Consider the following 54,525-nt stretch of genomic DNA (forward strand, 5'->3'; position numbering starts at 1 on the left):
TCCAGCTTATCGCCCTTGTCGCGACCCGGATGCATCGGTTGTCGCGTACCGATTGTCGTTGTGGATAAGCTGGGGAAAACCCGCGGCTTCAAGCTTTGAAATGGGCGGCGATGCGGGCGGCCAGCTTCCTCGCCACCTCGGCCTTGGACTGGCGCGGCCAGCTTTCCGCTGAACCGTCCTTGGTGAACAGGGTCACCGTATTGCCGTCGGCGCCGAAGACGTCGTCGGACACGTCGTTGCCGACGATCCAGTCGCAGCCCTTGCGCGACAGCTTGGCCCGGGCGTTGGCCTCCAGGTCCGTGGTCTCGGCGGCGAAGCCGACCACCAGTTTCGGCCGCTTCTTCCCGGGCGCGGAGACGCCGGCGAGGATGTCGGGATTCTCGATCAGGGCCAGGGACGGCGGGCCCCCGGGGGCCTTCTTGATCTTGCCCGAGGCCACGCCGTCGACGCGCCAGTCGGCCACGGCGGCGCTCATCACCGCGATATCCGCGGGCAGGGCGGCCTCGACCGCGTCCTTCATCTCGCGCGCCGTCTCGACCCACACGCGCTCGACGCCCGCGGGGGCGGCCAGGGCCACCGGCCCCGACACCAGCGTCACCCGCGCCCCCAGCTGGGCCAGCGCTTCGGCGATGGCATAGCCCTGCTTGCCGCTGGAGCGGTTGGTCAGGCCGCGCACCGGGTCGATCGGCTCGAAGGTCGGTCCGGCGGTGACCACCGCCCTTCGTCCCGCCAGCGGCCGGCCGTCGGGGCCCGCCAGCAGCCCCCCGATCGCTTCCATGATCGCCGCCGGCTCGGCCATCCGGCCCGGGCCGAACTCGCCGCAGGCCATCTCGCCCTCGTCAGGCCCGACCACGGCCGCGCCGTGAAAGCCGTCGAAGCCCTTCAGACGCTCGACATTGGCCTGCACCGCCGGGTGCAGCCACATCCGCACATTCATCGCCGGGGCCAGCAGCACCCGCTTGTCGGTGGCCAGGAGGGTGGTCGAGGCCAGGTCGTCGGCCAGGCCGTTGGCCGCCTTGGCGATCAGTCCCGCCGTCGCCGGCGCGACCACGACCAGGTCGGCCCAGCGCGACAGCTCGATATGGCCCATGGCCGTCTCGTCCCCGGGCATGAACAGGGCCTGACGCACCGGATGGCCGGTCAGGGCGGCCAGCGACATCGGCGTCACGAACTCGGCCCCCGCCGCCGTCAGCACGCTCATGACGTCGGCCCCGGCCTTCTTCAGCAGCCGCGTCAGCTCCAGCGTCTTGTAGGCGGCGATGCCGCCGCCGACGATCAGCAGGATCTTGCGTCCGGACAGGGCGGCGGTGGTCATGCCGCTGATCTAGCGATGCGGCCCGGCGACGTCGAGAGGAACCGGCCCCAACTGGAACATTGCAGGAACATATGACCTGTGGGGAATGTATCCCCTGTGAACATGTACGATGATTCTTGTTCGCCTAAACAGGCGCTTAGGCCATGATCGCCGCGATCATTGCGGCGCTGGCGCTAGGTGGCGGTGTTGTGCCGACCCATGTGGGGGTAGTGGACGTTGATCGGATTTCGATTGCTGATCATTCGCGCCGGATTGCCGCGAATGATCACACGGAAGAAAAACCGTGTCTCCCGCTGAGGAGTCCAACGAAATACATCTCGATATCGGACGCTTCCCCAGAGATAGACAAAGGTCTGTTCCGTGGTGCTCGCCAGCAAATCTTCGCCGCTGATGAAGGCGTGGACGGAATAGCAATCCCCACCCTTCGGGTGGATGGTCGTGTGGCCCTCGGTGTGTTCTTCCAGATGAAAGTCGGCTGGGGCCTTATGGTCCAGCACAACCGACTGTATCGAGACGGAGGCGAAGCGGGCCGGGGTCGATCCTCGGTTTTCCCAGACGGCGCGGAAAGCGTGGCGCGCGCGCTTAGCCTTGGGGTCCCACTGAAGCTCATGGTCAATCTTGGCCAGCACCACGTAGGCCCGCAGCTCGCGCTGCTTGGAGTCCCGCGTTTCGAGGATCGACCACGCGATCAGAATGGTACCCAGAAAGCTGAGGGAAGCAGCGAACCACGCCGGCCCGATTTGTTTTTCGGCGGCGTCCGCAGCCCGTACTTGGGCCTCCAAGTCTTGGGCCTCGTGCTCGTCGGATGCGGCCTCGCGTTCGCCACCGTGCTTGGCATCCGCCGGGCTCTGGACAATCGTAACCTCAAGCGGGTCATTTGGGCCGGATTCTCGGTTGCCAGCTTGGTTGCTGGCCTGACTTTGTATGGCTGGGCTGCGGTCGGGCACCCGCTGCGGTTCTGGGGATTGCTGTGAGCCCCCCAGGGCGACTGCCAAGACAACGCCGCAGATGATCTGTAAAACCCGCCCCATGGAGGCGATCTAGATGCCAGAAACCGACGACACGCAACGCTTCGACCGTCTGCTGGACGCGATGGTCAACAAGCCGCCGCTGGACGTGAAGCCGAAGGACGAGCCGGGCGAGGAAGATCTTCGCGAGGACGAAGCCGACTGACGGAACATGGACACGGCTAATTCGCTGTGTCAGACAAGCGAAAGGCGGTCCGGCCTTTCGACCGAACCGCCCCCGTGATGCCGCAAGCGATGTAGCGACTGCCAGCCCAAACGACCGTGCGAGGGTCGAGAGGGCCGCCCTACAACCCCGACGAATCGGGGGTGAACGTGCGCAACCATTAATTCAGGCGAATCACCCGGACGCGAGTCCGATTGCGATCACTTACTGTCCGAATCACCCGCTTGGCGGGGGATGGGGCTGGGGACAGACCGCGACGCGGGCCAATTAGATGCCGCGCGGGAACGACAGCAGCAGCAGATCGAACATCAGGTGGGGCCGCTTCCGCAGGTTATATCGGAACTCAAACTCGTTCAGGTACGTCTGCATGTGCTGCTGGCTGACCGAGATGTAGGTGCCATTGATCCCGCGCTTCACAAGGTTCCAGAACCCTTCGACGTGGCCGGTCGTCTGACCGTTGACCTTCAACTCCCCGTCGCTGCGCTTGATCTGAGTGTGCTGGTGGTTCTTGCCCATCCGCAGGACGGACGTGAACGAGGCCTCGGCGTCTGAAACGACGTGGGTTCCGCGCCGCAGACTGGCGTTCAGGGTCCCGGCGATAAGGTCGAGGCGACGTTCCGGCAGGTGACGGGCGATGACGCTGCCACCGCGCTCGATCATGCCGAGGACCACCTTCTTGTTATCCAGCTTGTTGCGGCTCTCGGCCCGGCCACCGATGAAACCGTGGTCAACCTCGACCGGCTGGCCATCAAAGCCGCCGATAGCGTCGTCGCCGTCCACATAGCCCATGTACTGGCGGATCAGCTTGCACATGCGCCAAGCCGTTTTGTAGGTGACGCCAATCTCGCGCTGGACCCGCTTCGCCGCCACGCCGTTCCGGGTGCTGGTGAACAGGAACATCACATAGAACCAGTCGCGGAGGCTGGTCCGGGTCTTCTGGAAGGGCGTCCCGGCGGTCGGATAGACCTGATAGCCGCAATGCTCGCACTCATACGAGCGGCGGCCCTTCACACGGTAGTATTTGGCCTCCCGCTCGCACTTGGCGCAGGTGTGTTTGGCCCCGTAGCGAACCAGCTTCAGGTGCTCCAGACAGGCGTCTTCCGTGGGGAAGCGCGCCTGAAACTGGCGGAGGGTCGGGCCTTTCGGGGTGCGGGTCGTTTCCATACCCACAATATCCCACATCCGGGCTTACATGTCCAGAGGGGATACATCCCACCTGTGGTTATCTACCGTCCGGCGGATTTCAACCATGGGAGGGTTTCATGATCGCCAACAAGGGTCCGGTATGGATGGCGGCGGCATCGCTGGGGCTCGCGCTGGCCCTGGCGGGATGCGGCGACGGCGGCTCGGCCGTCGAGACACGCGACCGCGCGGCCGAGGGGGCGGAAACGACCCCGACCGCCGCGTCCGGCGCAGCTTCGGAAACGGTCGGGGCGGCCCGGGAAGAGGCCCGGCCGGCGATCACCGCCAACAGGCGGGAAACGGTCGACGCCAAGATCACCCGTCTGTTCGAGCGTAATGGGGCGGATTTCGGCGCCTCGACGCCGCAGGATTATCTGGCGAAAATCCGGAGCTTCACGGCCCGGCCCCCCGCCGGAACGGACCGCGTCGAGCGGCCCAACGGCGATGTGCTGCTGTACCAGGCCTCGACCAACACCTTCGCCGTGGTGTCGCGCGACGGCGCGCCCAGGACCATGTTCAAGCCGCGCGACGGTGCCGCCTACTGGGCGGAGCAAAAGGCGCGGGCGCCGACCTTCGGTCAGGCGCGGTCGACGAAAGAATAGCGGAGCCGGAACCGGGACCGGGCGGACGGAGAGGTCAGCCCTCGTCCGTCTCCTTGCGGTCGGCCATGTCGCGGATCAGCTCCAGCGCCAGCTTTTGCTGGCGGGTCGACAGCTGGGGCGCCAGACGGCCGATCTCGATGGTGTAGCGCGTGGCCGGGAAGTCGTGGTCGAACCCCGCGCCGCCCTCGGCCATGCCGGCGATCTGGGCTCCGGTCAGGCCTTCGAAGAAATAGCCTATGTCGACCTTGAAGAAGCGCGCGATGTCCCAGAGCTTGGAGGCGGAGATCCGGTTGGCCCCCTTCTCGTATTTCTGGATCTGCTGGAAGGTCAGGCCCAGCGCCCGGCCCAGATCGCTCTGGTTATAGCCGAGCGCGAGTCGTTTCTCGCACACGCGCCGGCCCACGTGCCGGTCCACCGGATGAGGACCGTCCTCGCCCTTGCCTCTCGCCATCGTCGATGCGTCCTTCGGTTGCCCTACCGCCACGCCTGAATGCGCTCGTGATTCGTCCCTGTCATCAAAAATTGCAAAAACGGCGGCGCCCGGAACAGCCACGGTTGAGTAACCGGTTTTCAGGCTCTCGCGACGCGTGAATCCGTCCGGAGTCGGCCCGAATCAGGCGCCCGCCCGCCCGCGTCGCAGGCGGCTCCAGGGCGCCGCGACGGCCAGTCCGGCCAGGACCGCCAGCCAGAACAACAGGTCGCCGATCCGCCCGTAGAGGGTCACCCCGGTCGGCCGGGGCAGACGGGCGTCTATGACCCCGCTCTCGCCCGGCTCCAGCCGCTGGTCGCCGATCACCCGGCCCCAGGGGTCGATCATGGCCGAGACCCCCGTCGGGGTGGAACGCACCACCGGAAGGCCGGTCTCGATGGCCCGGTACGACGCCAGGTTCAGGTGCTGCAGCGGACCGGAGCTGCGGCCGAACCAGGCGTCGTTGGAGATGTTGACGATCCAGCCGGGGCGGCCGGCGGCGCCGGGGGTGAAGCCCGGATACAGGCTCTCGTAGCAGATCAGCGGCTGGGCACGCGGCGCCCCGGGAATGTCGATCGGCGCAGGACGCGGGCCGGCGCTGAAATCGGTCGGCATATGCGTCAGGCTGCGCACGCCGAGCGCGCCCAGCAGGCCCCCCGCCGGCAGATATTCGCCGAACGGCACCAGCCGGTATTTGTCATAGACGTTGGCGATCCTCAGCCCGTCGCCGCCCTCGTCGGTCAGGACGAACAGGCTGTTGAAATAACGCGCGCGCCCCGGGGCCACGGGGTCCGGCAGGCCGCGGCCGAGGCCGACGATCAGGCTCTGGCCCGGCTGCACCGCCCGGGCCATGGCCGCGGCCTCGGGCGAGCCAGGAGCGAACACCTGGTTGGCGGAGGCGGGCAAGGCCCCTTCGGGCCAGATGATCAGGTCCGGCGTGACCGCCCCGGGCCGGGCGGTCAGGTTGACGTAGCGGTCGACGATGCCGCGATAGGCCTCGGGCGTCCATTTGGACTCCTGATCGACATCCGCCTGGACGATGCGGACCACCGTGTCGGTCAGCTCGAGCCGGGCCTGCCCCAGCCGCACGGCGCCGCCGAGCACGAGCGCCGCCAGGGCCAGGGCGCCCAGAACGGCTGTTCCGATCCGCGCCTTGCGCGATCCGGCCGCCAGAAGCGGGCCGAAGGCCGCGGCCGACGCCACGGTGACGAAGCCCAGGCCATAGACGCCGGCCACGGCCGCGAACTGCGACGCGGCCGAGCCCGCCTTCCAGCTGGCCCCGGCCGGATTCCACGGGAAGCCGGTCAGCACATGGCCGCGCAGCCACTCCAGCAGGCAGAACAGCGCGGCGAAGAACAGGGCCCGCTTGACCCCGGCGGGCAGGAAGCGCCGGTACAGCGCCGTCGCCGTTCCCCAGAACAGGCCCAGGCCGATCGGCAGCAGGCTGGCCGCGAACGGCGCCATCCACGCCTGGGCGGGATTGACCAGAAAGGCCTCGGCCACCCACCAGCAGCTGATGAAGAAGTAGGCGAAGCCGGCGAGCCAGCCCATCCAGAAGGCGCCGCGAACCGAGGTCGCGCGCTCGGCCAGGAACATCAGCAGGGCGTAGCCGAGCAGGCCGGGCAGGATCCCGAACGGCGGATGCGCCAGGGCGGCGGCGGCGCCCGCCGCCAGGGCCAGGCCGACGCGGCCGAGGCGCAGGATCAGCCGCGCGCGCGGCCCGTCGTCGTCAAGCGTCGCCGTGAACAGGGTCATGGGGCCTGTATGGGTCGGCGACGCCCAGGCTGGCAAGCAGGCTTCGCTCCTCGGCCTCCATGGCCTCGGCCTCGGCCTCGTCGACATGGTCGCGGCCCAGCAGGTGAAGCACGCCGTGGACGGTCAGATGGGTCAGATGGTCAGCCAGGGTCTTGCCCTGGGCCCCCGCCTCGGCGGCGCAGACGCCATGGGCCAGCACCAGGTCGCCCAGATGCGGGGCCGCGCTTTCGGAGGCCGGGAAGGACAGGACATTGGTCGGCCCGTCCTTGCCGCGGAAACGGGCGTTCAGATCCTGCACAGCCGCGTCGTCCGTCAGCAGCACCACGACGTCGCCCTCGACCGCGCCCAGGGCCGCCGTCGCCGCCCGTTCGACCACCGCCGCGGCGTCCGGCAGGGCGTCCGTCCAGGCGCTGGCCTCGACCTCGACCTCGATCATGCGTCGGGATCTTCCAGATCGGCCGCCGGGCGACGGCTGGCGGCGTCGGCGTCATAGGCGCGGACGATGCGCTCGACCATGGCGTGGCGGACCACGTCCCGGGCCTCGAACCGCTGCACGCCCACGCCCTTGACGTCCTCGAGGATGCGCAGGGCGTGTTTGAGGCCGGAATCGCGCGGGTTCAGCAGGTCGACCTGCGACGGGTCGCCGGTCACCACCATGCGCGCGCCCTCGCCCAGTCGGGTCAGAACCATCTTCATCTGCAGGCGCGAGGTGTTCTGGGCCTCGTCGACGATGATGTAGGCGTGGGCCAGGGTGCGGCCGCGCATGAAGGCGATCGGCGCCGCCTCGATCTCGCCCTTGTCGCGCCGGCGGCGCACGTCGTCGGGGCCGAGGATGTCGTTCAGCGCCTCCCAGATGGGCGCCAGATAGGGGTCGACCTTCTCGTTCAGGTCGCCGGGCAGGAAGCCCAGCTTCTCGCCCGCCTCGACCGCCGGCCGGGTGATGACCAGCCGGTCCACCTGGCCCCGCCGCAACAGGGACGCGCCGTAGGCGGCCGCCAGGAAGGTCTTGCCGGTGCCCGCCGGGCCGACGCCGAAGGTCAGTTCGCACTGCGACAGCAGGGCCAGATAATTGGCCTGGGCCGCCGTCTTGGGCGCGATGGCGCCGCGGCGGCCGACCGGCAGGGCGATGGCGTCGGGCGCCACGCTCCCCTGCCCCGTCCGCGGCTGGGCCATGGCGGCGCCGAGGGCGGCGCGCACGTCGGCCTCGGTGATCTCGGCGCCCGTGTCGGCGCGGTCCGCCAGGGTCTGGACGACGCGTTTCGCCTGGGCCCGGTCGCGGGCCGAGCCGTTGATCGCCACCCCGCCGCCCGGCGTCTCGATCAGCACCTTGAACCGGTCCTCGATCAGGGCGAGGTGGCGGCTGTTGGGGCCGATGACGGCGCGCAGGGCGGCGTCGTCCAGCGCCAGGAACTCGCTCTCACGCGCCATCAGGCCGCCTTCTGCTTCATCAACCGACCCTTCAGGGAATTCTGCGCGCCGCTCTCGATCTCCACTGGAACGATCCGGCCGATCAGATGATCCGCGTCCTCGACATGGACCGACTGCAGCCAGGGCGACCGGCCGATGGCCTGGGCGCCGTGCCGGCCCTTCTTCTCGAACAGCACGTCCATCGTCCGTCCGGCCATGGCGGCGTTGAAGGCCGTCTGCTGTTCCCACAAAAGGGCCTGGAGGGCGTGCAGCCGTTCGCGCGCCACGGCCTCGGGAACCTGGCACGCCATGCCCGCGGCGGGCGTGCCCGGGCGCGGCGAATACATGAAGGAAAAGGCCGAGGCGTAGCGGGCGCGCCGCACCAGATCCATCGTCTGCTCGAAATCGGCGTCCGTCTCGCCGGGGAAGCCGACGATGAAGTCGCCGGACAGGGCGATGTCCGGCCGGGCGGCGCGGACCCGGTCGATCAGCTCGAGGTATTTCGCCCGGCCGTGCTTGCGGTTCATCGCCCGCAGGATGCGGTCCGAGCCCGACTGCACCGGCAGGTGGAGCCACGGCATCAGGGCCTCCAGCTGGCCGTGGGCCGCGATCAGGTCGTCCGACATGTCGTTGGGGTGGCTGGTGGTGTAGCGGATCCGGTCGACGCCCGGGATGTCCGCCAGCGCATACGCCAGGCGCGCCAGGGTCGACGGAGCCCCGTCCGGCCCTTCGCCGTCGTAGGCGTTGACGTTCTGGCCCAGCAGGGTGATCGCGCGCACGCCCTTGTCGGCCAATTTCCGCGCCTCGGCCAGGACGGCCGCGACCGGCCGGGACCATTCGGCCCCCCGGGTGTAGGGCACGACGCAGAAGCTGCAGAATTTGTCGCAACCCTCCTGCACCGTCAGGAAGGCCGTCGGCCCGTCGACGCCGCGGGCGGAGGGCAGGGCGTCGAACTTGTCGTTGGCGGCGAAATCGGCGCCGATCCGCTCGCCCCGCGCCCGCGCCGTGCGGGTCAGCAGTTCGGGCAGCTGGTGATAGGCCTGCGGCCCGACCACCAGATCGACCGCCGGCTGGCGGCGCATGATCTCCTCGCCCTCGGCCTGGGCGACGCAGCCGGCCACGGCGATCGTCATCGTCCTGGGCGTTCCCGCCCTGGCGTCCTTCAGCTCCCTCAGCTTGCCCAGCTCGGAATAGACCTTCTCGGCCGCCTTCTCGCGGATGTGGCAGGTGTTGAGGATGACGAAGTCGGCGTCCTCGGCCGTGTCGGTCGGCGCATAGCCCAGCGGCCGCAGCACATCGGCCATGCGCTCCGAGTCATAGACGTTCATCTGGCAGCCGTAGGTCTTGATGAACAGGCGCCGGGGCGCGGCCGGTTCATCCCGCGGCGGGGCGAGGGTTTCGGTCATGGACGGCGTGTTTAGCGCGCCGGGGTCCCGCAGGCTACCGGAAGGCGGCCCCGCCGGGACCGCTCAGGCGTCCGGCTTGCCCGGATCGTCGCGATGCGCGTGGCGGGTGAAGATCAGGCCTTCGCGCTTGGACGGCTCGGCGCCGTCGATCGGCTTGCCGTAAAGCTCCAGCTTGTGCCCGATCAGCTCGAAGCCCAGCCGCTCGGCGATCTCGGTCTTGAGCCGTTCGATCTCGGCGTCGAAGAATTCGATCACCTCGCCCGACCGCGTATCGATCAGATGGTCGTGGTGGTCGTCCCCCGCCTCTTCGTAGCGCGACCGCCCGTCGCCAAAGTCATGTTTTTCAACGACTCCCGCCTCCTCGAACAGGCGGACGGTGCGATAGACGGTGGCGATCGAGATGTGGGGGTCGATGGCCGAGGCGCGGCGGTACAGCTCCTCGACGTCCGGATGATCCTCGGCGCTGGACAGCACGCGGGCGATGACGCGCCGCTGCTCGGTCATGCGCATGCCGCGCTCGGCGCAGAGTTTCTCGATCCGGTCCATGGCGACAGGATAGGCGGGCGGGCCCCGCTAGGGAAGCGGCGCCGTCAAGTTGAGAGCCAGTAGCAGGGCGTCGCGCCGCGCGCCGTCGGGCCCGGCGTAGTAGCCGGGCCGCCGCCCGGCCTCGGCGAAACCCGCCCGGGCGTACAGGGCCCGCGCCGCCGCGTTGTCGGCGGCCACTTCCAGGAACAGCCGCGTCGCGCCGCGCGCGGCCGCCGCGACCGCACCTTCGCCGACCAGCCGTCCGCCCAGCCCCCGCCGGCGCGCCGCCGGCCGCACCGCCAGGGTCAGGATCTCGGCCTCGTCGGCCACCGCCCGCATCAGGATGAACCCGTCCCTCTGCTCGACGGCGAACACGCCCGGCTGGTCCAGCAGGCCCTGGAAGGCCGCGGCGCTCCACGGCTCCGGGAAGGCCGCGGCGTGCAGTCCGGCCAGGCGGGCGGCCCGGTCGGCCCGGGGGGCCGTGACCCGGACGCCGGCGCGCGGCTGGCCCGGCAGTCGGCTCGGCGGGGTGGCGTCGGGCGCGCGCAGATAGAGGGGGCGCGGCGGGGCGAGGGCGGGATCGGCCGCCGCCGCCAGCCGGGCCAGGGCCTCGGGCTCCGGCCCCTCCAGCGCCAGGATCGTCGTTCCGGGCGCCGCCCCGGCGAACAGGGCCGCCCCCGATCCGACCAGCAGGTCTCCCGGCGTCATGACGGCGATCCGGGCCGCCGCCGCCTCGACGGTCAGGGCCGCGGCCGGGCCCTCGGGCTCGCCGCCGGTCCAGAAGCGGGCGTAGACCTGTCCGCGGCGGGCGTCGATCAGGGCCGCGACCGTCGGGGCGACGCCGGCCGAGGCCGCGAGGGCGTCGAGGGCCGAAACCCCGACCACCGGCCGGTCCAGCGCCGCGCCCAGGCCCTGGGCGAAGGCCAGGCCGACCCTCAGGCCGGTGAAGGAGCCGGGGCCGACGGTGACGCCGATGCGGTCCAGCGCCGGGAAGTCGAGGCCCGCCTCGGCCATGGCGTCGCGGGCGAAGCCGGCCAGCCGTTCCGAATGGCCCTTGGCCATGGGCTCCGAGCGCAGCCCCATCCGGCGCGCGCCCGTCCCGTCGATCGCGAACACGCCGGCGGTGCACAGGCCCAGGGCCGTATCGACGACCAGGATCTTCATGCCCGCCCCGCCCCGGCGGACACGATCAGTCGTCGCGGGCCAGCGCCCGGACGATCCGCGCCACGGCCTTGCGGATGTCGCGGTCCTCGATCAGCGGAAAACTCGTCGCCACCGCCCGACCGTCGGCCGTGGCGGTGATGAAGCGCAGGGCGTCCCAACCGTCGTCCGCTGCCCCGCGCGCCGTCTCCACCGGCGGAAAGAACGTCTCGACCGACGTGCCCAGCACGGTCGCGGCGCGGTGCAGGCGCGAGGCCGAGATGCGGTTCTGACCCGTCTCGTACTTCTGAACCTGCTGGAAGCTGATCCCCAGCTGCTGGGCGAGGGCGCTCTGCGACAGGCCCAGGGCCGAACGCCTCAATCCGATGCGCGCGCCGACATAGGCGTCCACCTCGTCCCGCCCGCCGATTCTGGCCATGGCCCTTCGTCTCCCGTTCGACACGGGACAGTTTCATGGAAACGAAAACGTTGCAACAATTTCGTTTCATTCAATGCTCCAGCCGGGCCGTCACGGCGGAGACGGCCCGCGTGGCGGACCGGGCGATCCGCTCTTCGGCGTCCAGCCCCCCGGGTCCGCCGCGCACCACCAGCGTCCCGGCGTCGGCCCGGTCGTAGAGCCGCACCCGGATCTCTCCGTCGTTCATCTCGATCACGCAGCCCTGATCCCGCCGGGGCCAGCGGCCGGCTTCGTACTCCAGCACCACGCCCGAGGCGGCCCAGGGCGCCAGATCGTCATTGGACAGCTGCAGCCGCCCGGTCGTCCGGGCGGCCGCCGACGGCGCGGTCGGGGGCGAGAAGTCGCGGCCCCGGCTCTCCATGCCCGGACCGGCGAAGCCCCCGGCCGCGGAGGGGGCGGAGGAGGCCGGGGCGGCGGGCGCGGCCGAGGCCTGACGCAGCATCAGCTCCTCCGGTGTCGCGCCGAGGACCGCCGTCAGCCGGCGCTGGACGTCGGGGCGGAACAGGCCAGATCGCTTGCCCGCCTCGTACAGGCCCCAGCCCTGGCTGGTCATGCCCGCGCGGCGGCCGGCCTCGGCCTGGCTGAGATCGCGCTCCCGGCGCAGCGCCGCGAGCGCGTCGCCGAGACGCCGGGCGTCGCTGTCGCTCTCGAAACGGGGCATGGGCCGATGATGGCGCCCTCTCGCCTCGGAAGCGAGGACGGATTCGTTTCAGAGCACCTGTTCGACGCTCGTCACTTCCGGGATGTAGTGTTTCATCATCTGCTCGACCCCGGCCTTCAGCGTGGCGGAAGACGAGGGGCAGCCGGCGCAGGCGCCGCGCATGCGCAGGGTCAGGACGCCGGTGGCCTCGTCGAACCCGTCGAACAGGATGTCGCCGCCGTCCTGGGCCACGGCGGGACGCACGCGGCTGTCCAGCAGCTGCTTGATCTCGGCCACGACCTCGGAGTCCTCGCCGGACGCCTCTTCCGCGCCGACGGCGTTGCGGAACAGCGGGGCGTCGGAGACGAACTGGTCCATGATGGCCGCCAGGATGGGAGCCTTCATCCGGCTCCATTCCGGGCCCCCGGCGTCGCGGGTCACCGAAACATAGTCCGAACCGTAGAAGACGCCCGTGACGCCCTCGAGCGCGAACAGGCTTTCCGCCAGCGGCGAGGCGGCCGCCTCGTCGGCGGTGCGGTATTCCTGCGGCTCGGCCGACACCGCGCGCCCCGGCAGGAATTTCAGGACGTTCGGATTGGGCGTGGTTTCGGTCTGGATGAACATGGCGCTCAGATGCGCCGCCGACGCCCCCTGTTCAAGGCCCACGCCGTCGCACCTCCGGCGCCCGGAGGAGGGGGAGGGCAACCTGGAGGCGTCGCGAGCGATAGCGCCCCTGAGTCAGGCGAGGTCCTCGATGTCCTTCTCGGTCAGCTCGCCGGGAACGATGGTGACGGGCAGTTTGCGGCCGGTGAAGGCGGCGCCCTGCTTGACCACGGCCGAGACCAGCGGCCCGGGGCCGCGCCCGCCGCTTCCGGCGGCGAGGACCAGGATCTTGATCTCGGGGTCCTCGCCGACGACCTTGCGGATCGCGTCCTGGGGCTCGCCGCGCTCGATCAGCAGGACCGGCGTGGCGCCCGAGCGCTCGACGGTCTCCTCGGCCCATTTGTTCAGCGTGGCCTCGGCCTCGAGGCGGGTCTGGCGCTCGATCTCCTCGCGCACCCCGGCCCAGTGGGCGTCCGGGGCGGCGGCGGGAATGACGTGCAGCAGGGCCACGCGCCCGCCCGTGGAGCGGGCCCGGCGCGCGGCGTAGCGCAGGGCCGTCTCGAACTCCGGACTGTCGTCGACCACCACCAGGAATTTGCGCGGCATCAGCCTCTCCTATCAGCCCCGGAAGCTAGCAGAACCCGGCCACAAGCGCGAAACGCCAGGCCGCCCCCGGGTCCGACCTTCGGTCGGCCCGAGGACAGGCTCTGGGTCGGGAGGTCCCGAAGGGCGACGACCACGGCCCCACGGGAATGCTCAGCCCGCGGACGAGGCTATCTCACGGATGACGCTGTTGGCGATGGTCAGCTTGGCGAAGGTCCAGCCGGACCCCGAGGCCTCGATTTCGTCGACCGAGTCCCTCACCCCCTGGACCAGGGCCTCGCGCGGCCCGATCCAGGCGTCCACGGCGGCTTCGGCGGCGGCCTCGCTGGCTCCGACCGACGCCTTCGACGCCGCGGCGACCGCGCGGGTCAGGGTCGCCTGCTCGGCCATCAGGTCCTCGATCAGGCGGCGCACCGCCAGCCGGTCGAAGTGATCGGCCGAGGGCACGGCGCCCGCCCCGGCGCGCAGCCGGTCGAAGTCGAAGGCCGCGCCGACCTGGTGGTAGAGCATGGCCATGGCCGGCTCGGGCCAGCCCGCCGACCGGGCCAGGTCGCCGATGTCGGCGGTGGCGACCAGGGGCCGCAGCAGGGCGAAGTCGCGCGCCATGGCCTCGGGCGCGCCGAGGTCGACGAAGGCCTGGACCCGGCTCTCGAGCCGGGCCTGTTCGAATCGCGACAACACGTCTCCGCCGATGGCGCGCAGGGCGTCCGCCGCCGGGCGGTAGGCGTCGATCAGACCGTCGACGGTGCAGCCGGGCCGCAGGGCGCGCCGGGCCAGCCAGAAGGTCTGGCGACGCAGCACGGTCGATATCTCCCGGTAGAGGGCCAGCTGGGCTCCGGCCGCGATCTTCAGGTCGAGGGCCGAAACCGCGTCCCAGGCCTGGTCGAGGCGGAACACCTGCCGCGCGGCCTCGAAGGCGACGACCAGGGCCGAGGTGTCGCACCGCGCCGACTGACGCAGGCGTTCGGGGAAGGTCGGACCGCACATGTTGACGATCTCGTTCGACATGATGGTCGAGACGATCTCGCGCCGCAGGCGGTGGCGCTGCATGTCGGCCTCGTATTTCGCCAGCGGGGCCGGGAAATAGCGCACCAGGGTCTGGTGGAAGAACGGGTCGTCCGGCGCGGTCGAGGCGACGATGTCGTCGAACAGCTCCAGCTTGGAATAGGCGGTCAGAACCGCCAGCTCCGGCCGGGTCAGGGCCTGGCCCGCGGTCTTCATCTCGGCCAGCTTCACGTCGTCGGGCAGGCCTTCGACCTTGCGGTCCAGCTTCCCCTTCGAACCCAGCCGCTGCATGAAGCGCTGCTGACCGTCGAGCCCGGCGGGGCCTTCCGCCTCCTGCAGCGAGACGGCGAGGGTCTGGTCGTAGTTGTGCGCCAGCACCTTCAGCCCGACCTCGTCGGTCATCGAGGCCAGCAGGGCGTCGCGATCCCCGGCCTTCAGGGCCCCCGAGGCGATGGCCGCCCCGGTCAGGATCTTGATGTTGACCTCGTGGTCGGACGAATCCACCCCGGCCGAATTATCGATGGCGTCGGTGTTGATCCGGCCGCCGGCCCCGCCCGCGCCGGATCGGGCGAAGGCGATCCGGCTGGCCTGGGTCAGGCCCAGATTGGCGCCCTCCCCCACCACCTTGACCCGCAGCTCGCCGCCGTCGATGCGGACGGCGTCATTGGCCTTGTCGCCGACCTGGGCGTCGGTCTCGTGCGGCGCCTTCACATAGGTGCCGATGCCGCCGAGGTAGAGCAGTTCGGCCGGCGCCTTGAGGATGGCCTTCATCAGGGCCGCCGGGTCCAGACTGTCCTCCTGGATGTCCAGCGCCGCCCTGATCTCCGGGCTCAGCTCGATCGACTTGGCCGCGCGCGGAAAGACGCCGCCGCCCTTCGAGATCTTCGAGACATCGTAGTCCTGCCAGGACGAGCGCGGCAGTCTGAACATCCGCTCCCGCTCGACCCAGCTCGTCGCCGGATCCGGGTTCGGATCGATGAAGATGTCGCGGTGGTCGAAGGCCGCGACCAGCTTGATCGCCTTCGACAGCAGCATGCCGTTGCCGAACACGTCGCCGCTCATGTCGCCGACGCCGACGACGGTGAAGGGTTCGCTCTGGATGTCCTTGCCCATCTCGCGGAAGTGGCGCTTGACCGCCTCCCAGGCGCCGCGGGCGGTGATGCCCATGACCTTGTGGTCGTAGCCGACCGAGCCTCCGCTGGCGAAGGCGTCGTCCAGCCAGAAGCCGTAGTCGCGCGACACCCCGTTGGCGATGTCCGAGAAGGTCGCCGTGCCCTTGTCGGCGGCCACGACCAGATAGGGATCGTCGCCCTCGAAGCGGACCACCGCCGCCGGCGGGACCACGGCGCCGTCCGGAGCGATATTGTCGGTGATGTCCAGCAGGCCCGACAGGAAGGTCCTGTAGGCCCGGATGGCCTCCGCCTGCTGGGCGTCGCGATCCCCCCCGGCGCGGACGATGCCGGCCAGGTTTTTCGGGAAGAAGCCGCCCTTGGAGCCGACCGGCACGATCACCGCGTTCTTGACCTGCTGCGCCTTGACCAGCCCCAGCACCTCGGTGCGGAAGTCGTCGCGGCGGTCCGACCAGCGCAGGCCGCCGCGCGCCACCGGTCCGAAGCGCAGGTGCACGCCCTCGACGTGGGGAGCCCAGACGAAGATTTCCCGGAACGGCTTGGGCAGCGGCAGGTCGGCCAGTTCGCGCGAGGCGATCTTGATCGAGATGTACGGCTTGGGGTCCCCGTCGGGACCGGTCTGATAGTAGTTGGTGCGCTTGATCGCCTCGATCAGCAGGGCCATCCGGCGCAGGGCGCGGTCGTGGTCCAGGCTCTTCACATCCTGCAGCAGGGTGGCGATCCGGGCGGACAGCCGGGCGACCTCGCCCTCGCGGCTGGCGGCGTCGCCGCCCGCCGCCGGATCGAATTTCGCCTCGAACAGGGCCAGCAGGCCGCGCGCCACGGCCGGATGGTCGCGCAGCGCCTCTTCCTGCACCGCCTGGCTCGGATCCAGGCCGGTCTGCTGGCGATAGCGGGCGAGGGTGCGCACCAGCGCCGCCTCGCGCCAGTCGACGCCCAGTTCGAGCACCAGGCGGTTGAAGCCGTCGCTTTCGGTCTGGCCGGCCCAGACGGCCGAGAAGGCCGCCTCGAAGGGGCCCTTCACATTGGCGAAATCGAGGTCGCCGCCGCGCGGATCCTCCAGCAGGAATTCATGGGCGTGGATTTCGAGATCGCCGACCGGGCGCAGGGCGTGGCCCCATTCCTCCAGCGTCTTCAGCCCCATGTCGGCCAGGATCGGCAGCACGTCCGACAGGGGTACGGCGGCGCCGCGCCGGTAGAGCTTGAAGCGGAAGTTCAGCGGCCCGTCGCGATCGGTGCGGAAGGCGCGCACGGCCACGGCCGACCCGCCGTCGTTGAGGCCCGACTCATTGAGCGCGTCGATCGACTGCAGGTCGCGCACCGCCTCGTCGGCGTCGTAGCGATCGCGGTAGCCGGCGCCGAAGGCGTCGGCCCAGCGCGCGCTGAGCGGGCCGACGGCGACGTCGTCCACGCCCGCGTCCCGGAGCGCGCTCTCGAACCGGTCCACCCAGCTGCGCCCGGCCTCCGCGATCTCGGCGTCCAGCGCGGCCTGATCCGGGCACGGATGATCGCCCGGCGTGACGCCGATGATGTAGTGGATCCGCACCAGCGGCTGGTCCGAAAGCTGCGGATACCAGGCCGAGAGGCGGCCGCCCCAGGCCCTGGCCAGAATGCCGCCGATCCGTTCCCGGACCGAGGCGTCGAACCGCTCCCTCGGAATGAAGGCCAGAACCGAGACGAAACGGTCGAACGGGTCCTTGCGGGTGAAGGTCTTGATCCGCGGCCGGTCGTGCAGGTGCAATATGCCCAGCGCGATCTCCAGCAGCTCGCTCTCGCCGATCTGGAAGAGTTCGTCGCGGGGATAGTTCTCGAGGATGTTCTTGAGCCGCTTCTCGCTGTGGCTCCCGGCCGTCTTGCCGGCCCGGATCAGGGCGTTGGCGACCTTGCGCCGCACCAGCGGCACCTGGGTCGCCGTCTTGTCATAGGCCTCGGCCGTGAACAGGCCGACGAAGCGGGTCTCGCCCGACGGCCGGCCGTCCGCGCCGAACCGTTTGACGCCGATATAGTCCATATAGGCCCGGCGATGGACCCGCGACCGGACGTTGGCCTTGGCCACCGTCACCGGCTCGGACAGGTCCAGCTGCTTCTTCATCGACCGGGTCAGCACCGCCGGCTCGTTGGCGCGGCGCAGGACGGTGCGGTTCGGGTCGGCCAGCACGCCCAGGCCCGCGCCGGACTGCGACAGCGGCGCCTCGGCCTCGTAGCCGCCGTCCTTGTTGCGCGGATAGTCGTAGTCGCGCGCCCCGAGGAAGACGAAATGATCGGCCTGCAGCCACTGCAGGAAGGACAGATGTTCGGCCAGGACCTCGGGGTCCACCCCGGGGGGCGAGGTCTCGAGGTGGGCGATCGAGCGCGCCATCAGGGCGTTCATCGCCGCATGATCCGTCACCGCGCCGCGCACGTCGGCCATGGTCTCGGCCAGGCCCTCGCCGAGGGCGTCGCGCCGCTCCTGGGGCAGGGGATCGATGACGACCACGATCAGCGAGACCCGGCCGCCGTCGCGCTCGACGATCGGATGGTACATCGACCGCACGGTCACCCCGGCCTCGGCCAGCTCGCCCATGACGCTGTCGACGAGGAAGGGCTTGTCCCCCTGGACGAGGGTGATGCTGTCGTAGCCCGTCGCGCGGCCGTCGGCGCCGGTCAGGGGCCCCAGGGTGATGCGGGCCGGCTCTCCGGGCTTCCGTTCCGCAGCCAGCCGCCAGGCCGAGGCCAGCAGGGCGGCCAGATCGGGTCCGCCCAGCTCCGGCGCCTCGTCGGCGGCGTAATCGTCCCAGGCCTGGGCCAGGTAGGAGCGGGCGTCCGGGCCCGGCGCGCCGCCGATCGCGCTCGCGAAGCTGGCCTCCAGCGCCTCCAGGGTGATCGCCTGAGGGTGCTGGGGGGCCGTTTCGCCGGGCATGGGCAGGTCTCTGACTGGGCGCGGCCCGACCGGGCCGCTGGAGATGGCGCCAGACTAGGCCGCTTCGCCGCTTCGGCAAGCCGGACCATCCGACGCCGGTCCACTAGGCCAGGTCCGCCGCGCCGAAAACCCCCAAAGCGCGCCGAACGGCGGAACGTCCGTCGGCGCCGGAAACGACAAGGCCGCCGAACTTGCGTTCGGCGGCCTGCTTCAGATCGGCGCCCGGGAGGGGGAGGGTTGGCGCCGATCGATTCCGCCACGGCCTGGGGGGAGGGGGAGGGCCGCGGCGACAGGGAGGAGATAGGCGCCGGTTGTGGCCAATCAAGGGCAGGACGGACCGTCTCAGCCGGCCTTGCCCTGCGGCGGGTTGACGCGGCCCCGCTTCGGTCCGGGCGGCGGGGTTTCGTCCGCGTCGGCATAGGGCTCCCCGTCGCCGGACAGCAGGATGGCCATCCAGCGCGAGCCCTTGAACTCGGCCAGCACCGCCATGGCCATGACCGCCAGCGGGGTCGACAGGAACATGCCGACCACGCCCCAACGTTGCCCCCACAGCGCCAGCGACAGCAGCACCACCACCGGGTCGATATTCTGGTTGTCGCCCTGCATGCGCGGCTGGATGAAGTTGCCGCTCACGAACAATATGGCCTGCAGACCGCCCAGCAGGATCAGGGCGGGCCAGTAGCTTTCGAACTGGACCAGGGCGAACATCGGCGGCGCCAGGCCGGCGACCGCGCCGCCCAGCACCGGGATGAAGCCGACAATGAAGATGACGAAGGCCCAGAACTCGGCGTTCTCCAGCCCCACCGCCCGCATCAACAGCCATGCGGCGGCGCCGATCATCGCCCCGGTCACGGTCTGGACCCACAGATAGCCCTCGACCCCGCCGCGCACGCGCTGGAACACCTCCAGCGCCTCGCCGCGGGCGGTCCGTTCGGGAAACATGCCGATGATCTTGCGCCGGAAGCCGCTCTGGGAGGCCAGCAGGAAGCCGAGGTAGATCATGACGAAGATGGCGCCGGTCACCACCCCCTGGGCCTGGCGGGCGACCATGGCGAGATACTGCGGGGCGTCGAGGCGCGAGATCAGCTCCGAGGCCGTCGGCGCCGCGTCGATGCCGAGCAGATGCGATCCGTCGAGGATGATCTGGTCGAGCCGGGGACCGATGCGGGACGAGATGTCCGAAGCGTCGGTGAAGAAGCCGAAGGCGCCGTTGGCGATGAAGGCGATCGAGGCGAAGAACCCCACCACCACCACCACCAGGGCCGCGGCCCCGGCCCAGCGTCCCGGCACGGGGGTGCGGTCCTCTATCGACCGCTTCACCCCGTCGATCATGATCATCAGGAAGATGGCCATGGCCAGGGGGGTCAATATCTCCCTCAGCCAGTACAGGGCGGCCCCGCCCGCGACCACGGCGATCAACACCAGGGCGTTGCGGGCCACGGTCGAGGTCGGAAGGGTGATGGGCGGCTTCATCGGCATATGGTCAGGGTCCGGGCGGTCGGCGTCAATCCGGCCTTGAACCATTGGCGCCGCCGGTGGAGCATGAGCGCCGCCCCTCGCCCGGAGTTCCCCCATGACTGATGGCGCCGACCCCGCCCCCGGCCTGTTCCTCGGCCAATCCTCCGACAACGGGACGGACACGCCCGAACACCTGCTGTTCCACCGCGCCAACCGCCACGGCGTCGTCGCCGGCGCCACCGGCACCGGCAAGACCGTGACCCTGCAGATCATGGCCCAGGGCTTTTCCGACGCCGGCGTTCCGGTCTTCTGCGCCGATGTGAAGGGCGACCTCTCGGGCATCTGCGTGCCCGGCTCGCCGAACGAGAAACTGCTGGCCCGCGCCGCCGGCATGGGGCTGACGCTCGCCCCGAAGGCCGCCCCGACGGTGTTCTGGGACCTGTACGGCCTCAAGGGCCATCCGATCCGCACCACCGTCAGCGAAATCGGCCCCCTGCTGCTGGCCCGGATGCTGAACCTCAACGAGGTGCAGGAAGGGGTGCTGTCGGTGGTCTTCCACGTCGCCGACAAGGAAGGCCTGCTGCTGCTCGACCTCGACGATCTGCGGGCCATGCTGGTCCATGTCGGCGAGAATTCGGAGCGCATCGGCCGCGAGGTCGGCAACGTCGCCCCCGCCTCGATCGCCTCCATCCAGCGCGCCATCCTCCAGCTGGAGCAGCAGGGCGGAAAGGCCTTCTTCGGCGAACCGGCCCTGCGGCTGGAGGACATGATGCGCACCGGCCTGGACGGCCGCGGCCAGGTCAATGTTCTCGACGCCACGAAGCTGATGGCCAGCCCGCGCCTCTACGCCGCCTTCCTGCTGTGGCTGCTGTCGGAGCTGTTCGAACAGCTGCCCGAGGTCGGCGATCCGGAAAAGCCCCGGCTGATCTTCTTCTTCGACGAGGCCCACCTGCTGTTCAACGACACGCCGGACGCCCTGCGCGAAAAGGTCGAACAGGTGGTGCGCCTGATCCGCTCCAAGGGCGTCGGGGTCTATTTCGTCACCCAGAACCCGGCCGACATCCCCGACAGCGTCCTGGCCCAGCTGGGCAACCGCATCCAGCACGCCCTGCGCGCCTACACCCCGGCCGAACAGCGCGGGCTGAAGGCGGCCTCGGACAGTTTCCGCGCCAATCCGGCCTTCGACACCGCCGAGGCCATCCAGGGCCTGGGCGTCGGCGAGGCCCTGGTCTCGACCCTCGACGAAAAGGGCGCGCCCAACGTGGTCGCCCGCACCCTGATCCGCCCCCCGGACAGCCGCCTCGGCCCCGCCACGGACGCCGAACGCGTCGCCGTCATGGCCGCCAGCCCGGTGCGCGGCCTGTACGAAACGGTGGTCGACCGCGAGTCGGCCGAGGAAATCCTCGCCGTCCGGCGCGGCGAGGCCGACCAGGCCACCGCCGACGCGAAACTGGCCGAGGCGCGGGCCAAGGCGGATGCCCTTGCGGCGAAAGAGGCCGAAAAAGCCGCCGCCGCCCGCGAGAAGGAGCAGGCCCGCGAACAGGCTCGTTACGAGCGCGAAGCCCGTCCACGCGCCCCCGCCCGTCGTTCGACCCGCGAGACCCCCATCGAGGCGGCGACCAAGTCGGTCCTGCGCACGGCGGGCAGCACGATCACCCGGGAGTTGCTGCGGGGGCTCCTGGGCGGGTTGAGGCGGCGATGAACGCGGCACCGGACAGGCCTCCGGCCAGACCATTGACGCCCGTGGAGGTGATCAACGGCGCGCTCGGCTTCTTCTTTCTCGTCGTCATTCAGCCGGCGGCGGTCGGCTTCATGTTCCTTGTTGGCGCACCTGCCTCACTCTTTGGCGAGCCGACCTTCGAGATATCCGGTCCGCGTGAACAATGTGCGCTCGCCACGGCCCTCCTGGTATTTCTGGCCATGTTCTCGTTGCAGTTCGGGATCCGAACGAGGCTAACGATCTATGGCCTGATGGCCGCTGCCTATGCGATTGCGCTCTGCGGGCTGATCGGATTGTTCCGGCCCGGATTGGCATTTGCTTTCGCCAGTCTCGGGCTCGGATTTATCGCACTCACCGTGATCAACTTGCAGTGGTTCCGGTTCCTGTTCGGGCCCCGCAAGATGGCCCGGTGAAGCTGACGGTCACTCCCGCGGAACCAGCCGCCACATCCTCAGCGGATGGCGCACGGCTCCCGCCTCCTCGCCGGCCGCCGCGCCCCGGCCCATGTAGAGGTCGGCCCGCACCGGGCCGCGGATGGCCGAGCCGGTGTCGAGGGCGACGACCAGGCCCTGATAGCTGCCCCGCGCGCCGCGCAGGTTGCCGCCATCGGCGCTGATCCACACCAGATCCCCATAGCGCCAGTGGGCCGGATCGACGGCGATGGACCGGCGGGCGGTCAGGGGAATCCCCGCCGCCCCGCCCGGATCGCCGCCGTCGTCGGGGTCGAGGGCGAAGAAGATGTAGCGCGGGTTCAGCGCCATCACCGCCCGGGCCTCGGCCCCGCGATGCGACGCCAGCCAGGCGCGGATGGCCTCGCCCGAGGTTCCATCGGCCGGCAGCAGCCCCTGTTCCGTCATCGGCCGGGCGATGCCCGTGAAGGGCCGGCCGTTGTCGGCCGCATAGGCCGCCCGCGCCCGCGATCCGTCCTCGAAGGTCAGATAGCCCGATCCCTGGATCTGCAGAAAGAACAGGTCCTCGGCCCTCATCCAAGCCAGGGCTCCGGTGGGCGGCGCCGCCTCGATCCCGGCGCGTTCGGCCAGGACCTGGCCGCGCGTCCAGCCTTCGGGCCGGGGCAGGACCGGCATGTCGAACACCGCGTCGGGCGTGCGCCGCGCCTCATACTCCGGGGCGAAATAGGCGGTCAGCAGGCCCGGTCCGCCATCCGCCGTCTCCGCCGCCGCGACGGTGAAGCCGGTCTCGAAGAAGGCCCGGGCCACCGAGGGCGTCACCGGCTTCGAGGTCTGTCTGATCTGCATGGCCCGGTCGCACTGGGTCCGGGCGGCGGGGTCCCGCGCGGCCGCGCAACCGGCGGCCCAGGCCTCGAAGGCGGCCAGGTGGTCCTCGTCGTCCCATCCGGACAGGCCGGCGGGACCGGTCCCCTTCGGCGGCTCGGGGGTCGGAACGGGGCCGGGGGCCGGCGCTTCGGGCGCGGGCGGAGCCGGGGCCGGCGTGGTAGCGCAGGCGGACAGGACCAGGGCCAGGGCCAGACCGGGAGCCAGACCCCGGACGCCCGCCCCGGGGCCTCGCCGGCGGCGAGCGCCGCCGGTCTTCATGCGGCGGCGGGTTCGGTGCGGGCCAGAACCCAGTTGGGATCGCTGGCGCCGAGGGTGCGCTCGAAGGTCCACAGTTCGGCCACGCGCCGTTCCTCGACCTGTTCCTCGCCGTCGCCGGCGGGCTTCACCCGGTTGCGCAGCTCGGCCAGGAAGCGGACCTTGGCGGTGGCCCGGTTCTCCTCGGCCGAGGCCTGTTCCAGATCGGCGCGGGCGGGGTGGAGGAATTCGGCCGTCTCAGTCTCCCCCCGGGTCTCGCGCGCGGCGATGCCGGCCTCGAAGGACTCCATGACGGCGGGCGTCAGCAGGGGCTTGAGGGTCTCGCGGTCGCCGGCGGCATAGGCGCGCACGATGGTCTCATGGGCCTGCCGGGCGCCCTCGAGGAAGCGGATCGGGTCGAAATTGGGGTCCCGCGCCTTGAGCCCGGCGATCGAGGCCAGGGTGACGGCGTCCAGCACATTGGACCGGCCGCCCGGGGACGGGTCGGCGGCGGGCGCGGCCGGGGCGGTCGCGGGCCTGGCGCGGGCGTCCTCTTCCGGCTGGCGGCCGACCTTCTTGCCCAGCATGTTGTAAAGCTGGAACAGAACCACGGCGGCGACGACGGCGAAGATGGCGATCAGGATCGGATCCTGGGTCACTGGCATTCCCTGACTGGCGTCCGGCGGGGGCGGTCGCTCTGGCTGACGATTAGGGGCTCATATAGGGCGGCGCAACCCGCCGCGCCTCTCCCGGGCGGCGAGCGTCGTTGCCGCACCCGGCGCCTCGTGCTAGTCGCCGCGCCTTCCCGGCGCCGCAATCGGACGCCGTTCACTCATTCAGACAGACCCGACCGATGACCGACGCCGCGCCTCCTTCCGACGCCAACACCGCCGCGCCCGCCGACCCGGCGCCCCAGGCGCCCCAGGCGCCCATCGGCCCCGGGTTCCGCATCGTGGCCCAGTACGTCAAGGACCTGTCGTTCGAGAACCCCAAGGCCCCCGACTCCCTGCGCGTCGACGGCAAGCCGGCCATCGACATGGGCGTCGAGATGAACGCCCAGGGCCGGCCCGACGGCCTGTTCGAGGTCGACCTGCGCCTGACCATCAAGGCGACCACGGACGCCATGACCGTGTTCAACGTGGAACTGCTCTACGGCGGCCTGTTCGCCCTGCACGGCGTGCCCGAACAGGACATCGAGCCGCTGCTGCTGATCGAATGCCCGCGCTACCTGTTCCCGTTCGCCCGCGAGATCATCGCCCGCGCCACCTCGGACGGCGGCTTCTATCCGCCCTTCATGCTGGACCCGATCGATTTCGCCGGCATCTACGTCGCCCGCCAGCAGTCCATCGCCCGGGGCCCGGCGGAAACCGGCAAGGCCTGATCTAGGCGCTCGCCTCGACCTCGACCCCGTAGCCCTTCCACAGCGACCAGTCCTTCAGCGTCGCGCGCAGGAAGGCTTCGTGCGCCGCGCGCTCCGCCTCGTCGTCGCGCGGGGCCAGCGGACGCGGGCGAGGCGGATAGCCGGCGGCCGCCTGGGCCGCCGCCGCCGCCGTGACCGTCCGCGAGGCCGACAGGTCCAGCCGCCGCTCCTTGCCGCCCTTGAGCTCGAGATAGACCTCGGCCAGCAGGCGGGCGTCGATCAGGGCGCCGTGCAGGGTGCGTTCGACCAGGCTGACCTTGAACCGCTTGCACAGGGCGTCCAGCGAATTGGCCATGCCCGGAAACCGGGTCTGGGCCAGCTTCAGCGTGTCGATCCAGCGGTGTTCCTCGAACAGGACCCGGCCGCAGCGGCCGAATTCGTGATCGATGAAGCTGCGGTCGAACTGGGCGTTGTGGGCGATGATCGGGGCGTCGCCGATGAAGTCGCACAGGTCGACGACGATCTCGGCGAATTTCGGCGCGTCCCTGACCTTGTCGTCGGTGATGCCGTGCACCCGGATGGCGTCCGCCGGGATCGACCGCTCGGGATGGATCAGCCGGTGGAAGGTGCGGCCCGTGGGCAGCAGATCCTCGATCTCGATGCAGCCGACCTCGATCATCCGGTCGCCCGTGCGAGGGTCGAAGCCGGTGGTCTCGGTATCAAGGACGATTTCGCGGGACATGATCCCTTAATGGGGCGGTTCGCCCGCTTTCGGAAGACCGCGCCGGGGCGGCGACCACCCCTCGGCCAGAACCATCCCCACGATTTCCTTCACCCGGGCCCGCGCCGCGTCCAGCCCCTCGCCGGTGTCGACGACGAAGTCCGCCCGGCGGCGCTTTTCGGCGTCGGGCAGCTGACGGGCGAGGATGGCTTCGAACCGTTCGCGGGTCATGCCGGGCCGGGCCAGCACCCGCGCCGCCTGGATCGCCGCCGGCGCGGTCGCCACCACCACGGCGTCCACGGCCGCGTCGCCGCCCGTTTCGAACAGCAGGGGGATGTCCAGCACCGCCAGCCTGACGCCTCGCGCTCCGGCCGCCGCCAGGTCGTCGAGCCGCCCCTGCAGCACCAGCGGATGGACGATGGCTTCCAGCCGCCGGAATCCTTCCGGATCCCGCGCCAGGACCTCGGCCAGGCGGCCGCGATCGACCGCGCCATCCACGACCACGCCCGGAAAGGCCGCCCCCACCGGACCAACGGCGGCCCCGCCGGGGGCATACAGCCGGTGCACGGCGGCGTCGGCGTTCCAGACCAGGGCGCCTTCGTCGGCGAACATCGCCGCCGTCGTCGACTTGCCCATGCCGATGGAGCCGGTCAGGCCGAGCACGATCATCCGGCCTCTCCGAGGGCTTGCAGCGCCAGCCGCCGCACATCGGCCGCCGGCGGCTCGATCCCGAACAGCGCCCGGAACGACGGCCGCGCCTGGCCGATCAACATGGCCAGCCCGTCCACAGTCGTCAGGCCTCGCGCCCGGCCCTGGGCCAGAAAGGACGTGACGAGCGGACGATAGGTCATGTCCATCAGGACGGCGTCGTCCCGCAGGCGGGCCAGATCGAGGTCGGGCTGGACGCTCAGGGCGTTGACCACCAGCGCCGCCTCGTCCAGCGCCGCTTCGTCGGCCACGGCCGCGCCCAGTTCGGCGGCCGCCGCCTCGGCCCGCGCCCGGGTCCGGTTCAGGATCGCGACCTCGCCCCCCGCCGCCCGGAGGGCCGCCACGGCCGCCCGCGCCGCGCCGCCCGCGCCGAGGATCACGATCCCCCGGCCGCGCACGTCCAGCCCCGGCGCCTGTTCCGCCAGGGCGGCCATCAGACCCTCGCCATCGGTGCTGTCGGCCCGAACCCGGCCGTCCTCGAACAACAGCAGATTGGCCGAGCCGCAGGCGCGCGCCGCCTCGCCTCCCTCATCGGCCAGGGCCAGGGCCTGTCGTTTGAACGGCGCCGTGACGTTCAGACCGCGCAGAACGCCCGCCCGGCCCCGCGCGACCAGCTCTTCGAAGGCGGCCGCATCCGCGGGGCCGAAGGCGCGATAGGCCGCGTCCAGCCCGGCCGCCTCGATCCAGGCGTTGTGGATCAGCGGGCTCAGGGAATGGGCGACCGGCTGGCCGGCCACCCCGGCGACGAGGGTCATGAGCGCAGCACCCCGGCCCGACGCAGCTCCGCCAGCACCGGCCACAGCGGCAGGCCCAGAACGGTGAAATAATCCCCCTCCACGGCCTCGAACAGCTGGGCGCCCATCCCTTCCAGCCGGTAGGAGCCGACACAGGCCAGCAGGGCCTCGCCTTCGGCCGCCAGATAGGCGTCGAGAAACGCGTTCGAGAAGTCCCGCATCCGCAGGGTCGCCGTATCCACGCCCGACCAGACGACCTGGCCGTTGCGGGCCAGGGCCGCGCCGGAATGCAGATGGTGGATCCGGCCGCGCATGGCCGCGAGCCGCGCCCGCGCCTCGTCCGGCGACGCCGCCTTCGACACCAGCCCGCCGTCGAAGGCGAGGGTCTGATCGGCCCCCAGAACCCAGGCCTCGGCGTCGCGGCGAGACACGGCCAGCGCCTTGACCCGCGCCAGTTCGACCGCCAGCCCCGCCGCGTCGGCCGGGTCGTGCGTCCCCTTGACCGCGTCCTCGTCGACGTCGGCGACCTGCACCGTGAACGGAACGCCGGCGTCAGCCAGCATGGTCCGCCGCGCCGCGCTCTTCGAGGCCAGGATCAGACGTTCGGACGGGGCCGTCACCAAGCCGCCCCCAGCCGGCGGGTCCGGCGCTCGTTGAGCAGATTGATGATCGCCGCCGCCGTCTCCTCGACCGAGCGTCGGGTCACGTCGATCACCGGCCAGCCGCGCCGCTCGAAGGCGCGGCGAGCCCTGACCGTCTCCTCCCTCACGGCCTCGTGGTCGACGTAGGAACTGGCCCGGTTGGCGTTCAGCCCGTCCAGCCGGTTCTTGCGGATCTGCACCAGCCGGTCCGGCGACACCGTCAGGCCGACCACCAGCGGATTCTTCAGCCCCACCAACCGTTCCCCGTCCTCCTGTCCCGGCACCAGCGGCACATTGGCCGCGCGGATGCCGCGGTGGGCCAGATAGATGCAGGTCGGGGTCTTGGATGTGCGGCTGACCCCGCACAGGACCACGTCGGCCGTCTCCAGCTGGGCCGTCGTGCCCTGGCCATCGTCGTGAGCCATGGCGTAGTCGAGCGCGGCGATGCGGTTGAAATAGTCGGTGTCCAGGGCGTGCTGGGCCCCGACCCGGGTCGACAGCGCGGCCCCGAGATAGCGCGACAGGGCGCCGACGAGCGGATCGAGGGCCGCGATCTGGGGCATTTCGAGCCTGTGGCAACCTTCCTCGAGCTGGGCGCGCAGCTCGCGGTCCACCAGGGTGTGCAGCACCACCCCCGGCGAAGCGGCGATCTCCTCGAGCACCCGCTCCATCTGCTTGTCGTTCCGCACCAGGGCGTAGATGTGCTCGATCGGAATGACCCCGTCGAAGCGGGCCACCACGGCCTTGGCCATGGCGTTCAGCGTCTCGCCGGTCGAATCCGACACCAGGTGGACATGGAAATAGGTCGCCAGCCGCGAAGGGCCCGAGGCGCGGCCCGAACTCATCGGCGGCTGTCCATGATTGCGAAACTCCTGTGGACCGGCGGGGCGCCGTTGGCGGCGAAGGGCGCGTCTTTTCCTATAGCGGCGTCGGGTCGAGGCCGCGAGCGGGGATAGGGGTGGACGGCGCCCTCGTCGAAAGCGCCGATCATCCCAAGGCCGGCGACCGGGCCGGATCCGCCTGTGCATATCCTTAACAAGACCTTAACGGCCCCCAGGCCGACCGGCGCCCGAAGGTCCGGAAGCCCGTCGTTCAAGGCCCGGTCCGGATTTATCCCCGCTTTCACCAGCCGGGTGGAAGACGGTTCGCGGTTTGTGACCGTTTGCGGAAAACCCGTCGGAAACCGGCTCGAAGGCCGGACTTGTCCCCGCCATCCCCGCCTCTGCCACCTACCTCCGAAACCTCGAATCTTTTTTCTGAAAGGATTGGGAGGGTGCGACACGGGCCGGGGTTGAGCGGAACCCGGGCCGCCGGTAGGACCAAGGTCAGATGACTGTTTCACCCCCCACGCCCCTGTTGCTCAAGGTTCTCGCCGGGGAGACGTCGTCGCGACCGCCTGTCTGGTTCATGCGTCAGGCCGGACGTTACCTCCCGGAGTATCGCGCGCTCAGGGCGACGACCCCGGATTTCATCGCCTTCTGTCTCGACCCGGAGAAGGCGGCGGAGGCGACCTTGCAGCCCATGCGGCGGTTCGGCTTCGACGCCGCCATCGTCTTCGCCGACATTCTGCTGATTCCTCAGGCCCTGGGCCAGCAGGTGTGGTTCGAGGCCGGCGAGGGGCCCCGGCTGGGCGCCCTGCCTCCCCTGGAAACCATGCGGGACCTGACCGCCGGCGCCGGCGAGGCGCTGAAGCAGGTGGGCCAGACCCTGTCCATCGTTCGGGCCGGACTGGAGCCCGAACGCGCGCTGATCGGGTTCGCGGGGGCGCCCTGGACGGTCGCCACCTATATGCTGGACGGCGAGGCCCGCACCATCGGCAAGGGCGAGCGCGCCCAGGCCCGGACCTACGCCTACGCCGAGCCGGAGAAGGTCGCGGCCCTGCTGGACGTGCTGGTCGAGGCCACGGCCCACTATCTGAAGATGCAGGCCGATGCGGGCGCGCAGGTGCTGAAGATCTTCGAGAGCTGGGCCGAAGGCCTGCCGGACGATCTGTTCGAAAGCCTGGTGCTGCAGCCGCATCGAAAACTGGTGCGGCGGGTGCGCGAACTGGGCGTCACGGTCCCCCTGATCGGCTTTCCCCGCGGCTCGGCGGCCCTGGCGGAACGCTATGCCGCCGAATGCGACGTCCAGGCCGTGGCGCTGGACACGGCGTGCCCGCTGGCGGTGGGAAAACGGGTTCAGGCGATAAAGCCGATCCAGGGCGCGCTTGATCCCCTACTGCTGCGCGCCGGCGGACCCCTGCTCGACCGCCGTGTCGACCAGCTGCTCGGCGCCTGGGGTCGGGGGCCGTGGATCTTCAACCTCGGCCACGGCATCCTGCCGGACGTGCCGATCGCCCATGTCGACCAGGTGTTGAAGCGGATCGGCGCCCAATGACCGGGCGCAGGATCGCCGTCGTCCTGTTCAATCTCGGCGGGCCGGACGATCAGGGTTCGGTCCGGCCCTTTCTGTTCAACCTGTTCAACGATCCCGCCATCATCGGCCTGCCCGGGCTGGTGCGCACGCCCCTGGCCCGGCTGATCTCCAGCCGCCGCGAGAAGCCTGCCCAGGCCAACTACGCCCTTATGGGCGGCGGTTCGCCGCTGCTGCCGGAAACCCGCCGACAGGCCGCGGCGCTGGAGGCGGCGCTGGCCGGCCGTTTGCCCGGCGACGAGATCCGGACCTTCATCGCCATGCGCTACTGGTCCCCCCTGACCGAGGAGACAGCCGTCGAGGTCGCCGCCTTCGGCCCGGACCAGATCGTGCTGCTGCCGCTCTATCCGCAGTTCTCGACGACGACGACGGAGTCCTCCCTGAAGCGGTGGGCCGAGGTCTACGCCGGGTCGGGCGTCAGCCGCGCGGTCTGCTGTTACCCACAGGCCTCCGGCTGGATCGGGGCCCAGGCCGACGGGGTGACGGCGAAACTGTCCGAAGCCGGCGACCGACCGGTTCGGGTTCTGTTTTCGGCTCATGGCGTCCCCGAGAGTCTGATCGAGAAGAAGGGCGACCCCTATCAGGAGCAGATCGAGGCGACCTGCGCCGCGGTCGCCGCCCGGGCGGGACTGAAGGACTGGACGATCTGCTACCAGAGCCGGGTCGGGCCGATGAAATGGCTCGGGCCCTCGACGCCCGAGGCCATCGCCCAGGCCGGCCGCGACCGGGTCGGCGTGGTGGTCGTCCCCGTGGCCTTCGTCTCGGAGCATATCGAGACCCTGGTGGAGCTGGACATCGAGTACCGGGAGCTGGCCCACGGCCTCGGGGTCGCGCCCTATCTGCGCGCGCCGGCCGTCGGCCTCGCCGCCCCCTTCATCGACAGCCTGGCGGAGGCGGCGGCCGAGGCCTTGACCCGAACCGGCGTCGCGCCCTTCGGTCCCGGCTGCCAGGGCCCGTGGAAGGCCTGCCCCCGCCAGCGCGAGAGGAAAGCCGCATGAACGCCTACGACCTCGCCCGCGGCCTGCACATCCTGGCGGTGATCGCCTGGATGGCGGGCATGTTGTTCCTGCCGCGTCTCTACGCCTACGACGCCGAGCAGGCGGACAAGCCCGAGCCGCTGCGCTCGGAGATGCAGGCCTTGCTGCGGTTGTGGCAGCTCCGGCTGCTGCGCATCATCATCAACCCGGCCATGATCCTGGCCTTCGTCTTCGGCGGCTGGCTGCTGTGGCTGCGCAGCGGCGAGGGGGCGGACTGGGGCTTCGTCGCCCAGCCGTGGATGATCGCCAAGCTGGCCGGAGTTTTCGCTCTCAGCGCCTGGCACGGCTTCCTCGCCGGGGCGCGAAAGAAGATCGCCGCCGGGACCTCGACCCGTTCCGGCCGCTTCTGGCGCATGACCAACGAAATCCCCTTCGTCATCGCCATCGTCATGGTGCTGTCGGTCACGCTGGAATGGACCTTCGGCTAGGACTTCGCGCCGGCGCCGCTTGACCTGAGGGGGCCGGCGTGGTTTCGCTGGCCGCGAGCCGTCCTGTCTCTGTCTGGGGCGGTCCCCCTCTCTTCGCGACGCCCGAGGATACGCCCCCGGGAAGACCCGTCGCCCTCCCATCCGGCCGCAAGGCCAGACATCGCCAAGCCCGCCCCGCCCTCGCTTCGCGAGGGGACGAGGACGCGCGCAGACCTGTAAGATCATGACCGACGTCCGCGACACCGATCCCACCGCTCCCGAAGCCGAGGCGTTCGACGGCGACCAGCCCGTCGAGACCGCCGCCGCCGACCTGCCCATGGTCGATCAGGAATCGAGCGATGACGAGGACGACGGTGAGCCGATCGTCCCCAACGGCCGCATCACCCTCCAGGAGCTGAACGAGAAGACGCCGGAAGACCTGGTCGCCTTCGCCGAGAGCCTTGAGATCGAGAACGCCGGTAATCTGCGCAAGCAGGATCTGCTGTTCGCCATCCTCAAGACCCTGGCCGACGAGGAGGTCGAGATCATCGCCTCGGGGACGCTGGAGATCCTGCCCGACGGCTTTGGCTTCCTGCGCAGCCCGGACGTCAATTATCTTCCGGGTCCGGACGATGTTTACGTGTCTCCCTCGCAAATCCGCCGCTTCGGCCTGCGCTCGGGCGACACCATCCACGGCGCCGTCCGCGGCCCCCGCGAGGGCGAGCGCTACTTCGCCCTGCTCAAGGTCGACACGATCAATTTCGAGGACCCGGAGACGGTCAAGACCAAGGTCCTGTTCGACAACCTGACGCCCCTCTATCCCGAGGAGCGGCTGCACATGGAAATCCAGGATCCGACGCTGAAGGACCGCTCGGGCCGGGTCATCGACATCGTCGCCCCGCTGGGCAAGGGCCAGCGCTGCCTGATCGTCGCCCCGCCGCGGGTCGGCAAGACGGTGATGCTGCAGAACATCGCCAAGTCGATAGAGCGCAACCATCCCGAAGTGACCCTGATGGTGCTGCTGATCGACGAGCGCCCCGAGGAGGTCACCGACATGCAGCGCACGGTGAAGGGGGAGGTCATCGCCTCGACCTTCGACGAGCCGGCCACTCGCCACGTCGCCGTCGCCGAAATGGTGATCGAAAAGGCCAAGCGGCTGGTCGAGCACAAGAAGGACGTCGTCATCCTGCTCGACTCCATCACCCGCCTGGGCCGCGCCTACAACGCCACCGTCCCGTCGTCGGGCAAGGTCCTGACCGGCGGCGTCGACGCCAACGCCCTGCAGCGGCCCAAACGCTTCTTCGGCGCCGCGCGGAACGTGGAACAGGGGGGCTCGCTGACCATCATCGCCACCGCCCTGATCGACACCGGCTCGCGGATGGACGAGGTGATCTTCGAAGAGTTCAAGGGCACCGGCAACTCGGAGATCGTGCTGGACCGCAAGGTCGCCGACAAGCGCATCTTCCCGGCTATCGACGTGCTCAAGTCCGGCACCCGCAAGGAAGAGCTGACCACGCCCAAGGACCAGCTGGCCAAGACCTATGTCCTGCGCCGCATCCTGAACCCGATGGGCCCGCAGGACGCGATCGAATTCCTGATCGACAAGCTGCGTCAGTCCAAGAACAATGCGGACTTCTTCCAGTCGATGAACACCTGACGCAGCCTCGGCTGTTTCACGTGAAACATGGAGCGGCGGCATGAAGGTCAATATCGAGATCGAATGCGAACCGGCCGAAGCGCGCGCCTTCCTCGGCCTGCCGAATGTCGAGCCGCTGAACGATCATCTGGTCGCCGAGATGAAGCGGCGCATGGACGAGAACATGTCCGCCATGCAGCCCGACGAGCTGATGAAGACCTGGACCAGCTTCGGCATGCAGGCCCAGGACCAGTTCCGCAAGCTGATGGAAGCCGCGGTCAAGCCGTGACGCCTCGTCTCCTCTCCACGGCGTGGGGAGGGGGACCGCGAAGCGGTGGAGGGGCATCCGCCGGCGTCGCCCCCTCCGTCACCCCGCCTTCGGCGCCGCGACACCTCCCCATGGAATGGGGAGGACACGGGTGACGGACACCATTTTCGCCCTCGCCACCCCGCCCGGCCGGGGGGCCATAGCCATCCTCCGCCTGTCGGGCCCGCAGACGGACACGGCCCTGACCGCCCTCGGCGCCGGCGGGCTCAAGCCACGCCTCGCGTCGCTGCGGACCCTGACCCACGCCGACCGGCTGATCGACCAGGCCCTGATCCTGCGGTTCCCGGCGCCCAACAGCTATACCGGGGAAGAGTGCGCCGAACTCCATCTCCACGGCGGTCGCGCGGTGGTCGAGGCCGCCAGCCAGGCCCTGATCGCGCTTGGCCTGCGCCCGGCCGAGCCCGGGGAATTCACCCGTCGCGCCTTCGAGAACGGCCGCATGGATCTGGCGCAGGCCGAAGCCGTGGCCGATCTGATCGACGCCGAGACCACGGCCCAGGCGGCCCAGGCCCTGGGCCAGCTGGATGGCGCCCTGTCGCGCACCTACGCCGGCTTCCGCCGCGACCTGCTCAAGGCCATGGCCCTGGTCGAGACCGAGATCGATTTTCCCGACGAGGATATCCCCGACAATCTGGCGCGGACGGCGGGACCGGTTCTGGACGCCCTGATCGTCGATCTGCGCGCGGCCCTGGCCGACGCCCGGCGCGGCGAGCGGGTGCGCGAGGGCTATCGCATCGTCCTGATCGGCGAGACCAACGCCGGCAAGTCCTCCGTGTTCAACGCCCTGATCGCGCGCGAGGCCGCCATCGTCACCCCGATAGCCGGCACCACGCGGGACGTGCTCGACGCCGATCTGATCATCGGCGGATACGCCGTGACCCTCTCCGATACGGCGGGTCTGCGCGAGAGCGAGGATGTCGTCGAGGCCGAGGGGGTCCGCCGCGCCCGGGCGCGGGCCGAGGCGGCGGAACTGCGGCTTTGGGTCCGCGGGCCGGGCGATCCACCGGGCGTCGCCGCCGCCTGTATCCAGCCGGACGATCTGCTGATCCGCAACAAGGCGGACATGGGGACGGTTGACCCCGTCGACGGCCTGGAGAGCCTCGTGGTCAGCACGGCCACGGGCGAGGGGCTGGCGGAGCTACACGACTGGATCGCGGCGCGGCTGGCGCGTGACCTGTCGGGCGCCGACTTCCCGGCGGTCACGCGAGAGAGACACCGCCGCCGCCTCGCGGAAGCCCTGATCGATGTCGAAGCCGCCCGTCGGGCGCTCGACCATACGCCGGAAATGGCGGGCGACGATCTGCGCCGCGCCGCGGACACCCTTGGCCGGGTCACGGGCGCCATCGGCGTCGAGGACATCCTCGGCGAGGTCTTCTCGACCTTCTGCATTGGCAAGTGATGCGTTTCACGTGAAACACCCTCACGGCGCCGGTGGCGTTTCGGGGGCTTTTCGCCTATGTCCCGCGCCATGAAATCCTTCGACGTCATCGTCATCGGCGGCGGGCACGCCGGTTGCGAGGCCGCGGCGGCGTCCGCGCGCACGGGCGCCCGCACCGTGCTGCTGACCCAGAAGCTCGAGACCATCGGCGAGATGTCGTGCAATCCGGCCATCGGCGGCCTGGGCAAGGGCCATCTGGTGCGTGAGATCGACGCCATGGACGGCGTCATGGGCCGGCTGGGCGACGTCTCCGGCATCCAGTTCCGCTTGCTCAACCGGTCAAAGGGCGCGGCGGTCCAGGGGCCCCGCAGCCAGATCGACCGCCGCCTGTACCGCGAGGCCATGCAGGCCGAACTGGCTCAGACGCCCAACCTGACCCTGATGGCCGGCACGGCCGAGCGCCTGATCCTCGACGGCGATCGCGTCGTCGGCGTGGTCACGGGCGAGGGGACCGAGGTCCGCGCCGGCGCCGTGGTCCTGACCACGGGCACCTTCCTGAACGGCGTCATCCACAAGGGCGACCAGCGCATCCCCGCCGGGCGTCACGGCGAGGCGCCCTCGACCGGCCTCGCCGCCGACCTCTATGGCGCGGGCCTGCAGATGGGTCGGCTCAAGACCGGCACGCCCGCCCGTCTCGACGGCCGCACCATCGCCTGGGGCCGGCTGGAGATGCAGTCGGCGGACGCCGACCCCGTGCCGTTCAGCTTCCTGACCGACCGCATCGACGTGCCCCAGATCGCCTGCGGCGTGACCCATACGACCGAGGGGACCCACCGCATCATCGCCGACAATCTCGGCGACAGCGCCGTCTATGGCGGCCACCTGTCCGGCCGCGGCCCGCGCTACTGCCCCTCGATCGAGGACAAGGTCGTTCGCTTCGCCGACAAGACCTCGCACCAGATCTTCCTCGAGCCGGAGGGTCTGGACGATCCGACCGTCTACCCCAACGGCGTCTCGACCTCGGTGTCCGACGCGACCCAGTCCGCCTTCCTGCGCACCATTCCAGGGCTGGAGGCGGTGGAAGTGTTCCGCTTTGGCTATGCCATCGAATACGACTACGTCGATCCGCGCGAGCTGACCCCGGCGCTGGAGGTCAAGAAGCGGCCGGGCCTGTATCTGGCCGGACAGATCAACGGCACCACGGGCTATGAGGAAGCGGGGGCGCAAGGTTTGATCGCCGGTCTGAACGCCGCCCGCGCCGCCGCCGGTTCCGACCCGATCGTCCTCGGCCGGGACCAGGCCTATATCGGCGTCATGATCGACGATCTGGTCACACGCGGCGTGACCGAGCCCTACCGGATGTTCACCAGCCGGGCCGAGTACAGGTTGACGCTGCGCGCCGACAACGCCGATCAACGGTTGACCCCTCTGGCGATCGGGGTGGGGATGGTCTCGTCGAGGCGGGCGCAGGCTTTTGCGGCCAAGGCGGCCCAGCTGGCGGAGGCGGCGGCTGTTTCACGTGAAACGGTGTTCACACCCAAGGAGGCGGCGGCGCTGGGAATCCACGTCAACGCCGACGGCCAGCGCCGCTCCATTCGCGACCTTCTGGCCTTCCCCGGTGTGACTTTGGAGACCTTCCTCGCCGCCCGTCCGGAGATCGCCGGCTGGTCGTCGCAAGTGCGTCAACAGATCGAAATCGACGCGGGCTACGCCGGCTATCTGGACCGCCAGGCCTCGGATGCCGAAGCCCTGCGGCGCGAGGAAGCCCTGGCCCTGCCGGTCGACCTCGACTACGCCGCCATCGGCAGCCTGTCGAACGAGGTGCGCGAGAAGCTGACCCTGGTTCAGCCGCGCACGCTTGGGCAGGCCGGTCGCATCGAGGGTATGACCCCCGGCGCCCTGACCGCGCTTCTGTCCCACGTGAAACGGACGCGGGTGGCGGCGTGAGCCTGACCGACGCGGTCGCGTTTCAGGCCCATACCGGCGCGACGCCGGCGCAAATGGCCGACCTCCAGACCTTCATCGATCATCTGACCGAGGCCAATACGGTGATGAACCTCGTCGGGCCCGACAGCCTGCCGGACGTCTGGAACCGCCACATATGGGATTCCGCCCAGCTGCTGGAGATGAAGCCCGAGGCGACGACATGGGCCGATCTGGGCGCCGGCGCCGGCTTTCCGGGCCTGGTGCTCGCCATCCTGCTGAAGGACCGCCCTGACAGCCACGTCTGGCTGATCGACAGCCTCGGCAAGCGCTGCCGCTTCCTGCAGGAGGTGGTCGACGTCCTGTCCCTGCGCGCCACCGTGATCAACGGCCGGGCCGAGGAACAGAAGGTCAGGGTCGACGTCGTCACCGCCCGCGCCGTGGCGCCGATGGAGCGGCTTCTGGCCTATGCACAGCCTTATCTACAGCGCGGCGCACAGGGGCTGTTTCTCAAGGGGGAAAAGGCCGAGGCTGAGTTGATCGAAGCCCGCAAGGTCTGGCAGTTCGATAGCGACCTCTCCGTCTCGCGCAGCGATCCGCGCGGCCGTATCGTTTCCGTCCGGAGCCTCCGCCGTGCGCGCTGACAGAAAGACCCGCGTCCTCGCGGTTTCCAACCAGAAGGGCGGGGTGGGAAAGACCACCACGGCGATCAACCTCGGCACCGCCCTGGCCGCGATCGGCGAGAAGGTGCTGATCGTCGACATGGATCCGCAGGGCAATGCCTCCACGGGTCTGGGTGTTCCACGTGAAACGCGCCGGGTGACCATCTATGACGTCATCGTCGACGGCCGCTCGGTCGACGACTCCGCCGTCCAGACCTCGGTCCCTGGCCTCCACATCATTCCCGCCGACGCCGACATGTCGGGCGTGGAGATCGAACTGAGCCAGGCCGACCGCCGCTCGTTCCGTCTGCGCGACGCCTTGGCCGGACAGGGGGCCGAGGGTCAGACCCGGTACGACTATGTGCTGATCGACTGCCCGCCATCGCTGAACCTGCTGACGCTCAACGCCATGGCCGCGGCCGATGCCGTGCTGGTGCCGCTGCAGTGCGAATTCTTCGCCCTTGAGGGCCTGACCCAGCTGATGAAGACCATCGAGATGGTGCGCCAGAGCCTGAACCCGACGCTGGAGATCCAGGGCTTGGTCCTGACCATGTTCGACCGGCGCAGCGCCCTTTCGGGGCAGGTCGCCGCCGATGTCCGGGCCCATTTCGGGGACAAGGTCTATGAGGCTGTCATCCCCCGCAACGTGCGGGTGGCCGAGGCGCCCTCGTTCGGCAAGCCGGCCCTGATCTACGACCTGAAATGCGCCGGCAGCCAGGCCTATCTGCGCCTCGCCCGCGAGGTGGTGGCGCGCGAGAAATCGCGGCGGCTTCAGGCGGCGTGACGATGATTAGAAGAACGGAATCAGTATCTTGAGCGAACGTCAGCGCGGGCCGCAACGGGGATTGGGCCGGGGTCTTTCCGCCCTTCTGGGTGAACAGGTGGCCGAGAGCGCCCCGGTGGACGGCGCTCCCGCCCCGGCCGGCGTGCGCATGGCCCCGATCGAGAGCCTCAAGCCCAATCCGGACCAGCCGCGAAAATCGTTCGGCCAGGAGGAACTGGACGAACTGGCCGCCTCGATCCGCGACAAGGGCGTGCTCCAGCCGGTCCTGGTGCGCTCCCAGCCCGGCGAGGACGGAGTCTGGCAGATCATCGCTGGCGAGCGCCGCTGGCGCGCCGCCCAGCAGGCGCGGCTGACGGACATCCCGATCATCATCAAGGAGATGGACGACGTCGCCGTGTTCGAGGTCGCGGTCATCGAGAACGTCCAGCGCGCCGACCTCAACCCGCTGGAGGAGGCCGACGCCTACCGCATGCTGATGGAGCGCTTCGGCCGCACCCAGGACGCCGTCGCCGGAGTGGTCGGCAAGAGCCGCAGCCATGTGGCCAACACGCTGCGTCTGCTGCAGCTGCCCGAGGAGGTTCTCTGGTTCGTCCGCCACGGCAAGATGAGCGCCGGCCACGCCCGCGCCCTGATCACCGCCCCCGATCCCGCCGCCCTGGCCCGGCAGATCGTCGACGAGGGGCTGAACGTCCGTCAGGCCGAGGCGTTGGCGCGCCGGGCCGCCGAAGGTCCGAAGCCCGGCAGGGCGCGCGCCACCGCCCCGGCTTCGGGCGAGGGCGCGGCGGATGTGGCGGCGCTGGAGCAGGATCTGGCCGACGCCCTGGGCCTCAAGGTCCAGCTGGCGGACAAGGGCGGCAAGGGGGAGATCACCATCCGCTACGGCACCCTGGAACAGCTGGACGACCTGTGCCGCCGGCTGATGCGGGGCTGACATGGGCGGCCCGGCCGAGGCGGTCATAGACCTCTACAGCCGGCGGGCGATGGACTGGGACGCCGACCGGGGCCGGTCGCTGATCGAGCGCGCCTGGCTCGACGGCTTTCTGGCCCGCGTCCCGGCGAACGGACATGTTCTCGACCTGGGGTGCGGTTCTGGCGAGCCGATCGCCGGCTATCTGATCCGGCGAGGCCGGCGCGTGACCGGAGTCGACGCCGCTCGGGGCCTGATCGTCCTGTGCCGGGCCCGCTTTCCGGAGCAGGACTGGCGGGTCGCTGACATGCGGGGTCTGGATCTCGGCCGCGTCTTCGACGGCGTGATCGCCTGGCACAGCGCCTTTCACCTGACGCCCGCGGATCAGCGGGCGATGTTCGCCGTCTATACGCGCCATGTGGCCCCGGGCGGCGTGCTGATGTTCACCAGCGGGTCGACGGCGGACGAAAGCGTCGGCGAGTGGCGCGGCGAGCCGCTGTACCACGGCAGCCTGTCGCCCGAAGCCTATCGCGAAGGCCTTGACGAGGCGGGCTTCGACCTGGTCACGCACCGGATCGAGGATCCGGACTGCGGCGGCGCCACGGTTTGGTTGTCGCGCCGCCGCGTGCGAGAGTGATCGCATGACCGACAAGCCCAGCAATCCGACCGCCGAAGCCATGAAACGCGCGCTCGCCGCCAAGAAGGCGGGCGGCGGGCCCAACCATGGCGGGCTCCAGGGCTCGGCGCGCGCCGAGGAAAAAGCCCAGCAGGCGCGAAGCGCGGCCCTCGCCAAGCCTGCATTCCGCAAGGCCTCCAAGCGCGGCTAGCCGGTCTGTATCGCGTTTCTCTCGCTTCGCACGGGCGCGTAACTGAAGTCATCGCGAAAACGTCTCTGAATTCCTCGCCGGTTTCGGCGGCCTAGAGGCCGAGTCTTCTGGCCCGGGCCGCGATCTCCAGCAGCAGCCGTTCGGCGATCAGCTGGTCGGGCGAACCCGTGGTCTTGGCGGCGACGTCGGCGGCGTTGACGCTGTCCAGAACCCGATCGAGGTCCTCGAGCCGCCAGCTGCGCGCCTGACGCAGCATCTCGGCCTCCTGCTTCCAGAACACCCCGGCCGCCTTGGCCGCCTCCCGGGCCCCGGCCCCGCCGGCCTGGAGCACGTTCAGGCGCCGCAACTTGCCGAGATGGATCGAGGCTTGTCTCACCGCCATGACAGGCGATTCCCCCTCGGCCAGGGCGCGGCGCAGGCCGGACTGGGCGGGGGCGGGCCGGCCGCCGAAGGCTTGCAGCGCCGCGTCCTGCAGGGAGGCGTCGGCCTCGACCCCCAGATGCCGCTCCAGCTCCTCCACGTCGATGGTCTTGCCGGACCCGGGGCCGATGTAGAGGGCCAGCCGCTCGATCTCCTGCCGCATCAGGCCGCGTTCGCGGGGCAGGCGGCTGACGAAGCGGTCGAGGGCGTCGCCTGTCAGGCCGACCTTGTCCGCGGCCAGGGCCTCCCGCGTCATCCGGGCGACATCGCCCGTCTCATCCTCGTAACAGGCGATGCCGACCGCCCCCGCCGCCGCCTCGGCGGCCTTTCGCAGGGCGGAATCGCGACCCAGCGCTCCGGCCTCTATCACCAGCATGGCGTCGGGATTGTAGCCGCCCTCGGCATGGACCTTGAGCGCGGCGGCCAGCATCCTGTCGATCGAGGCCTTCTCGGATCCCAGCCGCACCCGCACCAGACGGCGGCCGCCGATCATGCTCAGGGCGGTCAGGGCCTCTTCCAGCCGGGCCTCGTCGCCGTCGATATCGCTGTCGGTCAGGACGGTGACGTTGAAGGGGTCGTTGAGATCGGGCGTGATCGCCTTGCAGAGGACGCCGGCGCGCTCGCCGACCCCCGACCGGTCCTTGCCGTGGATGACGGCGGCCCGGATGGCCCGGTCCGGAGCCGCGAGGAAGCGGTCGACCTCGGGGCGTTTGGCCAGGATCACGGTCGGAAATTCACGGCTGGTCCGACAGGGCCCGCATCAGGTCCAGACGGATCTGGCGCGCCAGTTCGGCGGCGGCCCGCTCCTCGCCGTCCTGCTGGGCGGCGATGGCGGCGTAGGGCTGGTCGGCGGCGGCGTAGGTGGTGGTCACGGTCTCGACGCCGGTGACGGGAGGGCCGCCGGAAACCGGGGTCAGGGTCCAGGCGCCGCGAACCGTCAGCTCGTAGCGGGTGGCGGTGTCGTCGATGCGGCGTCCCAGGGGGCGGCGCGACTGGTCGACCGCCGTCTCCAGCCGCCACAGGGGCGGCTTGGCGCCGTCGCGGCCGAGGACGTCCTCCAGCTGTTCGCGAACCCGGTAGCCGAGCCGGTCGTCCTGGGTGGTCACGGCGATGCGCGACAGGGATGAGCCCACGCCCGCTTCGCCATAGAGGGGGGTGAAGCCGCAGCCGGACAGTCCCGCCGCCGCGACAACCACAAGGACCAGGCGGCGCATCAGCCGACCACCAGATTGACGATGCGGTCCCTGACCACCACGATCTTCCTCACCGTCTGACCCTCCAGCCGCGCCAGCACGTCCGGGTCGGCCATGACGATGGCCTCGACCTCGGCCGGCTCGAGGCCCCGGGCGACGCGGATCTCGCCGCGGCGCTTGCCGTTGACCTGGATGGGCAGGGTCACCTCGTCGTCGGCCGCCAGCGCCGGATCGAACTCCGGCCAGGGCGCGTCCAGCACCATCCCCTCTTCGCCCAGCCGCGTCCAGCATTCCTCGGCGAGGTGGGGGGTGAAGGGGGCGACCAGCCGGATCAGGGCCGACAGGGCCTGGCGTCGCGCCGCCCCGCCCGCCGCCGGGTGATCGCGCACCGTGGCCACGAAGGCGTAGAGCTTGGCGATGGCCGAGTTGAAGCGGAAGCCGCCGACGCCCTCGGTCACGGCCTTGATGGCCTTGTGGGTCTCGCGGACCAGGGCGGCGTCCGCGGCCGGATCGCCGGCGGCGTCGGGGTCGAAGCCGTCGACTTCGGTCCAGACCCGCTGGACGAAACGGGCGGCGCCCTCGACGCCGCCGGGCGTCCACTGCACGTCGCGTTCGGGCGGGCTGTCGCTGAGGACGAACAGTCGGCCGGCGTCGACCCCATAGGCCTCGACGATCTCCTGCGGCGAGACCACGTTCTTCTTCGACTTCGACATCTTCTCGATGTCGCCGATGGTCAGGATCTCGCCGGTCGAGAGCTGGCGGGCCGAGCGCCTGCCGGCGTCGTTGGTCAGTTCGACGTCGGTGGGCTCGACCCAGGCGCCGTCGGCGCGGCGGTAGGTCTCATGGACCACCATCCCCTGGGTGAACAGGCCGGCGAACGGCTCGCGCACCGACATCAGCCCGGCGTCGCTGAGGGCCCGGCTGATGAAACGGGCGTAGAGCAGGTGCAGGACGGCGTGCTCGACCCCGCCGATATACTGGTCGACCGGCAGCCATTTGTCGGCGGCGGCCCTGGAGATCGGCTCGGCCGCGGTTGGATCGGTGAAGCGGGCGAAATACCAGCTGGAGTCCACGAAGGTGTCGAGCGTGTCGGTCTCGCGCACGGCCTCGCCGCCGCAGGTCGGGCAGGCGACGTGCTTCCACGTCGGGTGCCGGTCCAGCGGATTGCCGGGCGTATCGAAGGTGACGTCCTTCGGCAGTTCGACGGGCAGCTGATCAACAGGTACGCCCACCGGGCCGCATCTGGCGCAGTGGATCACGGGGATGGGACATCCCCAGTAGCGCTGACGGCTGACACCCCAGTCGCGCAGGCGGTAGAGGGTGGCGCCCTGGCCCTGGCCGGCCGCTTCCAGCCGGGCGATGGCGGCGGCCTTGGCAGCCTCCACATCCATCCCGTCCATGAAGTCCGAGTTGAACAGCCGGCCGTGGCCGACATAGGATTCTGTTTCGACAGCGAAATCATCACCGGCGTCATCCGGTCTCACGACCGGGACGACCGGCAGGTCGTATTGGCGGGCGAAGTCGAGGTCGCGCTGATCGTGGGCCGGGCACCCGAAGATGGCTCCAGACCCGTAGGTCGACAGAACGAAATTGGCCGCCCAGACCGGCACGGTCCGTTCGGGGTCGAACGGGTGGCGGACGCGGACGCCGAGATCGACACCCAGCTTCTCCGCCTTTTCGATGTCGGCTTCGCTGGTTCCCGACCGGGCGCAGGTCGCTACAAAGGTCGCCACGTCCGGCCGATGGGCGGCGATCGCCTTCGTCAACGGATGGTCCGGCGCGAGCGCCAGGAAGCTGGCCCCGAACAGGGTGTCGGGCCGGGTGGTGTAGATCTCGACGGGGTCGCGCGCGTGGTTGGGCTCTCCCGCCGCCGACGCCGGCAGGAAGGCGGGGGCCTCGGCGATCTCCCACCAGAGGGTCGCGCCGCGGCTCTTGCCGATCCAGTTCTCCTGCATCAGACGGACCTTGTCGGGCCAGCGGCCCTCCAGCTCCTTCAGCCCCTCGATCAGCTCGTCGGCGTAGTCGGTGATGCGCAGGAACCACTGGTTCAGCTTGCGCTTCTCGACCACGGCGCCCGAGCGCCAGCCGCGGCCGTCGACCACCTGCTCATTGGCCAGGACGGTGTTGTCGACCGGGTCCCAGTTGACCACCGAATCCTTGCGATAGACCAGGCCGCGCTCGAACAGCTTCAGGAACCAGGCCTGCTGCTTGCCGTAATAGGCCGGGTCGCAGGTTGCGAACTCGCGGCTCCAGTCCAGCGACAGGCCCAGCAGCTTCAACTGGCCGCGCATGGCGGCGATGTTGGACCAGGTCCAGTCGCCGGGGTGGACGCCGCGCTCGATGGCCGCGTTCTCGGCGGGCAGGCCGAAGGCGTCCCAGCCCATCGGGTGCAGCACGTCGAAGCCCTGGGCCCGTTTCGAGCGCGCCACCACGTCGCCCATGACGTAGTTGCGGGCGTGGCCCATGTGGATGGCCCCCGACGGATAGGGAAACATCTCCAGCACATAGTATTTGGGCCTGCCCGTGCCCTCGGTCGGGGTGCGGAAGGCGTCGGCGGCCGCCCAGCGGGCCTGCTGGCGGGGTTCGGCGGTCTTGGGTTCGTAGCGAACCGGGGTCTTGGCCACGGGAGTCTTTCAGGCTGCTCCTCCAGGAACGGGCCCGACGGAGGCTAGACGAGGGGGACGGCGATCAGCCGGCGTTGGAGAGGTTGAGCTGGCGCGCCTTGGTCAGGATGGCGTTTTCCAGATCGGTTTCGGTCTGGGCGGCCACGCGGGCGCCGACCCACTGGCCGGCGGCGTCGCGGACTTCCTTGGTCACGGTGACATTCAGGGCGTCGGCCCGGAGGCGGGTGTCGAGGATGAAGACCGTGGCCTTGAAGCGCTCGTTCGGCGTCTGGGGGTCGGTGTACCAGTCGTAGTTGATGACCCCGCCCCACGGATCGGCGTTGGCCAGGGGCATGAAGCTCAGGGTGTCGAGGGTGGCGCGCCACAGGAAGGCGTTGACGCCGATGCCGGCCTGGGCCGTCGTCGTCGGCCGCTCGCCGCCGCCCAGTCCCGGAATGCCGCCGCACCCGCCCAGCATCAGACCCGAGGCGACCAGGGCGATCGCTGCGCCACGAACCAGCACCATCGAGACTTCTCCATACGATCATGACGTGCGACGGACCGGTTCCAACGCACGCAACGGCCCCCGAACACGGGTCCGGGCCGAAGCGACGCTCTATAACACGGCGAAAAGGGGCGATGACAAGGCGAAGTCGTCCAATCATGGCAGTCCAGCGCCCGCCGTCGGGCGCAGGAGGGTCGCCGTCGCCATTTCCCGTGACGCTCGCGCCACAGGAGTCTTCAGAGTCGCGTGGAACCTGCTGTTCAAGTCGCCGTTTCGTTGACCGGGCTGGCCAGCGGTGTCTACTTGCTGGTGAGACCGCGACGGAACTCACCGTCGCGGCGTTTAAGGGCAGGACATGCGCATCAGGGGCGCCGTCATCGTCGGACTGGCCGCGGGGCTCGTGCTCCTGGCCGTGGCTGACGACGCCTCGGCCCAGGCCGCCTCGCCGGCGGCCCGCACCCGGGCGCCCGCCCTGTCCCTGAGCGAGGCCCAGACGGCTCGCGCGGCCGCCGCCCAGCCCGGCTCGTCGCGTCTGCGGTTCACCGAACGCGGCCGCTGGGGCCTCGATCTGAACCTCAACCAGCCGGTGGGCCGCGACAGCACCCTCGGCGACGTCGAGGCCGGGGCCTATTATCGCGTCAATCCGCGCCTGCGCGTCGGAGCGGCGGCGGGCCTGGCCGAACCCGAGAGCGACCCGGCCCGGGCGCCCCAGACCGATCGCCGCGCCGCGCCGCGCTTCCGGCTGGAATCCATTTTCCGCTTCTAGGCCGGTCCGAAAGCCGTCCGGACCGCCGAAACCCCCGCAATTCCGCACGCGCCCGAGCCGATGAGACCGCGCGCGTTGGAGGTCCCGATCCCGCCCAGGGCGTAGACCGGGCAGGATGCAGCCCTGACCCATTCGGCGAAGCGGTCCGGACCGAGCGGCGGCCGGGCCGACGAAGCCCCGCCGGCCGCGAACACCGGCGACGCCACCAGGGCGTCCAGTCCCGACGTGGCCAGCGTCGTTCCCGAATGAACCGCGCCGGTGATCCGCCAGTCCGGCCGCGCCGCCGCCAATCCCGCAGCCTGGCCCAGCGCCCGTTCGGGCAGGTGAACGCCGTCGGCCCCGACGGCTTCGGCCAGTTCGGCGTCCAGCCCGATCAGCAGCAGGCCGTCCCGCGTCTGCGTGGCCTCGCGCAGCCGCAGCGCCGTTTCGCCGGCGCCCGCCCGGCCGAAATGCCGGAACACCACGCCTGATCCGGGCGGCAGGCGCGCCGCCGTCTCCCACGGTCTCGGCGTCCGGTCAGGGTCGGTAAAGAACAGTAGCGGCGGCAGGGCCGGCGACGGTCGTCCGGCCAGGCGGCTGACTTCGGCGGCGTCCCGTGCGAGGACGCTGGCGACTTCCCACAGGATTTCGGCGTCCGAACCGCTCATGACCTCCTCTTCTCCCGAACCCGCCCGGGCGTCCAGCGCCGTCGCCGCGCGGCTGGATCTCGTCCGGCGCCGCATCGCCGAGGCCGCCCGGGTCTCGGGCCGCCCGCCCGGCGAGGTGACCCTGACGGCCGTGTCCAAGACCCAGCCGCCCGAGGCGATCGAGGCGGCCCTCGCCGCCGGCCAGCGCGTCTTCGGCGAGAATCGGGTGCAGGAGGCCCAGGCCCGTTGGGCCGGGCGCCGCGACGGGTTTCCCGGCCTCGAGCTCAGGCTGATCGGCCCGCTGCAGTCGAACAAGGCCGCCGACGCGGTCGCCCTGTTCGATGTGATCGAGACCCTGGATCGTCCGAAACTGGCCTACGCCCTCGCCGCGGCCGGCGCCCGGGCCGGGAAGGCCGTCCGCGTCCTGGTCCAGGTCAACACCGGCGCCGAGCCCCAGAAGGCCGGAGTCCTGCCCGGCGAGACCGAGGCCCTGCTCGAATACGCCCGGGCGGCCGGCCTGTCCGTCGAGGGCCTGATGTGCATCCCGCCCGCCGACGAGGCGCCGGGCCCCCATTTCGCCCTGTTGCGCAAGATCGCGCGGCGCAACGGGCTGGGAACCCTGTCGATGGGGATGAGCGGGGATTTCGAGACCGCGATCCGCTTCGGCGCCACCCATGTGCGGGTCGGTTCGTCGCTGTTCGGGGAACGAAAGGGCCCTGAAACGCCCTCTAGTGACTGAAAACCGTCCCGCTTGCGGGCCCGACCCTTGGCGGATCGGCCGACGCTCGCCATTCTGGTAGCCATGCCCACGCCCAAGACCATTCTGATCATCGACGACGACGACGACCTGCGCGAGGCCCTGGCCGAGCAGCTGGCGCTGCACGAGGCCTTCCGCCCGGTCCAGGCCGCCACCGCCGCCGAGGGGGTCCGGATGGGCCGCGAGGTCCGCGCCGACCTGATCCTGCTCGATGTCGACCTGCCCGACATGGACGGGCGCGAGGCCTGCCGCCTGCTGCGCAAGGACGGGGTCTCGACCCCGATCATCATGCTGACCGGCCAGGCCTCGGACTCCGACACCGTGCTGGGACTGGAGTCGGGGGCCAATGACTATGTCACCAAGCCCTTCCGCTTCGCGGTTCTGCTGGCCCGGATCCGGGCCCATCTGCGCAGTCACGAACAGTCCGAGGACGCCGTCTTCCGCATCGGCCCCTACGAGTTCCGGCCCGCCGCCAAGGTCCTGGTCGACGACAAGGGGCGCAAGGTGCGGCTGACCGAGAAGGAAACCAGCATCCTCAAATACCTCTATCGCGCGGGAGCCAAGGCCGTGTCGCGCGAGGAGCTGCTGACCGAGGTCTGGGGCTATAACGCCGGGGTCACCACCCACACGCTGGAGACCCACATCTACCGGCTGCGTCAGAAGATCGAGCCCGAGCCTGGTCAGGCGCGGTTGCTGCTGACCGACGCGGGCGGATACCGGTTGCAGCCGTAACCGCGCCGGCCTGCGACCGAATTTGACGCATCGGCCATCTACCGGCTGCGTCAGAAGATCGAGCCCGAGCCTGGTCAGGCGCGGTTGCTGCTGACCGACGCGGGCGGATACCGGTTGCAGCCGTAACCGCGCCGGCCTGCGACCGAATTTGACGCATCGGCCCACTAGGGTGTCGGACCTCGGTCTTTGACAACCAGCGAAGGGAGCTCCGTCGGCAGGCGCTCCGACAGCGGCGCCGGGTGTACTTTTTCTGACCCCTCTCGACTCCCGCCTTTTGAGGGGCTTGGCCGATCCGGCAGCGGAAAAGTGCACGATCTACACTCGATTTTTTCGGGTGCACTTTTTTGAAGATCAGACCGCCAGATCCATCGTCACCGGCGCGTGGTCGCTGGGCTGGGTCCATTCACGGACCGTGTCGTGGATGCGGGCGCTGCCGGGCCTCACCGCCGGGGTCAGGCCGGGCGAGGTCCACAGGTGGTCCAGACGCAGGCCGCGGTTGGATTTGCGGAAGTCGGCGGCGCGATAGCTCCACCAGCTGGCCAGCTTCTGCGGCTCGGGGATCTGGTCGCGCACCACGTCCGCGAAGCCGCCGGCGGCCTGCAGCCGGCGCAGGGTCTCGACCTCCAGCGGCGTGTGGCTGACGATCTTCGACATATAGCGGTGGTTCCAGACGTCGTTCTCGCCCGGCGCGATGTTGAAATCGCCGGCCAGGACAAGCGGGCGCTGTTTGTCACGGCCCGCCATCTCGGCGGTCAGCCGCTCGTAGAAGTCCATCTTGTGATCGAATTTGGGGTTCAGGGCCCGGTCGGGCACGTCGCCGCCGGCCGGGATGTAGAAATTCTGGATCTCGACGCCCTGGACCATCGCCGCGACGCAGCGGGCGTGGCCTTCACGGCAGACGTCGAGCCTCGGCGCTTCCGAGATCGGCTTGCGGCTGGCGATGGCGACCCCGTGCCAGCCCTTCTGGCCGCCGATCCTGAGGTGCGGCAGGCCCATGGCCTCGAAGGCGGCGCGGGGGAACTGGTCCTCCAGGCATTTGATCTCCTGCAGGCACAGGACGTCGGTCCCGCTCTCCTCCACGAAGCGGGCGACCTGGTCGATGCGCAGGCGGACGGAGTTGATGTTCCAGGTGGCGATGCGAAGCATTTTTTCCGGGGGGCGCGATCAGAAGGCTCCGCCTTCTCGACCCGACGCGCCTCAGGCGCAAGCGCAGGCTTTGCGCTCAAGCAGCGAGCCGCCGCTTGGCGAGCGGTAGCGCTCTCAAACAAAAAAGCGCCCGATCGCGGGGACCGGGCGCTGGAAGGTTCGTCTCTCTCGCCGCCGGGAAGGGGATGAAATCCATAGCGGTTTCAGATCGGCTCCCGCCGACCTGTGATGAAAGTGCCACGGTCCGCGAAAAAAGTCAAACCTTGTTCGCGTTCCGGGCGAAATCAGTTCCGGCGCGGCCGTTGCGTCGGGTCGCGCAACTGGAACAGGCTGGCGGCCAGGCCGGACGCCGGCTGCAGCGAGGTCAGCTGGGTTCGGGTGCTTCCGCCCTGGGCGTCGCGGATGGTCCATTCGTGCAGCCGGACGGGGTTGCCGGCGAAGGACAGGATCACCGAGCCCTCGTTGGGCCGGCGAGCGTCGCGGGCGATGATGGCGAAGGCGCCCGAGGCCATGCGCGTGACCCGGTCGATGCGCACGCCCTGGTCGAGGCGGACGTTGCGGGCGAGGAAGGTCGACAGCGGCGTGGCGCTGAGCGGCACCTGGCGGAAGACGTTCAGGCGGGGATCGTAGCGTTTGACGTTGGAGCCGTCCGACACGACCAGCAGGCCGGCCGGATTGGTGTATTCGAACCGCATCTTGCCGGGGCGCTGAAGATAGAAGCGGCCTTCGCGGCGCTGGGCCCCGGAGGTCTCGACGAAAGTGCCCTGGGCCGAGGTCAGGCCCTGCAGATAGGTCTGGGCCTGGGCCAGGACGGCGCGATCTTCCGCCGACAGCGCGCTCTGGGCGGCGGCGGGCAGGGCGGCCACCGCGGCGATGGCGGCGGTTCCAAGTGCGAAGGCGCGGCGTGAGACGGTCATCAGGGTCTTCTCCCGTTCGGGATGGTTGTTGATCATGCCGTCATGCGGAGCGGGAATGGCGCGGGCATGACGCGAGCCTGACCATATTCCGACCTTCGGATGAAGCCTCGTTCAGCTACGGGGCGATGACGACGGATTCCAAACGCGGCGGGGACGCCGGCGTTGCCCTCTACATCGGCGGAGGCCCCGCCAGAATGTCGCGCTTGCCGGCGTGGTTGGCGGGGCTGACCACGCCTTCCTGCTCCATCCGCTCGATCAGGGAGGCGGCGCGGTTGTAGCCGATCTGCAGCCGGCGCTGGATGTAGCTGGTCGAGGCCTTGCGGTCGCGGGTGACCACGGCGACCGCGCGATCATAGAGATCGTCGCTCGAGCCGCCGCCGCCCTCGTCGTCGAAGGCGGCGTCGCCGTCACCGTCTGGATCGTCGGTGATCAGGTCGAGGTAGTCGGGCTCGGCCTGGGCGCGCAGGTGTTTGCAGACCTCGTCGACCTCCTGGTCGGTCACGAACGGGCCGTGCAGGCGGGTGATGCGGCCGCCGCCGGCCATGTAGAGCATATCGCCCTGGCCCAGCAGCTGCTCGCCGCCCTGCTCGCCCAGGATGGTGCGGCTGTCGATCTTCGAGGTGACCTGGAAGGAGATCCGGGTCGGGAAATTGGCCTTGATGGTGCCGGTGATGACGTCGACCGACGGGCGCTGGGTGGCCATGATCAGGTGGATGCCGGCGGCGCGGGCCATCTGGGCCAGACGCTGCACCGCGCCTTCCACGTCCTTGCCGGCGACCAGCATCAGATCGGCCATCTCGTCCATGACGACGACGAGGAAGGGCAGGGGTTCGGGCCGGATCTTCTCGGACTCGTAGACGGGGCGGCCCTGGTCGTCGAAGCCGGTCTGGACGGTGCGTTCGAAATGCTCGCCCTTGGCCTGGGCCTCGCGGGCGCGCTCGTTGTAGGAGGCGATGTTGCGCACGCCGAGCTTGGACATCCGCCGGTAGCGGTCCTCCATCTCGCGCACGGTCCATTTCAGCGCGACGACGGCCTTCTTGGGATCGGTCACGACCGGGGCCAGCAGGTGCGGGATGCCGTCGTAGACCGACAGCTCCAGCATCTTGGGGTCGATCATGATGAAGCGGCACTCGGCCGGGCTGTGCCGGTAGAGGATCGACAGGATCATGGCGTTGACCCCGACCGACTTGCCCGAGCCGGTGGTGCCGGCGATCAGCAGGTGGGGCATGCGCGCCAGATCGGCGACATAGGGCTCGCCGCCGATGGTTTCGCCCAGGGCCAGCGGCAACAGATGGGCCGGCTTGTCGTATTCGGTCGAGGCCAGCAGGTCGCGCAGATAGACCGTCTCGCGCCGGGCGTTGGGCAGCTCGATGCCGATGGCGTTGCGGCCCGGCACGACCGAGATGCGGCAGGCCCGGGCGCTCATCGAGCGGGCGATGTCGTCGCTCAGGGCCACGACGCGGCCGTGCTTGACGCCCGGGGCGGGCACCAGTTCGTACAGGGTGACCACGGGGCCGGGGCGGATCTGGTCGATCGTCCCGCGCACGCCGAATTCCTGCAGCACGCCCTCCAGCATCCGGGCATTCTGCTTCAGCGCCTCCTCGTCCACCGAGGCGACGCGCTTGGCCGGCTTGGTCAGCATCGACAGCGGCGGCAGGTCGAAACCGGTCGAGGGGCGGGCGAAGTCGAAGGCGGCCTGGCTGTCGTCGGCCTCCTTGCGCGGCCTGGGCGCCCGGGCGGCGGCGACCTTCGGCTCGGGCGCGCCGCGCGCCGGAGCGGGCGCGTCCCAGGGCGGCGCGTCGGGAGCGTCGTCGTCGTCCGGTTCGGGCGCGGGGCGGGCGCGCGGCGGCGCCTTGGCGGCGGCGGTCCGGCGCGACGACGCAGGCGGCGGCGAGGCGTTGCGTCCGCCCCGGGCCCAGGCGAGGCCCTCGCCGAGATCGGCGACCCGCAGGCCGATAGCGTAGCCGATCCCCCACAGGGCCAGCGGCAGGAAGACGACGCCGGCGATGACCGGCGCGCCGGGCAGGCGCAGGGCGCCGCAGATCATCCGGATCAGGCCGACGATGGCGTCGCCCCACAGGCCTCCCAGTCCGGCGGCCAGGGGCCAGGCCGCAGGCGCGGTCAGGGCGGACAGCGCCGCCGACAGGGCCAGAACCCCGCCGATGGCCGACAGGGATTTGACCGGGGTCGGCTTCAGCCGCTGCTGGATGGCGTCCCCGATGGCCGCGGCCAGGCCGAAGGCGACCAGCAGCAGGGCCGCCGGCCAGGCGGCGAGGCCGAGCGACTGCATGAACAGGTCGGCGAACAGGGCGCCGTTCAGCCCCAGCCAGTTGGTCGGCGCGGCCCCGGAGGCCGCGTTCAGGCTGGGATCGGCCGGATTCCACGAAATCAGCGCCGCCAGCAGCAAGGCCGCCAGCAGGGCTTGCAACACGCCGCGGAATTTCACCGCGATGGGCGCGCCCCAGACGATGCGGGCTCCGACCCAGGCGCGCTGGCCGATGGCGAGGGCGGCGGACATGCGGGAACGGACTCCGGACAGACGAATAGGCCGGTCCCTTGTCGCCCGGGCAGGGTTAAGAGGCTGTTTACCAGCCGGGCCGAACCGCGACCTTCGCGCGCTGGACGGGCGGGCGGCGAAGCGCGACAACCGACCCATGACCCAGCCTGAACGCTATGACGTCATCATCGCCGGCGCCGGCCTGGCCGGAGCGACCTTCGCCCTGGCGGCGGCGCAGGGCGGGCTCAAGGTCGTTCTGGTCGACCCCCAGCCGTTCGAGGCCCAGCTGGCCCCGGCTTTCGACGGCCGCTCCACGGCCATCGCCTTTTCGACCTTCCGCATGCTGGACGCGGTCGGCGTGGGCGAGGCCCTGCGGCCCCACGCCTGCCGGATGGACCGCATCCTCGTCACCGACGGCCGGCGGCCGGGGGCGGCCTCGCGACCCGCCGGCTCCGCCTTCCTGCGTTTCGACGCCGACGAGATCGGCGACCGCACCGACGGCGAACCTCTGGGATACATGGTCGAGAACCGGCGCATCCGCGTAGCCCTGGCCGGGGCCGTGGCCGCGGCGGGGATCGAGGTCCGGGCCCCGGCGGCGGTGGTCGGGGTGGAGGCCGGCGCGGCGATGTCGTGGGTCAGCCTGGCCGACGGCTCGGTGATCGAGGCCCCGCTGATCGTGGGCGCCGAGGGCCGCGCCTCGCCGGTCCGCGAGGCGGCGGGGATCGACACGGTCGGCTGGGGCTATGGCCAGAGCGGGGTGGTGGCGACCGTGTCCCTCGGGCGGGACCACGGCAATGTGGCCCACGAATATTTCCTGCCCTCGGGTCCCTTCGCCATCCTGCCGCTGACCGAACAGCGGGCCAGCCTGGTCTGGACCGAGACGACGCGGCGGGCCGAGGCCCTGAGGGCCGCGTCGGACGAAGCCTTCCAGTCGCACCTGATGCGCCGGTTCGGCGATTTTCTGGACGAGGTCGCGGTGGTGGGGCCGCGCTTCGTCTATCCCCTGTCCCTGCAGCTGGCCGGATCGTTGACCGCGCCGCGCACCGCCCTGATCGGGGACGCGGCCCATGGCGTGCATCCGGTCGCGGGCCAGGGCCTGAACATGGGGCTGAAGGACGCCGCGGCCCTGGCCGAGGTGCTGGTCGAGGCCCTGCGGCTGGGCGAGGACATCGGCTCGGAGACGGTGCTGGACCGCTATGCCCGCTGGCGCCGGTTCGACAACGTCGCCCTGACGGCGGGCTTCGACGGCTTCGTGCGCCTGTTCTCGAACGATATCGCGCCGGTGCGGCTGGCGCGGAACCTGGGCATCGCCGCCGTCAACCGCATCCCCGCCCTGCGCCGCGCCTTCATGCACGAGGCCGGCGGCGCGACCGGCGACCTGCCGCGGTTGTTGAGAGGTGAGGCGGTATGAAACTCACGGGCCTCCTGATCGGTCTGGCGGCCGGCACGGCCGCGGCCTGCGCCACGCCCGCTCCGCCGGGCCCGACCAGGATGGAGTTCTCGGCCCTGATTCCGGACCACCTTGTCCGGGAGGCGGACTGCGCCTTCGTGGCCGAGGAAGGGTCGGAGTGGACGTGCCGTTACCAGCGATGGACCGCCGAGGGCCGCTGGGAGACGCGGGACGCCGTCGTCGCGAGAGACGGCGACCGCTGGGTCCTGGTCGACGGCTGAAGCGTCAGTCCAGCGCCCGCGCTTCTTCCGGCAGCATGATCGGCACGCCGTCGCGGATCGGATAGGCCAGTTTCGCGCCCTTCGAGACCAGTTCCTGGCGCTCGCGGTCATAGGCCAGGCGGCCGCGGGTGACGGGACAGACCAGCACCTCGAGCAGGCGGGGGTCGACGGAGGTCGGGGTGTGGAAGGCGTCGGACATGACTGTACCTATTGCATCGACGGCGCATCGCCCTCGCCGTCGCCGGCGGCGTCGATGGTCATCAGGGCGGTGAGAACGGCGGAGCGGTCGGTCAGGCTGGGCGCCTCGAGCAACGCCTGCTTTTCCGGGGCGTCGAACGGCAGGGCCATGGACAGGCTGTTGACCAGGGCCTCGGGCGGCGCCGTCTCGGCCGTGTCCCAATCGATGTCCAGGCCGCGCGTCTCCAGATAGGCGCGCAGCGCGTCGAGCAGGCCGTCGCGGTCGAGGCCGATGTCGTCGACCGGCGGCGCGGTCAGGTCCGCCTCGAATGGGGCGAAGTCGGCGCGAATCTGCCGGTAGGGGGTCGGGCTCGGCAATTCGCTGGCCAGGCGGAAGCGGGCGCAGCCGGTCAGGGTGATCAGATAGCGGCCGTCCGAGGTCTCGGCGAAACTGGTGATGCGGCCCGCGCAACCGACCGGGGACAGACCGGTCACGCGCCGCAACCCGGCCTGGGGCTGGATCATGCCGATGATCCTGTCCCCGGCCATGGCGTCGTCGACCATGTTCAGATAGCGCGGCTCGAAGATGTTCAGCGGCAGCTGGCCGCGCGGCAACAGGATGGCGCCCGGCAGGGGGAAGACCGGGATCACCTGCGGCAGGTCGGCGGCCTTCACATATCCCTGCGCCACCCGGACCTCCTATGCGAACAGGATCGAGGACAGACGGCGGCGCCCGTCGCGGGCGACCTCCGACGCTCCGCCCGCGGCCTCGAAGACGACCAGCAACTGCTTGCGGGCGGCCTGGTCGTTCCACTCGCGGTCGGCGGCGACGATGGCCAGCAGGCTGTCGACGGCGCCCTTGAGGTCGCCGGCCGCGGCCTGGGCCAGCGACAGGTCATAGCGGGCCTGATGGTCGGCCGGATCGGCGGCGACCCTGGCTTCCAGCTCGGTCGGGGCGTCGGTCGGGGCCGCCGAGGCGAGGGCCAGCTGGGC

Annotated in this window: 56 protein-coding genes and 1 pseudogene (1 of these 57 only partly in view); 23 read left to right on the plus strand and 34 right to left on the minus strand. The window is 70.4% G+C overall.

The window, feature by feature from the left end; translation table 11 throughout:
* Positions 1-88: 88 nt before the first annotated feature.
* Positions 89-1,315 (minus strand): bifunctional phosphopantothenoylcysteine decarboxylase/phosphopantothenate--cysteine ligase CoaBC, encoded by a 1,227-nt coding sequence (gene coaBC / locus Q8Q71_RS11675; protein ID WP_305759763.1) that lies wholly within the window; start codon positions 1,313-1,315, stop codon positions 89-91.
* Positions 1,316-1,488: 173 nt separating this feature from the next.
* Positions 1,489-2,262 (minus strand): hypothetical protein, encoded by a 774-nt coding sequence (locus tag Q8Q71_RS11680; protein WP_305759764.1) that lies wholly within the window; start codon positions 2,260-2,262, stop codon positions 1,489-1,491.
* 97 nt (positions 2,263-2,359) lie between these two features.
* On the opposite strand from Q8Q71_RS11680, the gene Q8Q71_RS11685 reads away from it, so the two are divergent.
* A complete protein-coding gene (locus Q8Q71_RS11685) occupies positions 2,360-2,488 on the plus strand; it encodes a hypothetical protein (RefSeq protein WP_305759765.1) in 129 nt (42 codons plus the stop codon).
* A gap of 285 nt (positions 2,489-2,773) precedes the next feature.
* Here the strand turns inward: Q8Q71_RS11685 and Q8Q71_RS11690 are convergent, their stop codons facing one another.
* Positions 2,774-3,670 (minus strand): IS1595 family transposase, encoded by an 897-nt coding sequence (locus Q8Q71_RS11690; RefSeq protein WP_305759766.1) that lies wholly within the window; start codon positions 3,668-3,670, stop codon positions 2,774-2,776.
* Positions 3,671-3,768: 98 nt separating this feature from the next.
* Here Q8Q71_RS11690 and Q8Q71_RS11695 point away from each other — a divergent pair, with 98 nt between their 5' ends.
* Entirely contained in the window at positions 3,769-4,290 is a 522-nt protein-coding gene (locus Q8Q71_RS11695; protein WP_305759767.1) for an S-type pyocin family protein, read from the plus strand.
* Between the two features lie 34 nt (positions 4,291-4,324).
* Here the strand turns inward: Q8Q71_RS11695 and Q8Q71_RS11700 are convergent, their stop codons facing one another.
* The 13 genes from Q8Q71_RS11700 to Q8Q71_RS11765 all read right to left on the minus strand — a co-directional run bounded on the left by Q8Q71_RS11700 (position 4,325) and on the right by Q8Q71_RS11765 (position 19,823).
* Positions 4,325-4,741, minus strand: coding sequence for a helix-turn-helix domain-containing protein (locus tag Q8Q71_RS11700; RefSeq protein ID WP_305759768.1), 417 nt, complete (start codon positions 4,739-4,741; stop codon positions 4,325-4,327).
* Between the two features lie 162 nt (positions 4,742-4,903).
* Positions 4,904-6,514 carry an apolipoprotein N-acyltransferase gene (lnt, locus tag Q8Q71_RS11705; protein WP_305759769.1) on the minus strand — a complete coding sequence of 537 codons (1,611 nt, stop codon included), beginning with the start codon at positions 6,512-6,514 and terminating at the stop codon, positions 4,904-4,906.
* The gene (gene ybeY / locus Q8Q71_RS11710; protein ID WP_305759770.1) at positions 6,489-6,950 is read right to left on the minus strand and encodes an rRNA maturation RNase YbeY; all 462 of its coding nucleotides are present in this window, start codon (positions 6,948-6,950) and stop codon (positions 6,489-6,491) included. Before ybeY ends, lnt begins: the two co-directional genes overlap by 26 nt.
* On the minus strand, positions 6,947-7,942 hold the full coding sequence (locus Q8Q71_RS11715; RefSeq protein ID WP_305759771.1) for a PhoH family protein: 996 nt from the start codon (positions 7,940-7,942) through the stop codon (positions 6,947-6,949). The genes ybeY and Q8Q71_RS11715 overlap by 4 nt, the downstream gene beginning before the upstream one ends.
* Positions 7,942-9,327 carry a tRNA (N6-isopentenyl adenosine(37)-C2)-methylthiotransferase MiaB gene (gene miaB / locus Q8Q71_RS11720; RefSeq protein WP_305759772.1) on the minus strand — a complete coding sequence of 462 codons (1,386 nt, stop codon included), beginning with the start codon at positions 9,325-9,327 and terminating at the stop codon, positions 7,942-7,944. Before miaB ends, Q8Q71_RS11715 begins: the two co-directional genes overlap by 1 nt.
* 63 nt (positions 9,328-9,390) lie before the next feature.
* Positions 9,391-9,873, minus strand: coding sequence for a Fur family transcriptional regulator (locus Q8Q71_RS11725; protein WP_305759773.1), 483 nt, complete (start codon positions 9,871-9,873; stop codon positions 9,391-9,393).
* 27 nt (positions 9,874-9,900) lie between these two features.
* A complete protein-coding gene (tsaB, locus tag Q8Q71_RS17240) occupies positions 9,901-11,016 on the minus strand; it encodes a tRNA (adenosine(37)-N6)-threonylcarbamoyltransferase complex dimerization subunit type 1 TsaB (RefSeq protein ID WP_371315956.1) in 1,116 nt (371 codons plus the stop codon).
* Between the two features lie 25 nt (positions 11,017-11,041).
* Complete coding sequence (locus Q8Q71_RS11740; protein ID WP_305759774.1) at positions 11,042-11,431, minus strand: helix-turn-helix domain-containing protein; 390 nt, start codon at positions 11,429-11,431, stop codon at positions 11,042-11,044.
* A 70-nt stretch (positions 11,432-11,501) separates the two neighbouring features.
* The gene (locus Q8Q71_RS11745; protein WP_305759775.1) at positions 11,502-12,131 is read right to left on the minus strand and encodes a helix-turn-helix transcriptional regulator; all 630 of its coding nucleotides are present in this window, start codon (positions 12,129-12,131) and stop codon (positions 11,502-11,504) included.
* A 48-nt stretch (positions 12,132-12,179) separates the two neighbouring features.
* Entirely contained in the window at positions 12,180-12,734 is a 555-nt protein-coding gene (locus tag Q8Q71_RS11750; protein ID WP_305759824.1) for a NifU family protein, read from the minus strand.
* A gap of 114 nt (positions 12,735-12,848) precedes the next feature.
* Positions 12,849-13,319, minus strand: a complete 471-nt coding sequence (locus tag Q8Q71_RS11755) for a universal stress protein (protein ID WP_305759776.1) — start codon at positions 13,317-13,319, stop codon at positions 12,849-12,851.
* Positions 13,320-13,469: 150 nt separating this feature from the next.
* Positions 13,470-18,350 (minus strand): NAD-glutamate dehydrogenase, encoded by a 4,881-nt coding sequence (locus tag Q8Q71_RS11760; protein ID WP_305759777.1) that lies wholly within the window; start codon positions 18,348-18,350, stop codon positions 13,470-13,472.
* 342 nt (positions 18,351-18,692) lie between these two features.
* Positions 18,693-19,823 (minus strand): AI-2E family transporter, encoded by a 1,131-nt coding sequence (locus Q8Q71_RS11765; RefSeq protein WP_305759778.1) that lies wholly within the window; start codon positions 19,821-19,823, stop codon positions 18,693-18,695.
* A 100-nt stretch (positions 19,824-19,923) separates the two neighbouring features.
* Here Q8Q71_RS11765 and Q8Q71_RS11770 point away from each other — a divergent pair, with 100 nt between their 5' ends.
* Together Q8Q71_RS11770 and Q8Q71_RS11775 are read left to right on the plus strand one after the other, a co-directional pair.
* Positions 19,924-21,510: a helicase HerA-like domain-containing protein gene (locus Q8Q71_RS11770; protein WP_305759779.1), complete on the plus strand. Its 1,587-nt coding sequence runs from the start codon at positions 19,924-19,926 to the stop codon at positions 21,508-21,510.
* 41 nt (positions 21,511-21,551) lie between these two features.
* On the plus strand, positions 21,552-21,941 hold the full coding sequence (locus Q8Q71_RS11775) for a hypothetical protein (protein ID WP_305759780.1): 390 nt from the start codon (positions 21,552-21,554) through the stop codon (positions 21,939-21,941).
* A 9-nt stretch (positions 21,942-21,950) separates the two neighbouring features.
* Here the strand turns inward: Q8Q71_RS11775 and Q8Q71_RS11780 are convergent, their stop codons facing one another.
* Both Q8Q71_RS11780 and timA read right to left on the minus strand, forming a co-directional pair.
* Positions 21,951-23,081 (minus strand): MltA domain-containing protein, encoded by a 1,131-nt coding sequence (locus Q8Q71_RS11780; protein WP_305759781.1) that lies wholly within the window; start codon positions 23,079-23,081, stop codon positions 21,951-21,953.
* Positions 23,078-23,722 (minus strand): TIM44-related membrane protein TimA, encoded by a 645-nt coding sequence (timA, locus tag Q8Q71_RS11785; protein WP_305759782.1) that lies wholly within the window; start codon positions 23,720-23,722, stop codon positions 23,078-23,080. Before timA ends, Q8Q71_RS11780 begins: the two co-directional genes overlap by 4 nt.
* Positions 23,723-23,910: 188 nt before the next feature.
* Between timA and secB the strand changes: the two genes are divergently transcribed.
* The gene (gene secB / locus Q8Q71_RS11790) at positions 23,911-24,438 is read left to right on the plus strand and encodes a protein-export chaperone SecB (RefSeq protein WP_305759783.1); all 528 of its coding nucleotides are present in this window, start codon (positions 23,911-23,913) and stop codon (positions 24,436-24,438) included.
* A 1-nt stretch (position 24,439) separates the two neighbouring features.
* On the opposite strand, the gene dnaQ is transcribed toward secB, so the two are convergent.
* From dnaQ to Q8Q71_RS11815, 5 genes are read right to left on the minus strand one after another with little or no spacing between them, the layout of a single operon-like run.
* The gene (dnaQ, locus tag Q8Q71_RS11795) at positions 24,440-25,159 is read right to left on the minus strand and encodes a DNA polymerase III subunit epsilon (RefSeq protein ID WP_305759784.1); all 720 of its coding nucleotides are present in this window, start codon (positions 25,157-25,159) and stop codon (positions 24,440-24,442) included.
* 6 nt (positions 25,160-25,165) lie between these two features.
* Positions 25,166-25,807 (minus strand): dephospho-CoA kinase, encoded by a 642-nt coding sequence (coaE, locus tag Q8Q71_RS11800; RefSeq protein ID WP_305759785.1) that lies wholly within the window; start codon positions 25,805-25,807, stop codon positions 25,166-25,168.
* Positions 25,804-26,601, minus strand: coding sequence for a shikimate dehydrogenase (locus Q8Q71_RS11805; protein WP_305759786.1), 798 nt, complete (start codon positions 26,599-26,601; stop codon positions 25,804-25,806). Before Q8Q71_RS11805 ends, coaE begins: the two co-directional genes overlap by 4 nt.
* Positions 26,598-27,200 carry a nucleoside triphosphate pyrophosphatase gene (locus Q8Q71_RS11810; protein WP_371315957.1) on the minus strand — a complete coding sequence of 201 codons (603 nt, stop codon included), beginning with the start codon at positions 27,198-27,200 and terminating at the stop codon, positions 26,598-26,600. The genes Q8Q71_RS11805 and Q8Q71_RS11810 overlap by 4 nt, the downstream gene beginning before the upstream one ends.
* On the minus strand, positions 27,197-28,066 hold the full coding sequence (locus Q8Q71_RS11815; protein ID WP_305759788.1) for a pyruvate, water dikinase regulatory protein: 870 nt from the start codon (positions 28,064-28,066) through the stop codon (positions 27,197-27,199). Before Q8Q71_RS11815 ends, Q8Q71_RS11810 begins: the two co-directional genes overlap by 4 nt.
* Before the next feature lie 484 nt (positions 28,067-28,550).
* Between Q8Q71_RS11815 and hemE the strand changes: the two genes are divergently transcribed.
* The 12 genes from hemE (at position 28,551) to Q8Q71_RS11875 (ending at position 39,522) form a co-directional block, all read left to right on the plus strand.
* Positions 28,551-29,597: a uroporphyrinogen decarboxylase gene (gene hemE / locus Q8Q71_RS11820; RefSeq protein WP_305759789.1), complete on the plus strand. Its 1,047-nt coding sequence runs from the start codon at positions 28,551-28,553 to the stop codon at positions 29,595-29,597.
* Entirely contained in the window at positions 29,594-30,631 is a 1,038-nt protein-coding gene (gene hemH / locus Q8Q71_RS11825; RefSeq protein WP_305759790.1) for a ferrochelatase, read from the plus strand. The genes hemE and hemH overlap by 4 nt, the downstream gene beginning before the upstream one ends.
* A complete protein-coding gene (locus Q8Q71_RS11830; RefSeq protein WP_305759791.1) occupies positions 30,628-31,098 on the plus strand; it encodes a CopD family protein in 471 nt (156 codons plus the stop codon). The genes hemH and Q8Q71_RS11830 overlap by 4 nt, the downstream gene beginning before the upstream one ends.
* Before the next feature lie 223 nt (positions 31,099-31,321).
* Positions 31,322-32,734, plus strand: coding sequence for a transcription termination factor Rho (gene rho, locus Q8Q71_RS11835; RefSeq protein ID WP_305759792.1), 1,413 nt, complete (start codon positions 31,322-31,324; stop codon positions 32,732-32,734).
* A 40-nt stretch (positions 32,735-32,774) separates the two neighbouring features.
* A complete protein-coding gene (locus Q8Q71_RS11840; protein ID WP_305759793.1) occupies positions 32,775-33,002 on the plus strand; it encodes a DUF6489 family protein in 228 nt (75 codons plus the stop codon).
* Positions 33,003-33,132: 130 nt separating this feature from the next.
* Positions 33,133-34,440, plus strand: coding sequence for a tRNA uridine-5-carboxymethylaminomethyl(34) synthesis GTPase MnmE (mnmE, locus tag Q8Q71_RS11845; protein WP_305759794.1), 1,308 nt, complete (start codon positions 33,133-33,135; stop codon positions 34,438-34,440).
* Between the two features lie 69 nt (positions 34,441-34,509).
* Positions 34,510-36,366, plus strand: coding sequence for a tRNA uridine-5-carboxymethylaminomethyl(34) synthesis enzyme MnmG (gene mnmG / locus Q8Q71_RS11850; protein ID WP_305759795.1), 1,857 nt, complete (start codon positions 34,510-34,512; stop codon positions 36,364-36,366).
* 53 nt (positions 36,367-36,419) lie between these two features.
* The gene (rsmG, locus tag Q8Q71_RS11855; protein ID WP_371315959.1) at positions 36,420-36,986 is read left to right on the plus strand and encodes a 16S rRNA (guanine(527)-N(7))-methyltransferase RsmG; all 567 of its coding nucleotides are present in this window, start codon (positions 36,420-36,422) and stop codon (positions 36,984-36,986) included.
* A complete protein-coding gene (locus Q8Q71_RS11860; RefSeq protein WP_305759796.1) occupies positions 36,976-37,788 on the plus strand; it encodes a ParA family protein in 813 nt (270 codons plus the stop codon). Before rsmG ends, Q8Q71_RS11860 begins: the two co-directional genes overlap by 11 nt.
* Before the next feature lie 85 nt (positions 37,789-37,873).
* Complete coding sequence (locus Q8Q71_RS11865) at positions 37,874-38,719, plus strand: ParB/RepB/Spo0J family partition protein (protein ID WP_305759826.1); 846 nt, start codon at positions 37,874-37,876, stop codon at positions 38,717-38,719.
* Position 38,720: 1 nt separating this feature from the next.
* Positions 38,721-39,332, plus strand: a complete 612-nt coding sequence (locus tag Q8Q71_RS11870) for a class I SAM-dependent methyltransferase (RefSeq protein WP_305759797.1) — start codon at positions 38,721-38,723, stop codon at positions 39,330-39,332.
* Positions 39,333-39,336: 4 nt separating this feature from the next.
* Complete coding sequence (locus Q8Q71_RS11875) at positions 39,337-39,522, plus strand: hypothetical protein (protein WP_305759798.1); 186 nt, start codon at positions 39,337-39,339, stop codon at positions 39,520-39,522.
* Between the two features lie 91 nt (positions 39,523-39,613).
* On the opposite strand, the gene holA is transcribed toward Q8Q71_RS11875, so the two are convergent.
* From holA to Q8Q71_RS11895, 4 genes are all read right to left on the minus strand, one after another.
* Positions 39,614-40,666 carry a DNA polymerase III subunit delta gene (holA, locus tag Q8Q71_RS11880; protein ID WP_305759799.1) on the minus strand — a complete coding sequence of 351 codons (1,053 nt, stop codon included), beginning with the start codon at positions 40,664-40,666 and terminating at the stop codon, positions 39,614-39,616.
* A 10-nt stretch (positions 40,667-40,676) separates the two neighbouring features.
* A complete protein-coding gene (lptE, locus tag Q8Q71_RS11885) occupies positions 40,677-41,156 on the minus strand; it encodes an LPS assembly lipoprotein LptE (protein ID WP_305759800.1) in 480 nt (159 codons plus the stop codon).
* Positions 41,156-43,759, minus strand: coding sequence for a leucine--tRNA ligase (gene leuS, locus Q8Q71_RS11890; protein ID WP_305759801.1), 2,604 nt, complete (start codon positions 43,757-43,759; stop codon positions 41,156-41,158). The genes lptE and leuS overlap by 1 nt, the downstream gene beginning before the upstream one ends.
* Positions 43,760-43,823: 64 nt before the next feature.
* On the minus strand, positions 43,824-44,264 hold the full coding sequence (locus Q8Q71_RS11895; RefSeq protein WP_305759802.1) for a DUF3576 domain-containing protein: 441 nt from the start codon (positions 44,262-44,264) through the stop codon (positions 43,824-43,826).
* A gap of 334 nt (positions 44,265-44,598) precedes the next feature.
* Between Q8Q71_RS11895 and Q8Q71_RS11900 the strand changes: the two genes are divergently transcribed.
* The gene (locus Q8Q71_RS11900; RefSeq protein WP_305759803.1) at positions 44,599-45,009 is read left to right on the plus strand and encodes an NtrZ family periplasmic regulatory protein; all 411 of its coding nucleotides are present in this window, start codon (positions 44,599-44,601) and stop codon (positions 45,007-45,009) included.
* Here the strand turns inward: Q8Q71_RS11900 and Q8Q71_RS11905 are convergent.
* Positions 45,006-45,656 carry a thiamine phosphate synthase gene (locus Q8Q71_RS11905; protein WP_305759804.1) on the minus strand — a complete coding sequence of 217 codons (651 nt, stop codon included), beginning with the start codon at positions 45,654-45,656 and terminating at the stop codon, positions 45,006-45,008. The genes Q8Q71_RS11900 and Q8Q71_RS11905 overlap by 4 nt on opposite strands.
* On the opposite strand from Q8Q71_RS11905, the gene Q8Q71_RS11910 reads away from it, so the two are divergent.
* From Q8Q71_RS11910 to Q8Q71_RS17245, 3 genes and pseudogenes are all read left to right on the plus strand, one after another.
* Complete coding sequence (locus tag Q8Q71_RS11910) at positions 45,655-46,374, plus strand: YggS family pyridoxal phosphate-dependent enzyme (protein ID WP_305759805.1); 720 nt, start codon at positions 45,655-45,657, stop codon at positions 46,372-46,374. The two genes, Q8Q71_RS11905 and Q8Q71_RS11910, sit on opposite strands and share 2 nt — an antisense overlap.
* A 63-nt stretch (positions 46,375-46,437) precedes the next feature.
* Entirely contained in the window at positions 46,438-47,124 is a 687-nt protein-coding gene (locus tag Q8Q71_RS11915; protein WP_305759806.1) for a response regulator transcription factor, read from the plus strand.
* 36 nt (positions 47,125-47,160) lie between these two features.
* Positions 47,161-47,250, plus strand: a pseudogene (locus Q8Q71_RS17245) (DNA-binding response regulator); the annotation flags it as partial.
* Positions 47,251-47,475: 225 nt separating this feature from the next.
* On the opposite strand, the gene Q8Q71_RS11920 reads toward Q8Q71_RS17245, so the two are convergent.
* The 3 genes from Q8Q71_RS11920 to Q8Q71_RS11930 form a co-directional block, all read right to left on the minus strand.
* Positions 47,476-48,270 carry an exodeoxyribonuclease III gene (locus Q8Q71_RS11920; RefSeq protein ID WP_305759807.1) on the minus strand — a complete coding sequence of 265 codons (795 nt, stop codon included), beginning with the start codon at positions 48,268-48,270 and terminating at the stop codon, positions 47,476-47,478.
* Between the two features lie 284 nt (positions 48,271-48,554).
* The gene (locus Q8Q71_RS11925; RefSeq protein WP_305759808.1) at positions 48,555-49,223 is read right to left on the minus strand and encodes an outer membrane lipoprotein carrier protein LolA; all 669 of its coding nucleotides are present in this window, start codon (positions 49,221-49,223) and stop codon (positions 48,555-48,557) included.
* A gap of 133 nt (positions 49,224-49,356) precedes the next feature.
* Positions 49,357-51,705: a DNA translocase FtsK 4TM domain-containing protein gene (locus tag Q8Q71_RS11930; RefSeq protein ID WP_305759809.1), complete on the minus strand. Its 2,349-nt coding sequence runs from the start codon at positions 51,703-51,705 to the stop codon at positions 49,357-49,359.
* Between the two features lie 136 nt (positions 51,706-51,841).
* On the opposite strand from Q8Q71_RS11930, the gene Q8Q71_RS11935 reads away from it, so the two are divergent.
* Together Q8Q71_RS11935 and Q8Q71_RS11940 are read left to right on the plus strand one after the other, a co-directional pair.
* Entirely contained in the window at positions 51,842-53,095 is a 1,254-nt protein-coding gene (locus Q8Q71_RS11935; protein ID WP_305759810.1) for a UbiH/UbiF/VisC/COQ6 family ubiquinone biosynthesis hydroxylase, read from the plus strand.
* Complete coding sequence (locus Q8Q71_RS11940) at positions 53,092-53,355, plus strand: hypothetical protein (RefSeq protein WP_305759811.1); 264 nt, start codon at positions 53,092-53,094, stop codon at positions 53,353-53,355. The genes Q8Q71_RS11935 and Q8Q71_RS11940 overlap by 4 nt, the downstream gene beginning before the upstream one ends.
* A 4-nt stretch (positions 53,356-53,359) precedes the next feature.
* On the opposite strand, the gene Q8Q71_RS11945 is transcribed toward Q8Q71_RS11940, so the two are convergent.
* The 3 genes in view from Q8Q71_RS11945 to trxA are tightly spaced (at most 9 nt apart) and all read right to left on the minus strand, a layout consistent with a single transcriptional unit that may run on beyond the window.
* The gene (locus Q8Q71_RS11945; protein ID WP_305759812.1) at positions 53,360-53,554 is read right to left on the minus strand and encodes a Trm112 family protein; all 195 of its coding nucleotides are present in this window, start codon (positions 53,552-53,554) and stop codon (positions 53,360-53,362) included.
* A gap of 8 nt (positions 53,555-53,562) precedes the next feature.
* Positions 53,563-54,222, minus strand: coding sequence for an LON peptidase substrate-binding domain-containing protein (locus Q8Q71_RS11950; protein WP_305759813.1), 660 nt, complete (start codon positions 54,220-54,222; stop codon positions 53,563-53,565).
* A gap of 9 nt (positions 54,223-54,231) precedes the next feature.
* A protein-coding gene (trxA, locus tag Q8Q71_RS11955) for a thioredoxin (protein ID WP_305759814.1) crosses the window boundary here: on the minus strand, positions 54,232-54,525 show its end. 603 nt of this gene lie beyond the right edge of the window; 294 of the gene's 897 nt are visible here — the last part of the coding sequence; its start codon lies beyond the right edge, outside the window; the stop codon is at positions 54,232-54,234.

The sequence above is a fragment of the Brevundimonas sp. genome, from assembly GCF_030704825.1.
Taxonomy (GTDB): Bacteria; Pseudomonadota; Alphaproteobacteria; order Caulobacterales; family Caulobacteraceae; genus Brevundimonas.

Bases quoted from the DNA above. Each gene is read 5' to 3' on its own strand.
- Q8Q71_RS11690 (WP_305759766.1), bottom strand. From the start codon at position 3,670: ATGGAAACGACCCGCACCCCGAAAGGCCCGACCCTCCGCCAGTTTCAG.
- Q8Q71_RS11840 (WP_305759793.1), top strand. From the start codon at position 32,775: ATGAAGGTCAATATCGAGATCGAATGCGAACCGGCCGAAGCGCGCGCC.
- lptE (WP_305759800.1), bottom strand. From the start codon at position 41,156: ATGCGCCGCCTGGTCCTTGTGGTTGTCGCGGCGGCGGGACTGTCCGGC.
- secB (WP_305759783.1), top strand. From the start codon at position 23,911: ATGACCGACGCCGCGCCTCCTTCCGACGCCAACACCGCCGCGCCCGCC.
- Q8Q71_RS11870 (WP_305759797.1), top strand. From the start codon at position 38,721: ATGGGCGGCCCGGCCGAGGCGGTCATAGACCTCTACAGCCGGCGGGCG.
- rsmG (WP_371315959.1), top strand. From the start codon at position 36,420: ATGGCCGACCTCCAGACCTTCATCGATCATCTGACCGAGGCCAATACG.
- Q8Q71_RS11895 (WP_305759802.1), bottom strand. From the start codon at position 44,264: ATGGTGCTGGTTCGTGGCGCAGCGATCGCCCTGGTCGCCTCGGGTCTG.
- Q8Q71_RS11725 (WP_305759773.1), bottom strand. From the start codon at position 9,873: ATGGACCGGATCGAGAAACTCTGCGCCGAGCGCGGCATGCGCATGACC.
- Q8Q71_RS11765 (WP_305759778.1), bottom strand. From the start codon at position 19,823: ATGAAGCCGCCCATCACCCTTCCGACCTCGACCGTGGCCCGCAACGCC.
- coaBC (WP_305759763.1), bottom strand. From the start codon at position 1,315: ATGACCACCGCCGCCCTGTCCGGACGCAAGATCCTGCTGATCGTCGGC.
- mnmG (WP_305759795.1), top strand. From the start codon at position 34,510: ATGAAATCCTTCGACGTCATCGTCATCGGCGGCGGGCACGCCGGTTGC.
- Q8Q71_RS11935 (WP_305759810.1), top strand. From the start codon at position 51,842: ATGACCCAGCCTGAACGCTATGACGTCATCATCGCCGGCGCCGGCCTG.
- lnt (WP_305759769.1), bottom strand. From the start codon at position 6,514: ATGACCCTGTTCACGGCGACGCTTGACGACGACGGGCCGCGCGCGCGG.
- Q8Q71_RS11900 (WP_305759803.1), top strand. From the start codon at position 44,599: ATGCGCATCAGGGGCGCCGTCATCGTCGGACTGGCCGCGGGGCTCGTG.
- Q8Q71_RS11940 (WP_305759811.1), top strand. From the start codon at position 53,092: ATGAAACTCACGGGCCTCCTGATCGGTCTGGCGGCCGGCACGGCCGCG.
- Q8Q71_RS11695 (WP_305759767.1), top strand. From the start codon at position 3,769: ATGATCGCCAACAAGGGTCCGGTATGGATGGCGGCGGCATCGCTGGGG.
- Q8Q71_RS11770 (WP_305759779.1), top strand. From the start codon at position 19,924: ATGACTGATGGCGCCGACCCCGCCCCCGGCCTGTTCCTCGGCCAATCC.
- Q8Q71_RS11945 (WP_305759812.1), bottom strand. From the start codon at position 53,554: ATGTCCGACGCCTTCCACACCCCGACCTCCGTCGACCCCCGCCTGCTC.
- timA (WP_305759782.1), bottom strand. From the start codon at position 23,722: ATGCCAGTGACCCAGGATCCGATCCTGATCGCCATCTTCGCCGTCGTC.
- ybeY (WP_305759770.1), bottom strand. From the start codon at position 6,950: ATGATCGAGGTCGAGGTCGAGGCCAGCGCCTGGACGGACGCCCTGCCG.
- coaE (WP_305759785.1), bottom strand. From the start codon at position 25,807: ATGATCGTGCTCGGCCTGACCGGCTCCATCGGCATGGGCAAGTCGACG.
- Q8Q71_RS11930 (WP_305759809.1), bottom strand. From the start codon at position 51,705: ATGTCCGCCGCCCTCGCCATCGGCCAGCGCGCCTGGGTCGGAGCCCGC.
- hemH (WP_305759790.1), top strand. From the start codon at position 29,594: ATGACCGGGCGCAGGATCGCCGTCGTCCTGTTCAATCTCGGCGGGCCG.
- Q8Q71_RS11805 (WP_305759786.1), bottom strand. From the start codon at position 26,601: ATGACCCTCGTCGCCGGGGTGGCCGGCCAGCCGGTCGCCCATTCCCTG.
- Q8Q71_RS11875 (WP_305759798.1), top strand. From the start codon at position 39,337: ATGACCGACAAGCCCAGCAATCCGACCGCCGAAGCCATGAAACGCGCG.
- Q8Q71_RS11815 (WP_305759788.1), bottom strand. From the start codon at position 28,066: ATGAGTTCGGGCCGCGCCTCGGGCCCTTCGCGGCTGGCGACCTATTTC.
- Q8Q71_RS11915 (WP_305759806.1), top strand. From the start codon at position 46,438: ATGCCCACGCCCAAGACCATTCTGATCATCGACGACGACGACGACCTG.
- Q8Q71_RS11925 (WP_305759808.1), bottom strand. From the start codon at position 49,223: ATGATCAACAACCATCCCGAACGGGAGAAGACCCTGATGACCGTCTCA.
- Q8Q71_RS11745 (WP_305759775.1), bottom strand. From the start codon at position 12,131: ATGCCCCGTTTCGAGAGCGACAGCGACGCCCGGCGTCTCGGCGACGCG.
- Q8Q71_RS11780 (WP_305759781.1), bottom strand. From the start codon at position 23,081: ATGAAGACCGGCGGCGCTCGCCGCCGGCGAGGCCCCGGGGCGGGCGTC.
- rho (WP_305759792.1), top strand. From the start codon at position 31,322: ATGACCGACGTCCGCGACACCGATCCCACCGCTCCCGAAGCCGAGGCG.
- Q8Q71_RS11905 (WP_305759804.1), bottom strand. From the start codon at position 45,656: ATGAGCGGTTCGGACGCCGAAATCCTGTGGGAAGTCGCCAGCGTCCTC.
- Q8Q71_RS11910 (WP_305759805.1), top strand. From the start codon at position 45,655: ATGACCTCCTCTTCTCCCGAACCCGCCCGGGCGTCCAGCGCCGTCGCC.
- tsaB (WP_371315956.1), bottom strand. From the start codon at position 11,016: ATGAAGATCCTGGTCGTCGATACGGCCCTGGGCCTGTGCACCGCCGGC.
- Q8Q71_RS11920 (WP_305759807.1), bottom strand. From the start codon at position 48,270: ATGCTTCGCATCGCCACCTGGAACATCAACTCCGTCCGCCTGCGCATC.
- dnaQ (WP_305759784.1), bottom strand. From the start codon at position 25,159: ATGTCCCGCGAAATCGTCCTTGATACCGAGACCACCGGCTTCGACCCT.
- Q8Q71_RS11740 (WP_305759774.1), bottom strand. From the start codon at position 11,431: ATGGCCAGAATCGGCGGGCGGGACGAGGTGGACGCCTATGTCGGCGCG.
- miaB (WP_305759772.1), bottom strand. From the start codon at position 9,327: ATGACCGAAACCCTCGCCCCGCCGCGGGATGAACCGGCCGCGCCCCGG.
- Q8Q71_RS11830 (WP_305759791.1), top strand. From the start codon at position 30,628: ATGAACGCCTACGACCTCGCCCGCGGCCTGCACATCCTGGCGGTGATC.
- Q8Q71_RS11715 (WP_305759771.1), bottom strand. From the start codon at position 7,942: ATGGCGCGTGAGAGCGAGTTCCTGGCGCTGGACGACGCCGCCCTGCGC.
- Q8Q71_RS11755 (WP_305759776.1), bottom strand. From the start codon at position 13,319: ATGCCGCGCAAATTCCTGGTGGTGGTCGACGACAGTCCGGAGTTCGAG.
- Q8Q71_RS11685 (WP_305759765.1), top strand. From the start codon at position 2,360: ATGCCAGAAACCGACGACACGCAACGCTTCGACCGTCTGCTGGACGCG.
- hemE (WP_305759789.1), top strand. From the start codon at position 28,551: ATGACTGTTTCACCCCCCACGCCCCTGTTGCTCAAGGTTCTCGCCGGG.
- Q8Q71_RS11750 (WP_305759824.1), bottom strand. From the start codon at position 12,734: ATGTTCATCCAGACCGAAACCACGCCCAATCCGAACGTCCTGAAATTC.
- Q8Q71_RS11760 (WP_305759777.1), bottom strand. From the start codon at position 18,350: ATGCCCGGCGAAACGGCCCCCCAGCACCCTCAGGCGATCACCCTGGAG.
- Q8Q71_RS11700 (WP_305759768.1), bottom strand. From the start codon at position 4,741: ATGGCGAGAGGCAAGGGCGAGGACGGTCCTCATCCGGTGGACCGGCAC.